Origin of the sequence: Dyadobacter pollutisoli (assembly GCF_026625565.1) — a bacterium.
Lineage (GTDB): Bacteria > Bacteroidota > Bacteroidia > Cytophagales > Spirosomataceae > Dyadobacter > Dyadobacter pollutisoli.
The window spans coordinates 752,229-809,899 of sequence record NZ_CP112998.1 but is presented as its reverse complement, the minus strand read 5'-3'; the positions used below and the strand labels follow the sequence as shown (position 1 = coordinate 809,899).

Annotated in this window: 38 protein-coding genes (2 of these 38 cut by a window edge); 15 read left to right on the top strand and 23 right to left on the bottom strand. The window is 47.6% G+C overall.

Going from position 1 to position 57,671, the window contains the following annotated elements:
• The 6 genes from ON006_RS03485 to ON006_RS03460 all read right to left on the bottom strand — a co-directional run.
• Nucleotides 1-132 carry the beginning of a PQQ-dependent sugar dehydrogenase gene (locus ON006_RS03485; protein WP_244823920.1) on the bottom strand. 2,703 nt of this gene lie to the left of the window's left edge, so 132 of the gene's 2,835 nt are visible here — the first part of the coding sequence; it begins with the start codon at nucleotides 130-132; its stop codon lies beyond the left edge, outside the window.
• 176 nt (nucleotides 133-308) lie between these two features.
• Nucleotides 309-2,120: a RagB/SusD family nutrient uptake outer membrane protein gene (locus ON006_RS03480; RefSeq protein ID WP_244823919.1), complete on the bottom strand. Its 1,812-nt coding sequence runs from the start codon at nucleotides 2,118-2,120 to the stop codon at nucleotides 309-311.
• A 12-nt stretch (nucleotides 2,121-2,132) separates the two neighbouring features.
• On the bottom strand, nucleotides 2,133-5,786 hold the full coding sequence (locus tag ON006_RS03475) for a TonB-dependent receptor (protein WP_244823918.1): 3,654 nt from the start codon (nucleotides 5,784-5,786) through the stop codon (nucleotides 2,133-2,135).
• Between the two features lie 205 nt (nucleotides 5,787-5,991).
• A complete protein-coding gene (locus tag ON006_RS03470) occupies nucleotides 5,992-7,119 on the bottom strand; it encodes a FecR family protein (protein ID WP_244823917.1) in 1,128 nt (375 codons plus the stop codon).
• A 109-nt stretch (nucleotides 7,120-7,228) separates the two neighbouring features.
• Nucleotides 7,229-7,789: an RNA polymerase sigma factor gene (locus ON006_RS03465; RefSeq protein ID WP_244823916.1), complete on the bottom strand. Its 561-nt coding sequence runs from the start codon at nucleotides 7,787-7,789 to the stop codon at nucleotides 7,229-7,231.
• 173 nt (nucleotides 7,790-7,962) lie between these two features.
• A complete protein-coding gene (locus ON006_RS03460) occupies nucleotides 7,963-8,433 on the bottom strand; it encodes a hypothetical protein (RefSeq protein WP_244823915.1) in 471 nt (156 codons plus the stop codon).
• Nucleotides 8,434-8,845: 412 nt separating this feature from the next.
• Between ON006_RS03460 and ON006_RS03455 the strand changes: the two genes are divergently transcribed.
• Both ON006_RS03455 and ON006_RS03450 read left to right on the top strand, forming a co-directional pair.
• Entirely contained in the window at nucleotides 8,846-11,071 is a 2,226-nt protein-coding gene (locus ON006_RS03455) for a BspA family leucine-rich repeat surface protein (protein ID WP_244823914.1), read from the top strand.
• A gap of 240 nt (nucleotides 11,072-11,311) precedes the next feature.
• On the top strand, nucleotides 11,312-11,710 hold the full coding sequence (locus tag ON006_RS03450; protein ID WP_244823913.1) for a VOC family protein: 399 nt from the start codon (nucleotides 11,312-11,314) through the stop codon (nucleotides 11,708-11,710).
• A gap of 6 nt (nucleotides 11,711-11,716) precedes the next feature.
• On the opposite strand, the gene ON006_RS03445 is transcribed toward ON006_RS03450, so the two are convergent.
• The 6 genes from ON006_RS03445 to ON006_RS03420 form a co-directional block, all read right to left on the bottom strand.
• On the bottom strand, nucleotides 11,717-12,286 hold the full coding sequence (locus ON006_RS03445) for a Crp/Fnr family transcriptional regulator (RefSeq protein ID WP_244823912.1): 570 nt from the start codon (nucleotides 12,284-12,286) through the stop codon (nucleotides 11,717-11,719).
• A gap of 19 nt (nucleotides 12,287-12,305) precedes the next feature.
• Nucleotides 12,306-13,118 (bottom strand): oxidoreductase, encoded by an 813-nt coding sequence (locus ON006_RS03440; RefSeq protein WP_244823911.1) that lies wholly within the window; start codon nucleotides 13,116-13,118, stop codon nucleotides 12,306-12,308.
• 80 nt (nucleotides 13,119-13,198) lie between these two features.
• A complete protein-coding gene (locus ON006_RS03435) occupies nucleotides 13,199-13,711 on the bottom strand; it encodes a cupin (protein ID WP_244823910.1) in 513 nt (170 codons plus the stop codon).
• Between the two features lie 449 nt (nucleotides 13,712-14,160).
• Nucleotides 14,161-18,801 (bottom strand): LamG-like jellyroll fold domain-containing protein, encoded by a 4,641-nt coding sequence (locus tag ON006_RS03430; RefSeq protein ID WP_244823909.1) that lies wholly within the window; start codon nucleotides 18,799-18,801, stop codon nucleotides 14,161-14,163.
• Between the two features lie 107 nt (nucleotides 18,802-18,908).
• The gene (locus tag ON006_RS03425) at nucleotides 18,909-20,903 is read right to left on the bottom strand and encodes a RagB/SusD family nutrient uptake outer membrane protein (protein WP_244823908.1); all 1,995 of its coding nucleotides are present in this window, start codon (nucleotides 20,901-20,903) and stop codon (nucleotides 18,909-18,911) included.
• 12 nt (nucleotides 20,904-20,915) lie between these two features.
• Complete coding sequence (locus ON006_RS03420; RefSeq protein WP_244823907.1) at nucleotides 20,916-24,137, bottom strand: SusC/RagA family TonB-linked outer membrane protein; 3,222 nt, start codon at nucleotides 24,135-24,137, stop codon at nucleotides 20,916-20,918.
• A 441-nt stretch (nucleotides 24,138-24,578) separates the two neighbouring features.
• On the opposite strand from ON006_RS03420, the gene ON006_RS03415 reads away from it, so the two are divergent.
• Nucleotides 24,579-28,823: a hybrid sensor histidine kinase/response regulator transcription factor gene (locus ON006_RS03415; RefSeq protein WP_244823906.1), complete on the top strand. Its 4,245-nt coding sequence runs from the start codon at nucleotides 24,579-24,581 to the stop codon at nucleotides 28,821-28,823.
• 117 nt (nucleotides 28,824-28,940) lie between these two features.
• Complete coding sequence (locus ON006_RS03410; protein WP_244823905.1) at nucleotides 28,941-29,948, top strand: glycoside hydrolase family 43 protein; 1,008 nt, start codon at nucleotides 28,941-28,943, stop codon at nucleotides 29,946-29,948.
• 148 nt (nucleotides 29,949-30,096) lie between these two features.
• Here the strand turns inward: ON006_RS03410 and ON006_RS03405 are convergent, their stop codons facing one another.
• Both ON006_RS03405 and ON006_RS03400 read right to left on the bottom strand, forming a co-directional pair.
• Nucleotides 30,097-30,306, bottom strand: coding sequence for a helix-turn-helix transcriptional regulator (locus ON006_RS03405; RefSeq protein ID WP_244823904.1), 210 nt, complete (start codon nucleotides 30,304-30,306; stop codon nucleotides 30,097-30,099).
• A 6-nt stretch (nucleotides 30,307-30,312) separates the two neighbouring features.
• Nucleotides 30,313-30,711: a hypothetical protein gene (locus ON006_RS03400; RefSeq protein ID WP_244823903.1), complete on the bottom strand. Its 399-nt coding sequence runs from the start codon at nucleotides 30,709-30,711 to the stop codon at nucleotides 30,313-30,315.
• 242 nt (nucleotides 30,712-30,953) lie between these two features.
• On the opposite strand from ON006_RS03400, the gene ON006_RS03395 reads away from it, so the two are divergent.
• Together ON006_RS03395 and ON006_RS03390 are read left to right on the top strand one after the other, a co-directional pair.
• On the top strand, nucleotides 30,954-31,466 hold the full coding sequence (locus ON006_RS03395; RefSeq protein ID WP_244823902.1) for a hypothetical protein: 513 nt from the start codon (nucleotides 30,954-30,956) through the stop codon (nucleotides 31,464-31,466).
• 43 nt (nucleotides 31,467-31,509) lie between these two features.
• A complete protein-coding gene (locus ON006_RS03390; protein WP_244823901.1) occupies nucleotides 31,510-32,157 on the top strand; it encodes a nucleotidyl transferase AbiEii/AbiGii toxin family protein in 648 nt (215 codons plus the stop codon).
• A gap of 73 nt (nucleotides 32,158-32,230) precedes the next feature.
• Here the strand turns inward: ON006_RS03390 and ON006_RS03385 are convergent, their stop codons facing one another.
• Complete coding sequence (locus ON006_RS03385; RefSeq protein WP_244823900.1) at nucleotides 32,231-33,253, bottom strand: LLM class flavin-dependent oxidoreductase; 1,023 nt, start codon at nucleotides 33,251-33,253, stop codon at nucleotides 32,231-32,233.
• A gap of 231 nt (nucleotides 33,254-33,484) precedes the next feature.
• Between ON006_RS03385 and ON006_RS03380 the strand changes: the two genes are divergently transcribed.
• The gene (locus tag ON006_RS03380; protein WP_244823899.1) at nucleotides 33,485-34,225 is read left to right on the top strand and encodes a 3-keto-disaccharide hydrolase; all 741 of its coding nucleotides are present in this window, start codon (nucleotides 33,485-33,487) and stop codon (nucleotides 34,223-34,225) included.
• An 87-nt stretch (nucleotides 34,226-34,312) separates the two neighbouring features.
• On the opposite strand, the gene ON006_RS03375 is transcribed toward ON006_RS03380, so the two are convergent.
• From ON006_RS03375 to ON006_RS03365, 3 genes are all read right to left on the bottom strand, one after another.
• Nucleotides 34,313-37,864, bottom strand: a complete 3,552-nt coding sequence (locus ON006_RS03375; RefSeq protein WP_244823898.1) for a carboxypeptidase-like regulatory domain-containing protein — start codon at nucleotides 37,862-37,864, stop codon at nucleotides 34,313-34,315.
• Nucleotides 37,865-38,028: 164 nt separating this feature from the next.
• Nucleotides 38,029-40,155, bottom strand: a complete 2,127-nt coding sequence (locus tag ON006_RS03370; protein WP_244823897.1) for a T9SS type A sorting domain-containing protein — start codon at nucleotides 40,153-40,155, stop codon at nucleotides 38,029-38,031.
• A gap of 155 nt (nucleotides 40,156-40,310) precedes the next feature.
• Nucleotides 40,311-40,988 (bottom strand): hypothetical protein, encoded by a 678-nt coding sequence (locus ON006_RS03365; protein ID WP_244823896.1) that lies wholly within the window; start codon nucleotides 40,986-40,988, stop codon nucleotides 40,311-40,313.
• A gap of 179 nt (nucleotides 40,989-41,167) precedes the next feature.
• Here ON006_RS03365 and ON006_RS03360 point away from each other — a divergent pair, with 179 nt between their 5' ends.
• On the top strand, nucleotides 41,168-42,055 hold the full coding sequence (locus tag ON006_RS03360) for a sterol desaturase family protein (protein ID WP_267609949.1): 888 nt from the start codon (nucleotides 41,168-41,170) through the stop codon (nucleotides 42,053-42,055).
• Nucleotides 42,056-42,288: 233 nt separating this feature from the next.
• Nucleotides 42,289-43,533 (top strand): DUF418 domain-containing protein, encoded by a 1,245-nt coding sequence (locus ON006_RS03355; RefSeq protein ID WP_244823894.1) that lies wholly within the window; start codon nucleotides 42,289-42,291, stop codon nucleotides 43,531-43,533.
• 75 nt (nucleotides 43,534-43,608) lie between these two features.
• On the opposite strand, the gene ON006_RS03350 is transcribed toward ON006_RS03355, so the two are convergent.
• The 4 genes from ON006_RS03350 to ON006_RS03335 form a co-directional block, all read right to left on the bottom strand.
• Complete coding sequence (locus ON006_RS03350; RefSeq protein WP_244823893.1) at nucleotides 43,609-44,772, bottom strand: sialidase family protein; 1,164 nt, start codon at nucleotides 44,770-44,772, stop codon at nucleotides 43,609-43,611.
• Between the two features lie 416 nt (nucleotides 44,773-45,188).
• A complete protein-coding gene (locus tag ON006_RS03345; protein ID WP_244823892.1) occupies nucleotides 45,189-46,175 on the bottom strand; it encodes a type II toxin-antitoxin system HipA family toxin in 987 nt (328 codons plus the stop codon).
• Complete coding sequence (locus ON006_RS03340) at nucleotides 46,175-46,501, bottom strand: HipA N-terminal domain-containing protein (protein ID WP_244823891.1); 327 nt, start codon at nucleotides 46,499-46,501, stop codon at nucleotides 46,175-46,177. The genes ON006_RS03345 and ON006_RS03340 overlap by 1 nt, the downstream gene beginning before the upstream one ends.
• On the bottom strand, nucleotides 46,498-46,713 hold the full coding sequence (locus ON006_RS03335; protein WP_244823890.1) for a helix-turn-helix domain-containing protein: 216 nt from the start codon (nucleotides 46,711-46,713) through the stop codon (nucleotides 46,498-46,500). The genes ON006_RS03340 and ON006_RS03335 overlap by 4 nt, the downstream gene beginning before the upstream one ends.
• A 727-nt stretch (nucleotides 46,714-47,440) precedes the next feature.
• On the opposite strand from ON006_RS03335, the gene ON006_RS03330 reads away from it, so the two are divergent.
• Both ON006_RS03330 and ON006_RS03325 read left to right on the top strand, forming a co-directional pair.
• Complete coding sequence (locus ON006_RS03330) at nucleotides 47,441-48,403, top strand: virulence RhuM family protein/type II toxin-antitoxin system death-on-curing family toxin (RefSeq protein ID WP_244823889.1); 963 nt, start codon at nucleotides 47,441-47,443, stop codon at nucleotides 48,401-48,403.
• Between the two features lie 240 nt (nucleotides 48,404-48,643).
• Nucleotides 48,644-49,843 (top strand): hypothetical protein, encoded by a 1,200-nt coding sequence (locus ON006_RS03325; protein WP_244823888.1) that lies wholly within the window; start codon nucleotides 48,644-48,646, stop codon nucleotides 49,841-49,843.
• Nucleotides 49,844-50,606: 763 nt separating this feature from the next.
• Here ON006_RS03325 and ON006_RS03320 read toward each other — a convergent pair.
• Nucleotides 50,607-51,383, bottom strand: a complete 777-nt coding sequence (locus ON006_RS03320; protein WP_244823887.1) for a hypothetical protein — start codon at nucleotides 51,381-51,383, stop codon at nucleotides 50,607-50,609.
• Nucleotides 51,384-51,690: 307 nt separating this feature from the next.
• Here ON006_RS03320 and ON006_RS32115 point away from each other — a divergent pair, with 307 nt between their 5' ends.
• The 4 genes from ON006_RS32115 to ON006_RS03305 all read left to right on the top strand — a co-directional run.
• The gene (locus ON006_RS32115) at nucleotides 51,691-52,362 is read left to right on the top strand and encodes a carboxypeptidase-like regulatory domain-containing protein (RefSeq protein WP_310590221.1); all 672 of its coding nucleotides are present in this window, start codon (nucleotides 51,691-51,693) and stop codon (nucleotides 52,360-52,362) included.
• A 1-nt stretch (nucleotide 52,363) separates the two neighbouring features.
• Entirely contained in the window at nucleotides 52,364-54,064 is a 1,701-nt protein-coding gene (locus ON006_RS03315; RefSeq protein WP_310590220.1) for a TonB-dependent receptor plug domain-containing protein, read from the top strand.
• 11 nt (nucleotides 54,065-54,075) lie between these two features.
• Entirely contained in the window at nucleotides 54,076-55,059 is a 984-nt protein-coding gene (locus tag ON006_RS03310; protein WP_244823886.1) for a DUF4249 domain-containing protein, read from the top strand.
• A 417-nt stretch (nucleotides 55,060-55,476) separates the two neighbouring features.
• On the top strand, nucleotides 55,477-57,671 hold the 5' portion of the coding sequence (locus ON006_RS03305; RefSeq protein WP_244823885.1) for a M4 family metallopeptidase. The gene runs 2,029 nt beyond the window's last position; the window shows 2,195 of its 4,224 coding nt (coding positions 1-2,195); the start codon lies at nucleotides 55,477-55,479; the stop codon falls past the right edge of the window.

The following is a 57,671-nucleotide window of genomic DNA, read 5'->3' as shown; positions in this document are numbered from 1 at the left end:
AAAACGGCTTTCATCCGGCTTGACAGGCTCATCTTGAATGGTAAAAGCAGCCAGAAGCATTGCCAAAAGCAAATTCATTGAGAATCTCAGAAGGCCGGTAATTCCCGGAAAGGAGGTAAAGGTCAGCATCATGGGCACATATAATAGATTATCAATTGAATATAAGAATATTTAAAGAAAAAATAGTACCTTATAAAAAGGAGCCGGATTCATCGTCCGGCTTCCTTCTTTCTCATCCATCAGTATTAAAATTCTTAAATTATCAAAATGACCAGGAGTACACCCATCAGGCCCCCCGGTCAATGATATCAATAGTTGGCATTCTGTCTCAGGGAAGAAGAGCCACTTTGCGTGCTCAGATCGATCTGACGCTGGGGAATCGGGAAATATTCATTTTTCCCGGCAATAAAGCTTCCTCCACGGACATCGGTGGTGACCGTTCCCTCGTATTGGAAGAAGGCAGTTAAGGCAGTTTGGGCAATTCCCCAGCGCACCAGGTCAAAGAAACGATGACCTTCCATGGCCAGTTCAATTTTACGCTCGAAGTAAATTGCCTTTAAGGCCCCATCCTTCCCCATTCCGGCAAAGGCACCTGCCGGATACACTGCTATCTTGTAATTGGCCGCCGGCGTGGTTGAAAAGCCCGCCAAAGGGTTTTTATCATTCACATATTTGTAAAGTGTGCTTGCAGGGTCTGCCGCCCGGGCCCTGACCAGGTTCACGTAGGTCTGCGCCTGAGCGAGATTATTCAGCTGCGCTTCGACTTCCGCTGCCATCAGCAGCACATCCGCATAACGGATCACATTCACATTGATGGCAGTCCCCGGTGCCCATGCACTCTGATCGGAATAGATATCCTGCGTAGCCTGCCAGTAGATATTCTTTTTAGGAGAATAAGGTCCGGCGTAAGATTGTCCCGGGCTGCGGATCCAGGATGCCCCCGGATGAAAACCCCAGTCATGATAGGGCAAGCCGCGGCGACCGACAGTCCAGTCAAGGCGCGGGTCCAGATTTCCCGCGTCAGGGGTAAAAGCCTGACTGGAAGCGATTCCCTGATCACTTTTCACAACGTGTGTATTATAGTCATCCACATAAGGCAAACCGGTTTGGGAATTGGTGCGGTAAGAATTCACCAGGTCCTGGGAGGGCTGGAAAAATCCGCAGCATCTGAATGGGCTATCCCCATACGGGAAATTAAGCATACCGCCCTGATTGGCATTGGCAATATTGTTGGTACCGTCGTTGGCGGCCATCTGGATCGCAAACACGGATTCGGAACTGTTATCTGTCGCAGCGTCAAAGTTGTCTTCGAATCTTCTGGTCAATGCATATTTCGCCCCTGAACTGGTAACTCCCTGCGCAATGACTGCATCAAAAACTGTTTTGGCCTCAGCGTATTTCTTTTGATATAGTAAGGTTTTTGCGAGATAGCTCCCTGCTGCCCATTTGTTAACCTTGCCCACCTCTGGCTGCGTGACGGGAAGGTTCGCATAGGCATATTCAAAATCCGCCTGAATGTTGGGCCAGATATCGACTGTATTAACTACTTTGGGCGCATCGGCCGTCTTGATGGTTTCATCAATCCAGGGCACATTATTGAATATTTTTTTCAGCTCAAAATAATAATGTCCGCGCAAAAAGCGGGCTTGACCGTTCAGACTAGCGCGATCGGCGTCAGAAATTTCCGGTACCAGGGCCAAAACCCTGATCACGGTATTGGCCCTGTTAATCCCTTCATAAACAGTTCTCCATTTGCTATTGAAATAACTGTTGCTCGGGTCGGCCGAAAACTTGGCGATCGCATCAATTGCAGGCTGATCACTTCCATCACTTCCTTTGTGTGCGTCGCCACCGGCTATGCTGCCAAAAGTCCAATTGTCCGGAGCGGCTTCCCATGCATTGGATCCGCTCAGGTTTTGTGCGCCGCCATTGACGAATTGCTGACCATCCAAGGCCGCATAAGCGCCCACCAATAATGCGTCTACTCCGGCACGGTTATAGGTCTGCTCTTCACTTAATGCACCTTGCGCGCCAATATCCAGTAAGCTATCGCTGCAAGAATCCAGTATAACAGCTGTCAAAAACAGCGACAAAGCCAATATATATTTTTTGAATTTCATTTCTTTCAAGATTTAGAATGTCAAATTAAGTCCCAACAAAAACTGGCGTTGATTAGGATAAACACCTTCGTCGATCCCAAACGATGTGGTAGTTGCGAATGACTGGTTGGAACTGCCTCCCGAAGTGTTATTGGTATTAGAAGTTGTCCCGATTTCAGGGTCCAGGCCTGAGTATTTAGTGATTGTAAACAAATTCGCCGCCTGAACGTAAAGCCTTAGTTTTTCTATTTTTATCTTTTTCAACATTCCCGACGGAAAGGTGTAGCCGATCTGGGCGTTTTTTGCGCGCAGGTATGAGCCTTTTTCTACGAAGTAAGAGTTGGGCACATTGGATGTACTGAATGAACCAACCGTTTCCTGAATCGGCGCTGAGGCGTTTGGGTTATCGGGAGTCCAGGAATCGTACAGGGCCGTATGGCTTTTGGCACCCTGGAAATTGGAATTAAAATCAGTCCACCATTTCACATTGTTCCAGATATCATTGCCTTGTGAACCATACAGGAATATGCTCGCATCGAAACCTTTGTAATTGGCGCCCAGATTGATCCCGTAACTGAACTTGGGATTAGGATTGCCCAGGTAAGTCCTGTCCTCGGGGGTGATCACCCCATCTCCGTTTGTATCCGCATAACGGAACCTGCCCACGGCCACATCCGCCTGATAATTAGCGGTTGAATTCCCCGTAGCCTGCCTGGCCTGGGCATTAGCCGTATTTATTTCCTCCTGGGAATCCCAGAACCCGTCGGTCTTGTATCCGAAGAACTGGCCGATTGAATGCCCCACGGAATTGCGGACAATAAAGCTCCCATTAAACCTGCGTCCTTCCTGGTCAAAATAATCGACGCCATCAGTCAGCGAAATGATCTTGTTGTTATAGGTCGTAAAGGTAACCGTGGCATTTAGTTTCAGATCATTGCTTACATCGACATTGGTAGAAGCCGAAAGGTCAATGCCCTGGTTTCTCATGCGGGCAATGTTGACAAACGGGACGGTTCCCAAACCTGCTGATGCGGCCAGCTCGGGGTTATAGAGCAGGTCGCGGATCTCCTTGCGGTAGTAATCAACTGTCAGGTCCAGTTTACCTCTGAAAAGCGATGCGTCTATACCGACATTGCTGTTGATGTTCCTCTCCCATTTGGCATCAGGATTACCAATTCTGGTCCTTTGAAGCCCCATGATGGTTCCCTGATTGGAGCCGGCAATGTCGTAAAACGAAGATGTACGGTCTTGCCCATACGTTGTGTAGGCGTTGGCCGCGTCCACATTCAGCTGGTTTCCCATCACACCGTATCCCCCACGGAATTTCAAATCGTTAATCCAGGATATATTTTCCATAAATTTCTCTTTGGAAACCCGCCATCCCGCGCTCACAGCCGGGAACCATCCATACCGGTATGTTTTAAACCGCGAGGAACCGTCGCGGCGGATTGTCGCCCCGATCAGGTATTTGTCCATCAGGGCATAGTCAACCCTTCCTATCAGAGAAGCGAGTCCATCCTTAAACCTTGCGCTGTAATTGGTGGGCGTTCCCGAACCTGTTGTAAGGGTGGTAAAATTCGGATCAAAATTAAAATAGCCAGTGGTAGTACCTCCTAACACGCTTCCACGGTTCTTATAATTTTCAATACCTACCAGCACTTTTACACTGTGAATGTCAGAAAAAGTATGCTCGTAATTAAGGGTATTACTCCAAGTCCAGTTAAATCCGCTGAATGCATTTTCCGTATAAGAGTTGACAGTCAGGTTTTCCTGATTTTCGTATTCAGGATACGCAAATGAGCGGTAGGCGGCCGAGTATAACTCTCCGCCGAAACTGGATCGTAATGTGAGGTCTTTGAGAAGATCCATTTCAGCATACACATTTCCAAAAAGCCTGTTGCTCTGTCCGCTGTTGTTGCGTGTCCTGTCTTGGATTGCCACTGGGTTCTTGGCATTTCCCAGTCCCTGTCCATATCCGCCTCCATAATTTCCCATAATATCATAGACCGGAATGATCGGCTGCTGGCGGAAGGACATCCCGATGGCACTACCCTCAGTGGATGAATTGACACGTGGGTTGTCGGATACAGAAAAAGCTAAATTTTCCCCGATACGGATACGTTCATTGACATTAAACTGGCTGTTTGACCGGATCGTGTAGCGTTTCAGATAGGTGTTCATCAGCGTACCCTGCTGGTTGAAGTAGTTGAACGAGATCAGGTAGTTGCCCTGATTGCCCCCACCGCTCACGGCCAGGTTATGACTTTGTATCGAGGCAGGCTTGAAGACTTCGTGAAACCAGTCGGTACCGCTTTTATTGGCACGAACAATCCTGTAAAAGCTGTTGTACGCATCGGTGTTGGTATAATTTGGATTGACATTGTATAGGGATGGGTCCACTGACGCGTCACCTTCCTTGGCCCCCTGCGGAGCAATGTAGTCTGGCAGAACAGGCACCTGCCCGCTTCCATATAGCGGATCGGCTATGGCCTCATTGGGATTGACATTACGAAGCGCATTGAATTTCAATTGCGCCGTTTCCTGCGGGTTGAGCAGGTTCCACACATTGCCGCCTTGCGGGCGCTGGGTCCCAACATAGGCATCGTACTGGATTTTTATTTTCCCGCTGCCGCGTTTGGTCGTAATAATAATAACCCCATTGGCAGCACGTGAACCATATATAGAAGCCGAACCTGCGTCTTTCAAGACCTGCATGGTGGCCACATCATTGGGGTTGATATCATTAATATTCTGCGTAGGCACTCCGTCCACTACATACAAAGGAGCGTTGTTCCCAAATGTGTTGATACCACGAATACGAATCTGTGGTGCCTCGCCCGGCTGTCCCGAACCTAACACCGTTACCCCTGATGCACGCCCCTGCAGCTGGCTTGTGATCTGAGAAGTGGGCTGCTGCTGTAATTCCGAAACATTTACAATGGCCACAGCACCGGTAAGGTCCTTTTTCTTGGCAGTCCCATAACCTACAACCACCACCTCGTTGAGCGCTTTGGTATCCGATTCCAGTGTAACATCCACAACTGTTTTACTTCCAACAGCTACCTCTTTGGAAGCCGAGCCAACAAAAGAAAAAACAAGTGTCGCCTCCATTTCGTCTGGAATTACCAGCGAATATTTCCCTTCGGTATCCGTGGTGGTGCCCCTTTGAGTGCCTTTCAGCACCACACTGACACCGGGTAGCAATTCTTTATTATCACCTGTTACCGTACCGGTAATGGTACGGTCAATGGAGGCAGATTTCCCTTTGTAGGTCCCATTCAAATTCACCTCCGGGCCGTTTGCTTCCGGTACAATGGGCTCATCCTGTTGAATCCGACTGATGATAATAAGCTCATCAGATACCCGGTATTTCAAATTCAATGGCGGCAAGGTTTCATCGAGTACTTTGAAAACAGGTTGCTGTTCAACCTTGACTGTCACTTTACGGTGAGCCTGGATAACCTTTGCACTGTATACAAATTTCGCGTTGGTCAACTTTTCAATTTTGTGCAGCAAGTCCCCAATCTCCACATTTTGAACATTTAAGCTAATCTTTTTGGCCAGTAAGGTTTGGGCGTTGCCCTCCCTGGCCCAGGATGTGCCCATTAAGCAGGCAGCGATTACGAATTGAAACAGCGAGATACGCATGAACCGTAACAGTAATTGATAATTGTACCCTTTTTTCATACATTTGATACGTTTTATTAAGCTTGGATTTGGTAAAACAATCCCCTTCATCCTATTTCGAAAAAGGATGTACGTTGAGCTAGAAGGCAACTAGGGGTTTAACTTTGAGGGTCGGAAATGTTGGTAGCATTGTCCGGCTCTTTTTTTGTATTCTCTGATACTACATGCTCCTACATAAGTTATACAAGTGGGTTAAAAGGGGTTATTAATTTTTACAACCTTTACTATACACGACGATCTGTCCATCAATGGTCTCGTAGCGTGCCTCTATCACTTCACAAATAATATCCAGCTTTTCAAAAAGAGACTGACGGGTCAGTAGCGCAGTAAGCGGGCATCCGGACAGCAGGTCCCTATCATAAATAATGTCGATCTGATAGGCATTTTTCAGCTCGTCGAGCACCAGAGAAGCCGGCGCATTAACAAAATCAAATGTTTTGGGACTACTCTCAGAAGCAACTATCTCCGGCGTGTCGCGGATTGTTTTGACCATGTCCGAGTTTTGGTGTTCAAAGACGATTTTCTGATTTGCCGTCAAGACCAGTCCCTTAGATTTCAAAGTATTCTGACCTTTGCCGTCAGCGAAATCCACTTGTCTGAACACTGAAACTTTTCCTTCCTTTACTTCAACAGTCGTATTTTGGGAAGCATCACGCGCCTTTACTGTAAAACTTGTCCCTAAAACTTTCGTTACCAAATCATTGGCATACACTAAGAAAGGACGGTTATGATCTTTTGCAATTTCAAAGGAAGCCTCCCCTGAAAGGTACACTTCACGCTTATCGGCTAAAAATCGCGAGGGGTAGCTTACGCGCGATTTGGGCTGCAGCACGATTTTACTCCCGTCGGCAAGCATCAGGGTCTTACTTGCATCAGAATCATTTTCTTCTTCGACCAGAGCTTTGCCTTCGGTCAGCACCTCATAATTACTTTTTGGCTTTTGAACATTCATAAACAACCACCCCAGACCAAGCACCAAAATAACCGATGCGGCTGCCCAAAACAGCGATGTTTTTTTGAAAACGTAATTACCCAAAGATTGATTGAGCGCAACTGTATTGATAACAGGATCGCCAGCTTTGGTCATCCTGACTTTGCTGAGCAACTCCTGAATTTCAATATCTATATCCGCATCATTGATGTCTGTACTGTAATGGCGATACACGCTGGTAAGCAATGCTTTCGCCTGTAATATGTCGTTTTCCTGTGCAGGATTGCTTTCAACATACGACTGCCAGAAAGCGGAGTCAGAGAGACGCGCATAGCGAACCCATTTCTGAAAGTTGGCATCCAACACAAAATCCTCCAGACTATATTCTTTGTATTGATTCATGTTATTATTGGCTTCTATATATACATAGGCAGCCGCCAACATGAAATAATCAAAAATTTTCACTTTTTTCTTAAAAACTTCAAATAGTACCTTTTCCGGCTATTTAAAGTTATAGTCTGCTGCGAAGTTCCTGAATGGTCCGGTAGAGCAGGTTGGCAACGGCTTGCCGGGAGATAGACATGAGCTGGGCAATAGACTCATTATCCAGATTTTCGAAAAAACGCAGATATATGATTTCCTGCTGGCGCTTGGTCAGCAATGTGAGCTGCTGGTTGAGTAGCAGCAGCGTTTGCTCATTGGTCTCAATGTCAATAATCTGCTGCTCAATCGAGATTTCACTCACATTTTCAGCTTCAAAGTTCAGATCATCTTCATCGGTCATCCAATTTTGTTTGAGGCTCTCGCGGTGAATTTTACGTCGAAGCGATTTCAAGAGATAAAATTTCACAAAAACGGTATCTCCTATGGTTTCCCGCTTTGTCCACAATTCTAAAAATAAATCCTGAATGCAATCCTTCACAAATTCCAGATCCTTCGAAAATTTGATCCCGTAGCTGAACAGGCTCCTGTAATGATACCGGGCAATCTGCCCGAAAGCCAGATCGTCGCCTGCACGAAAAGCTTTCCAAAGCTCAGTATCGTCCGGTTTTGGGTCAGAGAAAGAAGGCATTTAGGTTTGGGAGCACGAGGAAAATGACAATAGAGGATACAATCCTACGATTTTTTATAAAATATTGCAAAGCTGACTGCTGGCTCCTGCCCTACGTGGTTCAACTCCTCGAACGGATTGGAGGATATCTGAGACTGTCTGAAACCCAATTTTTTGTCAAAGCACTATTGGTCTCACAGCTCATCACGTTCAAGTCTGATCCGTCTTGGGGCCGTGGGAGCTTCGGGGGGAGTGTAATAGTAGTCAGCAATTTTGGTGCCGCTATAAAATAGAATGGCATTCTTAAAAATCTCCGGATGCCCGAAAATGGGTTCCAGGTTGACGTAAAATGATGCTTTTGTGGGCGTTCCCTGCCGAACCGAAAGAACATTCCGATAAACTATCGAAGAGGGTATAAAAACATTTTTTGGAAGGGCCGCTTTGGATGGCGTTGAGACGATTTGGACCGTTACAGTACTATCTGTTTCTGAAACGATCTTGACCGACATACTGTGATCAGCAATAGGATATGCGACAGGTCCGGAGGAGCCGTCATCATAGACTGTGGCGCGGTAGTTACCAACAATCGTATAAATTGGACTTGCCTCTTTGTCTTTACAAGCTACGCAGGTCAAAAGCATTAATGCAACAATAATGATCCTCATATACAAGCTATTAAATTGCAACAGACAACCAAGATATGTATTATTATTTATACTTTTAATTACAAAAGGTGTTAAAATCGGTTTTTGAACACCTTTTGCAACTCACCTAAGCAAAAGAATACTATTGGCCTCTCCTACGGATTTCAGAGCCGTTTTTTAGAAAATGGATTTGTTGATTTTTCGATGGTCTATTGGATCTAATACCCATCACCGTTTTATATTGGCAGGCTGCATAGCTCAAACAGATTTGGCACCGAGAACATCGTTGCAGCTTACAGGTATACCAATGCAGGGTATGGCCTTAGCACTTTACCGATCGGTGGGACATACATACACCCAATTGGGACAATTCTCCACCTCATTGCTGATGAATTGTGGTGTCGTGCTATTAGAAACTTCACCCCATCTCACTATGAAAACACTATTTTACCTCATCGCATTTATCCTTTTTAGCTCCAATGCTTTTGCTCAAAACGAATTTATTACCCGCTGGAACCTGGCCACTCCCGGATCAGGAGCTACGCAGCTCTATTTCTTGATCAACTCCACCGGTCCGGTAAATTATTCCTGGCAGGAGGTCTCACCGGGTTCGGCGTCAGGTTCAGGAACATTTCCGGGCGTTATCTCCATCATCTCCGGCTTGCCCGTAGGAGCTATCGTCGATGTCAGGATCGGCCCGACCAATGTAAGCAATGTGATTCTTAATATCGGCGGTGATGCCGAGCGACTGATCGATGTCCGGCAATGGGGAACGACGGCCTGGACCACTATGCTTACGGCTTTCCTGGGCTGCACCAATCTGCAAATCAGCGCCACCGATGTGCCCGACCTGAGTCTGGTCAACAATATGAACCGTATGTTTTCCAAATGCAAGGTTTTGAACGGTCCGGCCAATATCGGGTCATGGAACACTTCCAATGTGTTCTTTATGTCCTCCATCTTTCAAGAGGCCACCGCATTTAATCAGCCCGTCGGCACTTGGAATACGGGAAACGTAGTCGATATGAGCGGTATGTTTCTCCAGGCACCAGCATTTAACCAGCCCGTCGGTAACTGGAACACCGCCAATGTAACAAGCATGAATGCCATGTTTACGGATGCCAGCGCTTTCAACCAGCCTATCGGTGGTTGGAACACAGCCAAAGTGACCAATATGAGAGCCATGTTTTCCAACGCACCAGCCTTTAACCAGCCCATTGGCACATGGAATACCGCTATCGTCACGGATATGTCCTCTATGTTTCTCGGTGCTTCGACCTTCAACCAGAATATCAGCACCTGGAATACCTCCCAAGTAACCGATATGAGTTTTATGTTCCGGGATTGCCCGGTCTTCAATCAAAATATCAGCACATGGAATACCGGCAAGGTAACCAATATGATGGCTATGTTTCAAAATGCTACCGTTTTCAACCAGCCTATCGGAACATGGAACATGGCTAATGCGACCAACGTAAGTAATATGATGGCTAACGCATTGGCATTTAATCAGCCGCTGGGTACATGGAACACGGCTAATGTGACGGATATGAGCTCCATGATGGCTGGCGCTTCGGCTTTTAACCAGTCCGTCGACACCTGGAATACCGCCAAAGTGACCAGCATGAAAAGTATGTTTCAAAACGCTGCTGTATTCAACCAACCTCTCGCCAACTGGAATACTGCCAACGTTACTGATATGAATTCCATGTTTTTGAGCGCGCCAGTCTTTAACCAACCTGTTGGTGCGTGGAATACCGCGAAGGTGACCAATATGTTCAGTATGTTTCAGGGTGCTACTAAGTTTAATCAACCCATCGGCGGATGGAATGTGACGGCTGTGACGAATATGGGCAGCATGTTTTTCAGTGCCCAGGCTTTCAACAACTCCATTGGCAGCTGGACTTTCAATGCAGGTGTCAACCTAGGCAATATGCTCAATGACAGCGGCCTGGATTGCCCAAATTACAGCTCCTCGCTGATCGGATGGAGCAACAACCTGCTTACGCCCGGCAATCTCGATCTTGGTGCATTTCAACGACCTTATGGCACCAATGCAGTAGCGGCCCGTTCCAATCTGATTTCCAAAGGTTGGAGCATCTTTGGGGACCAGGCATCGGGAACAGATTGCACCGCGCTGCCCGTCAGGCTCATCAGTTTCACAGGCCAACGGCAAGGCAGCACCGTTTTACTGACCTGGAAAACGGCCGGCGAGGAAAACAATGCGGGTTTTGAAATCGAAAAAAGCACGGATGCCCAAACATTCGAAAAAATCGGTTTTGTCGATGGCAGCGGAGACGCCATAGGCGTCAGGAAATACGATTTTACAGACCTGAACCCATTGGCGGAAAATTACTACCGGTTGAAACAGATCGACCGCGCGGCGGACCGCTTTGATGGCAGATTCGAATACTCCCGGATATTGACGGTAAAAGGTGCTATTTCCACATTGAGTATTTATCCAAATCCTGCTCAAAATGAGTTATTTGTGAGAAATCAGGGGAAGAATGGCCAGGTATCGATCTCTAATATGGAAGGGAGATTGCTGCTCAAAAGGGAAATCGGTCCCGGAAAACCGATCGATCTTAAGAACCTTCCTTCAGGGCTCTTTTTAGTCAAGATCGGGACTGAAACCAAAAAGCTTGTGATCCGAAAATAGCGCCATTCAATGTAGGAGGACAGTGTAACAGCCGGACTTACCTGAAAGCGGCGGGCATCGTACACCATCACGACGGAGCGCTCATACATAAGTATGATGGAGCATAGTCTCATTTTCATACTAAAGTATGAGCGGAGTTTTGTTGATCGTAGTTAGTTTTGGCCCAGTCATACTTTTAGTCATATAGGTATCCAGTACACCGGAAAGGACATCAAAACAACCACTCAAAAGCAGATCGACATGGAAAATCAAATCACAACATTTCTGACATTCCAGGAAAACAATGCTGAGCAAGCTATGAATTTCTACATAGGCTTATTTGATAACTCCAAAATCATAGACCTGCACCGTTACAGCAGCAGCGGACCGGGGAAAGAAGGGACCATCATGGTAGCCAAATTCGAGCTGAACGGAAAGCAATTCATTTGCAGCGACAGTTTCGTAAAACATGCCTGGACTTTCTCCCCGGCCATTTCAATGTACGTGGAGTGCAAAACACAAGAAGAGCTCGAAAGGCTGTTTAATAATCTCTCTGAAAATGGAGAGGTATATATGCCATTGGATAACTACGGGTTCAGTCAGAAATTCGGCTGGGTTGGAGATAAATTCGGTGTCACGTGGCAATTAAATCTTCAATAAAGCATGTCAACGAATGTTTCGTCTGATCCTGCTTAGCGAGGACTGCGTGATTCCCAGGTAGGAAGCCAGGTAAGAAAGTGGGACACGGTTTGCAAGAGTGGGAAATTTTTCAAGAAATGAAAGGTAGCGCTCTTTCGCATCTTCTGTCATCATCGGGCTGATTTTATTGACCTTGTCGGCCAAACCTTTGGCCGTTATCTTGGCAATGATGTTGTCCCATTCGATGATGGTCATCGACAAGTCTCTCATTGCGCTTTTGGACAGCACAAAATAGGAGCAGTCGGTAACAGCCTGGACATATTCAGTAGATGGAATCTCCTGATTGTAGCTGATTATGTCTGCCAGGAAGTGATTTTCATCCATGAAATATTTCGTAATTTCATCGCCTTTGTTATTGTAATAACAAATTCTCATAATGCCCTCGGTTATAAAAATAATCTCGCGGGGGATTTTTCCAGCTTCGTGAAAATATTCATCCTTTTTGATTTGCGTCAAAACAACTTTGCTTTTGATTAAATCAATTTGGGTTGTGTTTAAATTGCCGAACTGCAATAAGTAGTTAATGAGTGCTTCCATCGTTGACCATTCCAGGGGGTTATTTCATTTGGCTCATTACCATTTTGTCAAACTGTTTGTCGGAGAGAATTTTCCTCAAAAACAGCATCAGCTTTGCGCCCGCCGCGCCTGCGTATCTGGTTTTCGGATTCTTTGCCTCTATTGCTTCTTGGATGAGCCTGGCAATCACAATCGGTTCGGCAGCATCCTTTGCTATTTTGGCATACATCTGGCTTACCCCTTTGGCCAACGAACCGTAGGCCGTGTTTCCCGAAACTTTCATCATGTATTTTGAACCAAGTCCAGTCATCTCGGATTTTGTGCCACCCGGCTCAATAACAATGACGTCAATCCCGAAAGACTTCACTTCTTTACGAAGTGCATCACTCAAACCTTCAATGGCGAATTTACTGGCATGATACCACCCGCCCAGCGGCAAAGTGACCTTACCTCCCACCGACGAGATATTGACAATTTTTCCAAAGTTGTTTTTTCGCATCGTGGGCAAAACCAATTGTATCAGGCGCGCGACACCGAAAACGTTAACCTCCAACTGGTATTTTGCGTCGGATATGGGCATATCTTCCAGCGCGCCATAATAGCCTGACCCCGCATTGTTAACCAGGATCTCAATGCCGCCTGCTTCCTTTGAAATATGCGCAACACATGCGACAAGACTTTCTTCACTGGTGACGTCCAAAGAAACCGGTTTTATCCCGTATTGATTCAAATCCTGCATTTTTTCAATCCTGCGCGCCGCGCCATAGACGTTATAACCATGCTGTGCCAAATAGATTGCCGTTGCCTTTCCAATTCCCGCCGAAGCACCTGTTACCAAGACTGTCTTTTTCATTTTTTACATTTTTTTATATTAGACAGCTCAAAGGTGCTCCAATCAAAAACAGAATTATTTGTCATTTGGCAAAAAGCATATCACGTCCAGTATTTTATCAAGACCCCCTCAATACCCTCGATTGGGTCGGTAACTGGTATGGGGACGCCTTTAATCCGGGGCAGCGCGGCCCTGCGTTCCGCTTCGGTTCCTGTCAGCAGGTCCCAGGACGCGCCATCAGGGTAGCCGCCGACAATTTCATAATCGCCTTGCCCCGGCAAAGAGCAATGACCTACACCAGCCGGTAACACAATCATATCTCCTGCCACGACCGTTAAAGTGACTCCCGAACTGCCCCCGATCTGCAAGCGGACTGCGCCCTGCCCTACGCCTAGTACTTCGTGTGTCGTGCTATGAAAATGGTGATATGAAAGGATGGTATCACGCCAATTATTCGTCCATCGATTCGCAATGAAGGTGGCTTCAAACCAATCCGACTTATCCTCGGCCGTGCAAACCTGTCGGTACACCAACACCGGCAGCTCACTGTTGGGAATGACCCCATCGTCACCAAACTGATATTTTTCAATTTCAAATTTCATTGATCTGATCATAAGTGATTCAAGTGGTTGGGATTGAATGCTTTTTGAATAAAGACCAAAATACCCAATATTTATGCCATCCAAAAGGCACAATCACATGATGCACTTGAAATTACGGCAACACATTGAAAAGCTGGTGGCATTAACGGACGATGAGCTTGCATTCATTGAGCAGCATTTCAATTGCCAGGTTTGCACTCGAAATCAAACAAGCTTAAAAAAAAATGAATCATCAATCCCAGAAAATGGCAGGATGAACGCTCCTACAATTAGGGTTCAGGTGAACGCACGGATTTCTAAAAGCTCAACGTGGACATCCCCTGCAATTCATAAGGATGTCCACGTTGAGCTTTCCATATAGAAAAATATGGGTCGCCTCCAAGCGTGAGTTGGGAATCCATAAGTTGACCTCCTCAGATTTGGGTTCCGAGGAGGTTTTCAATGCTTGTTTCAATTTGCTTTTACCTTTTAATTACTGTTGCTCCAAAACCGCTGCCCACAGGTTTTGCGATCATTATTCGATAGACTCCCACGGGTAGTCGGCTCGTGTCGATATGCACACTACCCTCGTTTGGGAGATACTGTTTGTCTTCCAGTACAAGTCGCCCATTAACACTAAATACCTGATAATGTACGCGCGCAACGCTGGCATCGGGCAGCTCAACTGTAATATGGTCAGCTGCTGGGTTCGGATAAGCATTCAGCGGGCGCAATGTCCGGTTATCAATGGCAATAATCCGGCTGAAATCCGTTGTGCCGTCTATATCCACTTGTCGTAGCCGGTAGTAGGCCATGCGTCCGCGGGCCTGGGTATCAATGAATTGATAGTCACTTTCCAGTGCAGTTGTACCTTTCCCTTTAAGCTGGGCGATAGCCTGAAAATTCGAAGGCATATTGAAAGCCCGTTCCACAATGAAGTGATCGTTGTTGAGCTCCTCGGCTGTCCGCCAGGTCAGGTAATTACCCTCGGTATCTGCTTTTCCTTCAAAGGATATCAGGCGGACCGGCAGGGAATTGGCGTCAGCCAGTGTGGCCATCTGCTGTTCTGACAATGCGAAGTTATAGATCCTGAAATCTTCCAGCGCCTGGTTGCCATAAGGGTCATTGGACCATTGCGAGCGGCCCAGGTAATTTTGGGTGGTCACGCCCAGATCCGAGGGTTTTACGGTGGCCTGTTGGTCGGTGAAAATCAATTTTCCGTTTACAAAAAACCTGAACGTTTTATCCTGCTGGGTAATGGCCAGATGCACCCACTCATTAGCTGGAATGGTGTACGGAATAAACAACGCATAGTCGCCTGACGCATGCCTGATCTGGTACCACACATTGGAGCCGACCTTTGGAGCAAAAGCCATATAAGTATCCGTGCCGGAACCGAAATCGAAAAGGCGGGCATTGTCACCTAAATTTTCCGGCAGCTTCACCCACGCAGCCAGTGAGAAATCGGACAGCGTACTCACAACGCCCGGATCAAGTTGTAGATAGGACCTATCGGTTTCAGAAAGCATGAGAGCACTTTGGTCGGATTCCACTGTCCTGTTTGAGACGGTTCTATTGGAAGGGACATTGATACCTGCCGACCACGTGGCTCCATTTTTCAACTGGGCGTGAAAGGCTCCCCAATCATCGTAGGCAATGCTTCCGCTATTCTCATCGAAGGATAGATGAAGATGTTGCCCCTTTACCGGAGTGCCTGAAAGAATGGCTGATTCGGGACTGGTACCCAGGTCGTTGTGGGCTACCAACTTGTAATGATAAGTTTGTCCATTTGTGGTAGCAGTATCTTCATATCTTGCAAAAGACAGATTTTCAGCCACACTTGTATAAGTGCCATTCTGAGCCTCAGCACGAAAGACATCATAGCTTGTACCAAAGGAAGAATCCCAGGTCAGTATAATTTTCGCATCACCGGAAGCAACGTGCAGGTTTTCTATTTCAGTCGGTGCAACCAGTAAACTTTCAAATGACTTCACATTTTCCCCCGTCAGCAAAAACCAGCGTTGAGATTTGGCAGCGTCAGTAAAACTAAAAGCTACGGCACTTGTAGAACCATCGGCATTCGCTCCCAACGTGGGCGGGGTCATGTTAGGCTGCGGGCTCACAATCCAGTAAGCTTTTGCGCTGAAAGATTTTTCTCCTTCACCGATCATTGTATTGTAACGGGCCCCCATCAGCTGGAATGACTGGGTTGTGGCCAAGTTTGAGGCAGTTAACCCCATGTCATTGTCGCCCTGGTAGGTGAACAGTTTTCCCGTAGCCGCATTTCGGATCTGATAGTAGCCGGTTGCCGGAATGAACTGCACATACCAGGCTGCATGGCTCTCTTTGAGCACATCCGTAGCCGATATTACTTTATTTGCAAGTTGCCCTGATTCATTTTCAACCAGGAAAGAGGTATTGAATCCCAACTTTTCATCTTCGATTTTGATATAATATTTCGAAGTATCACTATCAAATGTGTATGCCGGGGTAGCAAACCCGCCTGTTGGCGGTAAACCGTCTTCGCCCAGCGCCTGGACTATGAGCGCATTGGCCGTGTACAAAAACGCACTGTTATTATCCTCATGCGCTCCGTTGATTCCGTACGGCCACATATGAACGGCATCACCAGTCATGAATGCAGCAGGGTCGTTATCTAAAAATTGTACTACTTTGTTTGCGCGTTCGCCTAACCATTTTCCTCTTGTCCCCTCGGCCCTTAGCGGAGAGTTTGGACCATACCAAATCCAGTGCTGCCCAACCCCTATCGTATGCGCTATCTCATGAAGTGCCGTTCCGGTTCTCTGATAACTTGCACTAGCTCCAAACTGCATATATCCGCCATAACTTGCCTCTGCGGTAGGCGTGCCTGCATTATAGTTTACCGATAAATGGTGACCTGAAATACTGGTCAGATTATTATAGTAGTCAACGGCGGACTGCATGGCGCTTGCAATGCGGGGATAATGTTCTCCACTTTCTGTTACGCTGGATTGTAACTGATACGTAACATTTCCTTTGGGAATGGTGGTCACTTTTACTACCTCGCCGTAGCCCACCACATAATTAGGACCTATGGCATAGGCCCGCAAGTAGTACACCGTCGCAGGCTGTAAGTTCTCAATGCGGTAAATAAAGCCGTTATTCGAGAAATAGCTCGTCGTTTTATTGTCAAAAATAGTAGGCTGGGGACTCGTACTCCAGCAAAAACCGTGTTCGCGGATCCTGCTGGCCTCAACTCCGGATATGGTACTGCGGCCAAACGCCATGGTTGCCCCACGGGCCATGCGAGCGTCGGTCACTACCACCGGTGCGGGACCCGTTGCATTGGCAACCCGGAAAGCTAAAATTGCCGCATATACTTCATCGGGCGCTTTCTGCACATCTGCCAGGGCAGCATCAAGATGATCGACCAGGGCTTTATTTTCGTCGATAACTGCAAGTAGGTTGCCCGCTCCATTACCACTGCCGTCACCATATGCGGCCACAGCAGAGTCAACGGCAGTTTGTAATTTGCTGTAAGCCTCGATCGATATCCAGGCTGCACTTAATGTATTCTGCAATGCTACAATCCGATCCGGCCATTCATTCTCAGCATTGTTAACAAGGCTTTGGTTACCGGAATCAACGGCGTTTTGAAGCGGTGTCCGATGGGCATTCTGCATCTTTTCGTTTAACACAATCGTAGCAGAATCAACCAGGGCCTGAAGCTTTTCTTTGATGGCGTCCGTGGCGGCACCCTGGTAATACAATCTGAAATTATCACAGGCCGCCCAGTTACCCTGGGAGTTTTCCGTTTTAAACCCGATGGTTGCGGTATTGTCTACGACCAGAAAGTCAACGGCATATTCGCTTTTTTCTTTCACCTCTGTTTGTGCATCATTGGCAAACACGAAGCCGCCGGGTTGTCCGCTCAATGGATTCTGCGCGATATGCTGGGCACCGATCTTTAATGCGTATTTCCCGTTTGGCAGGTCAACGATTTTCTGGGACACGCTTACATTGGGGAGAGGCGGGCTGCCTACCCATTTTTCCACATAAATGCTGCCTGCTTTTTGTGGGTTAAAATCTGCATTGCTCTGGGTAGCCAGGCCACTATTTATCCATCCTGTAAAAGACGATTCAAAGCTTGGGTTCACAATATGCTGCGTCATTTCAAGAGGCGATGCGACTGATGCATTAGCAAGCCGGAAGGCCAGAATCGCCGCATAGATTTCTTCGGCACCATTATGAAGGTCTTCGAGCGCTGCATCAAGATGATTGACCAGTACCTTATTTCTGTCGATGACTTCCAGCAAGGTAGCTGCTCCCGTACCGCTTCCGTCGCCGTAAACAATATCAGCGGCATCAATTGCTTCCTGCAAACCAATGAAGGCATCGATGGACAAGCTGACAGTTCCGAGCACATTTTGCAGCTGAACAATCCGGTCGGCCAGTTCATCGCCGGCGGCGTTCTGAGATAGACTTTGCTGGGCGGAAGCAAGGGCGCTTTCCAGGGCAGTCCGGTCTGCATTCAGCATTTTCTTAGCTGAGACAATGGTGGCGGAATCAACCAAAACCTGCAATCTAACCCTCATGGAATCTGTGGCTACCCCTTTGTAATACAGCCTGAAATTATCGCAGGCAGCCCAGTTCGCTTTTGAATTTTCTGTTTTAAAGCCAATCCTCGCTGTGCCATCAACGACCAGAAAGTCAACCGCGTATTCTCCTTTTGCTCCAACTTCCTTCTTTGCATCATTGCCAAATACAAAACCACCGGGCTGGCCGCGCAGGGGATTTTGGGTGATATGCTGGGCACCTATCCACAGGGTATATTGCCCGTTGGCCAGCCCGGTTATTTTCTGGGATATGCTTACGTTAGGTAGCGGCGGGCTACCTACCCATTTCTCCACGTAGGTGTTACCCGCTTTTTGTGGATTAAAATCGGCATTGTTTTGGGTAGCCAGGCCGTCATTGGTCCAGCCGGTAAAAGCCGACTCAAAGCTTGGATTAACGATACGGTCCGTCACATCAACCGAATCAGCGTCTGCGGCAGCAGCAAGGATTTCTGCCGTGGTCTGATAGCCCGATAAGCTAAGAAGCAAGCTGAATAAAAATAGAAAAAAAAGTCTAGAGTTCGTCATTTGTGTATTGATTTTGTTACAAATGCAATTTCTTCCTGATGGTCCGTGCAGCTGGTTACTTTGTAAGCAATGCAGCCAAAATTGCATTGCTTACAAAGTCTAGTGGTTTAATATCCGATTGGCGCAGCGCCAGCGGTGGTAGTCCAGCCTGGATTTTGATAGATCGGTGACGTAGTGGCATCTCCGGCAGTGGCTGTGAGTGTGAAGTGCTGCGCCGCAATCGGGCTCAGGTAGTGTGCCATTGCCCATTTGGTCCCGTTATAAGAATTGGAGTTGCTTCTGATTTCGTGAGGTCTCAGGTACGTGCTCAACGCCGGATCGGAAACTACTGAATTGCTGACGGCACCTCCATATACGAGCTGGGAAGCGGTGTACCAAGCTTTCATCGGACCCCAGAGTTTGAACCCCTCCACGTGGTATGGCGTGTTGATCATCTGGTCCATGGCCCTCCACCTTTTCAGGTCCATAAAGCGCAAGCCTTCGGCCATCAATTCGTTACGACGTTCGCGGCGTATGTTGTACAATGTAGGAGACACAAGCCGGTTGGCCGAATAAGCGCCCCAATCAGCCGTTTCTTTGGACATTTGCGTAGCAGCAATCGTTTTGTCAATGTCGGCATTCACTTTCGCACGCGTCCGGATCTGCTGCCAGTAGCTGATCGCATCCGCGTCGAGTGTTCCCGTTTTCTCGTAGTTCGCCTCAATGTAATTCAGGTAAGCTTCCACCGCCCGGAATGTGATGGATCCTGTATATCCCGCACCGTTTCCGCAATGAATGGCATCGTAAGTCAGCCCTTTACGGATCGTGTAGCCGGTGGTATATTTTTTCTCGTAGCTCGACTCCCAGATCATTGGCGTAGGCTCGATCTCTGTTGCATGTGATCCCAGTGCGAGATTGAGCAATACGTTTTTCTGGCCCGGCTCTTTGAGAAACAGGTTAAGTCTGCCGTCACGGTCGGTGCGCACGTCATTGATATAATCATCGCCTTTATAACCACTTCCTGCCGCATAAATCGGTAGCCCGTTGGCCATCAGAAAGCTTTCAACCATACTTCTGGTGAGTCCCACCGCATAGTTGCCTGCCTGTGCGTTCACCGGGACGTTGTGGGTTACCAGCGTTCTGTTGTACTGCCGCCACATCAACACTTCGCTGTATGAAGACATGTTTTCAGCGCTGAACATATTGAAATACGGGTTTTCATTGTTGGCAGAGAGAATAATCCCGGTGTTGTTTACCAGCTGTACGCTCGATGCAACCTCCTTGGCAGCAGCCATTGCCTGGGTAAGGAAATAGTCGATCTCTCCCTCAATACTTCCGGTCGGGAATGCATAAGCTGAACCTTCCGGTTTGCTGCTTCCCGGCCATTCCGGGCCTTTCGGAACATAGGCTGTACCTTTGAAATATTTCAGCCAGGTGCCTTCATACAATGCTACACGTGATTTTACCAGTTGTGCTACCCTTTTTGAAACGCGATTGGTCCCTCCGGCAGGCGCAATGTTCTGCATCATCAGTGCTGCCGAATCAAGGTCGGAAATAATAAAACGGGCCACCTCATTCCTCGGGTTTCGTACGCTGGCGGCCGTCAATGCAGCCTGGTTGTCGGGAAGGGTTGTGCGAAGGATCGGAAAGTCTCCCAGCGCCTGCAACTTTTTGAAGTATTCAAATGCCCTCAGAAAGTAAATCTCCCCAATGTAATGCCTGATGTTAGCGTCAGTTCCGGTGATTTCGCCATTTTTCAAACGAGGTATAACCGTCTGCAAAAAGTAGTTCATCTGGAAAATATTCGCAAAATCCCAGTCTCCGCCTGCCGATCCTGTTCTCCATAAGCCGGGCATATATTTATTGTCCAAAGCCGGGATCGCCATATCGTCCGTGTTGCCGTCTGTACCAAAAGTGCCGAACGACCAGTTGCCATGGGAAGGCAGAATGGCGGGGTAAGCACCCACTGCGTAGGCTGCAAGTTGCGACTCTTCACGAAGGTAGTCTTCCGGTGTAATGCTGGACAGGGGTGATTGATCCAGGTAATCATTGCAGGATACGGCCATGAAACCAGTCAGTCCCAGCACAATGGCACTTAGTTTTTTATATCTGAAAAAATTCATTTGTGTCTGATGTTAAAGAGTAATACTTAAACCGGCCGAGTAAACTTTTGAGAGTGGGTATACACTTCCGCCAGAACCGCCGTCCACCGTTTCAGGGTCAAACATTTTCGCTATTTTCGATCTGGTAAGTATGTTTTCACCAGAGAAGTAGATCCTCAGTTTTTGAATACCTGCCTTTTGAGTAATGCTTTGCGGGACGGTATATCCAAGTTGAAGGTTTTTCAAGCGGAGGTATGAAGCATCCTGAAGATAGCGGGTTTGCACCTGCTGGTTTTTACCGCTGCCAAATACGGGGCGTGGATAATAGGAGTCAAGGTTCTGGCCCAACGGATGGTTTGCATCGGCACGGAAGTAATCGGCATGGTCTTTAAATCCGGTCGACCACCAGATGTTGTCGGTCGCCCCCCAGAAGAAGTAGCTGCCCTGCCAGTAATCACGTTTCAGAACACCCTGGATAAAGGCACGAAAATCGAAACCTTTCCAGTCCAGGTTCAGGTCCATACCGACGGTGTATCGCGGTGTGCTGTTACCGATTTTACGCAAGTCGCCCGGGTTATCCTGAGTATAAGCACCGCTGTTGATCAGGCCATCGCCGTTCAGATCTGCATACATGATGTCGCCTGCTCCCCACTGTGATCCGAAAGCACTCTGGCCTCCGTTTGCAAGTGTTGCCAAATGGGAATCCATCTCTTCCTGAGACTTCGCGATACCTATGGTCGTGTACCCCCAGATGTCGCCCATTTTTTGTCCTTCACGATACCTCGAAAGGTCTTTGGTCTCATTCGGGTACCGCGTGATGGTAGTTTGATAGTCCGATAACAGCAAACGAAGACTGTAGCCCAATCCGTTTTTCAGGCGGTCGTTCCAGGCCACCTCAAACTCGAAGCCCGCTGTTTGCAAGTCAGTATTGTTGGTTTGCGGTACCGCAGTTCCCAGGATGACGGGCAATGTGGGCGCAGGGCCTACCATGTTGAGTGTCTTGCGACGGAACCAATCGAATGAGCCAGTCAGGCGATTGCCAAGCATTCCCCAGTCAAGACCCAGATCGTAGCTTTTGACCGTTTCCCATGTCAGCGTCGAGCTGATCAAGCCCGGCGCGCTCGCTGTATTGGGTCTTGCGCCGTTGATCAGCCAGGATCCACTCGCCGTGCCTACCGGCATCGTCACGTAGGTAGGATAAAAGTCCGCTGAACCGTCAGCAGGCTTTTGGTTTCCCAACTGGCCGTAAGATCCACGGAATTTGAATGTATTGACAAACGAGATGTTATCCGAAAAGAAATGCTCTCTGGCCACATTCCAACCTAATGAAACGGACGGGAAAAGATCCCAGCGTTGCTGTGCACGGTAGCGGGACGAACCGTCATAACGAAGATTGGCTTCCAGCAGATACTTACCGTCATAATCATAATTCAGACGTCCAAAGAAACCGGCAGTAGCCCAGCGCTGGTAAACACCGGTAACCGAGGGAGCAACCGCCAGGCCATTTGCATCCGTACCGCTGGTGGTGGCAATTGTTGGCAATGAGGGCACGAGGATTCCGTTTCTTTGTGCGCCCAGGTTGTGGTATTTGGTAAGTTCGGTCTGAAACCCGCCCATGATTTTGAAAAAGTGCTTTTGAGCAATGGTACGGCTGTATTCAGAGTATAAGTTGGCGTTGAAATAGTTTTCTTTATTGGCATATTCGTAGACGGCGGAATTGTTGCTGTATACATACGGACTCCCGTTCACGTCGTGGTTGTAGGTTTTTTGCAAATCCCAGTGCCTGAAATCATTACGGGTACGGTAATTGATTTCCGCGAAAGACTTCCATCCTTTTACCGGTTCCAGCACCAGCTGAAGTTGATTGTAAAGGTTGTCGGTCTGGTTGCGGTCTTTGCCGCCATCCTTCATTGCCAAAGCAGGGGAAGGAGAGCTGAAAAGAAACCCATTGGGATCGTACAAAGGCAATGTAGGCCAGCCCTGGCGACCAAGGTCCTGATAAAAACCATTGGTCAGGTTGGCGGGCCGGTTATAATCTTCGCGGATAAAACGCGTGGAATAATTAACCGAAAGTGCCTCTGTGAGTTTTGAGTTGATCTTCGCAGTAAGACCATACCGGGTAAAATCATCTTGATTGAACTTCATCAGACCTTGCTGGCCCATGTAGTTACCGGATATGTAAACCTGTGTTTTCTCAGTACCGCCGCTCAGACTGAAATTGTGCTCCTGAGACAGGGTTTTGCTTCTGAACATTTCCTTGTACCAATCCACATTGGCGTTACCGTAGCCATAGCCGTCGGCCCAGTAAAGCGGGTTGTTCGGATTAGCAATAACCGAAGTGGTGATTTTACCGCTCTGGTAATCCTGGATGCGCTGGAGTTGGTCGGTATTAAAATGCGGTGCACTGCCTCCGTTTTGTCCTGCATCGTTGAAATACAATGCAAAAGTGTACGAATCCATCATTTTCGGCATCAAAACCGGCGTGGTTGCCCTAAAGCTGTTGTTGTAATTAATGGAGAGTTTGCCAGCCTTACCTCTTTTGGTAGTAACCAGGATCACACCGAAAGCAGCACGTGAACCATAAACAGCCGCGGCAGCAGCGTCTTTCAATACTGAAATACTTTCAATGTCCTGCGGGTTAATGGCATTCAAAGATCCTTCCATCCCGTCCACCATAATCAGCGGGCTCGAAGAAGAATTTCCAATCGTTCCATTGCCACGGATGTTGATGCTCGGGTTGCTTTCCAGTGATCCGTTGTTTTGTGAAATGTTGAGACCGGTTACCAGCCCCTGCAATGCTTGTGTAGCATTCCGTACAGGCCTGCTTTCGATCGCTTTCGCATCCACTGTTGCCACAGCGCCGGTGAGGTTTACTTTTTTCTGGGTACCAAAACCAACGACCACCACTTCATCAAGGTTGTTGATGTTGTTATTGAGCGTTACATCCAGTTCGTAAACGCCATTGGCCTTCGGTGAGTGATCGGCGAGCTCAACTTCTGTGGCGATATAGCCGATAAATGTAAATACCAGTACGGCATTGTTGGCGATGTCAAGTTTATAGTTTCCGTTTGCGTCAGTTATTGTACCGGCGGTGGTCCCCTTGGCAAGAACACTAACACCCGGGAGCGGGCCCGAAGCATCTTTCACAATTCCCTGGACCTTTACCATTTGGGCATATGACGTGGTCGATAAGACAGTGAGAAGGGCCACTATAACGCCCATCCTGTTAAAAAAATAGCGTAGTCTTTCTTTCATTTTAGAACTGTTTTTTGAGATGGAATCAATTGTTAATCTTTATTCAAGAGCGGGTCAGGGATCAAAACCGGATAGCCGGGGTCTCCTGTTTACTTTTTTGAACGCTGCCATTTTTGTACAGAAAATCAGACTTGTTTTCAATTTATTTTTAGTAAGATTGTCACCGGTGGAAATATCTTCTATCACCATGGCTGCCAAGAGGCCATTCATGGAAAAAGTCTATTTTAATGTTCAGATTTTCATCTTTCACTTTGTCCGAGTGCACGCCCCGAAGCCAAGACTTTCAAATAATCATTTGAATAATTCAAAACTACGTGGACAGGTCTTTTAAGGGGAGGTGTTTTTCGTCAGTTAGCGGGTAAAATCTGCTGGCTGTCAAAATTTGTTCGCAGATTTTGGCTTTTTCTGATCAGCATTATGAATCAATACCAACTGTAGGGAATGGGCAACGGCGACAAAATATCAGGGGTGAAACAGCGACTTGTGGGGGTTCTTCTTTTGCTCGTCCTTTTTACCGCCGACGCGCCTCTTTCGGCGCAGGACAAATCTCCGAAATTCCGTTTCGAGCATATCACCGTAGACGACGGCCTGGCTCACAGTGATGCCATGGATGTCGTACAAGGAAGTCGCGGCTTCATCTGGATTGCGACTAATAATGGCGTAGATCGCTTTGATGGCTATGATCTCAAACATTATCAGCTACCGCTAAGCGATCCGACGGGTGTATCGTCCAACCGGGTGCAGGTATTATTTGTTGATCTGAACGGCACATTGTGGGTAGGAACCGAGCATGCCGGGATATACTATTACAACCATAGCAATGATCAGTTTCAAAGGCCTGTTTTCAAAATGCGTCACGGCCTGGTCGGTCAGGAACGTGACCGGCTAAGCCGTGGCAGCGTCAGATCGATGGCCATGGATCAGCGCCGCCGCCTCTGGATTGCGACATCGAACCATGGCGTTTTTTGTCTTACGCCAGATGCAAATGCCGTCATTTCCAGTGTGAACAGTGTGGCACTGGGCAGTCCATACGGAGCCGCCTCTGTGCTGGTGACCGAGGCACGGCAGATTTGGATCGGAACGCTTCAACATGGACTATGGAGGGTTGATTCTGATGCAAAAGCAGAAAATGGGACTTATCGAGCCTCTAAGAATAATACTATTTTAGAGACAGAAATTCATGTCATGCGGCGCGGTGCAAATGGAATGATCTGGATCGCCTCCGATAACTTCGTGTACCGGCTGTCACCCGGCCCGGGCAAGGCTACTTATAAAGTTGAAAAGCTTCCTGAGTTTTTTTATGAAATGCAATGCCTTTATCCGGACTCTTTTGGTCGGCTTTGGATCGGGACAAATTTTGGACTACACCTGATTGAAAATCCTGAAACCTACCTGCAAAACCCGCATTCGCAAAGGGTACATCATTATGCTCCTCAGGATTCTGATCCGTCCAGTATTAATTCGGGGCGCATTCATCAGATTATGGAGGATACCTTTGGAAACCTATGGCTTGCGGCGTCTGCGGGCGGGGTCAACAGGATTCGTCTTCAATCCAAAGGATTCCACCACCTGAGCCGTGAAGTCTCAGGGAAACCCACTCTTACCAACAACTTTGTGAATGCCGTGACGCGTGACGATGCCCGTAACCGGGTATGGATCGGCACGCGGAATGGTTACTCGGTGTATGATGAAGGATCGGGTAGTTATCACAATTTTCTGAGCGTGTCACCGAGCGGAAATGCCACCGGCAACGATGTATCTGCTTTTTGCCTGGTTGGCGATTATATGTGGATTGGTACCCGTTATAAAGGATTGTATATGACAGAGGCGAGTCATCTGGAACGTCCGGTATTGCTGGCTGAGCTTACGGGACTTTCGCCGTGGAATTATTTAAGCATTGAAAGCATAGTTGCTGACGGGAAGGGCCGTGTCTGGGTCGGTACTTTTGGGGCAGGAATGAGCCTTTTTACCAATGAGGGCAAGTATATCAGAACTTACAATCGATCTAACAGCCCTTTGCCAACAGATGATATAAGCTTTCTTTTAGTGGATCCCTCACAGGATGTAATTTGGGTGAGTACCCGTGACCAGGGGGTATTGAAAATGCAGGAAAAAAATGGAGTGTTGCGTTTGCTCAGACAGTTTAAGCATGAACCGGGTAATGAAACTAGTCTGAAGGTGAATTTTGCGTGGCCTTTGCTAGGGGACAAAGAAGGTAATATCTGGATCGGCACCATTGGGGGCGGGCTTCATAAATTATATACAAGTAATGGTAAAGAAAAGATTGCGCGATTTCAGCACCTGGTGGCCGACAATGATATCGAAAGCATGCTGGCCGACAGCCAGGGGAACCTCTGGCTGGCCGGTGCGGGACTGAAAAGATTTTCGCCCAAAACCGGTGAAGTGGTGCATTATGATGTAAGTGATGGCCTTCAGAGCAATTCATTCAAGGTTGGGTCGGCTTTCAAGTCGGCTTCGGGTACCATGTATTTTGGAGGTACTAATGGGCTCACCTGGTTCAAGCCTGAGGAAATACGCCCCAACCCGCTGCCCCCTCTGGTAAGGATCACAGGATTTCGTGTACTGAATAAAAATCCTGACGAGACGTACGGACAGGCCGCAAGCTCGATGGTGACCAGGTCTTTTTCGGAAGCCGAAGGCGTGACGATCAATGCCGGTGAAAACGACTTTTCATTTGAATTTGTGGGCCTTAACTACGTCAACCCTCAAAAGCAATCGTATGCGGTCATGATGGAAGGGTACAGCAAAAGCTGGATCCAACTTCCTGATGGGCAGCGTTCTGCCAGCTTTGCAAACTTGCCTGCGGGCGATTATGTATTTCGGGTAAAGGCTAATAACGGAGAAGGGGTGTGGTCGGTAACGCCCGCTTCGGTGCATGTGAAAGTGCTGCCGCCCTGGTGGCAGACCTGGTGGGCATACCTGGCGTATTTGATCCTATTCGCGGCATTACTTTTTTTATACAGAAAGCTGACAACCAGTCGGTTGAAACTAGAAAACAAATTGGCACTCGAAAAGCTCAAAAGCGATAACGAGCGAGAAATGGCAGAAATGAAGGCCACCTTTTTTACAGGCGTATCACACGAGTTCCGTACGCCGCTCACGCTGATCCTCGGGCCGATGGAGGAATTCGTTCATACACTATCAGGGTCGGAAGCTATGCGGGAGAAAGTAATGATGATGCACAAGCAAACGCGTAAACTTTTGAACCTGGTCAACCAGCTCCTCAGTTTTCGGAAAGTCGAATCAGGCACTATGCAACTGTCGGCAGCCCGGCAGGACATCGTTGTTTTGATCAAAGAGATTTTCTCGATTTTCAAGATCAAGGCCGACGAGCTGGACCTTCGTTACCAGCTTGATATCCCTCCCGGTGAGGTACCTGTTTATTTTGATCCTGAAAAACTGGAAGTGATCATTACCAACCTTTTATCTAATGCATTTAAATACTGTAAACCTGGTGGAGATGTCACTTTGACAGCCCGAATTATCGGATCTCCGCAAAGCGATGCGAAATGGGAGAACAATACCATGGTCGATCATTATGTCGAAATTTCCGTGTCCGATACCGGTAAAGGAATTCGGGAAGATGAGCGGGAAAGGATTTTTGACCCTTATTTTCAAGCATCAAATGCTACTTCGGGTATTACCGGCTCGGGTATAGGACTTGCATTGGTAAAAGAGTTTGTGAACCGGCACTCTGGTCATATCCTGGTCAAAAGTGAGATTGGCGTGGGGTCAACGTTTGTTGTTCAGCTGCCTTTTGGTAAAGAACATCTTCAGGAGCATGAGCTGGCCGATGACATTTCCTTACCACTACTGGCCGAAACACAAACCGGGGCGGTAGCGCAGGTTTCCAGACCAAAAGTTCCAAAAAAAGGAGCGGCAAAAATTCTGATCGTAGAAGACAATACCGACCTCAGGCGCTATCTGAGTAGTTTGTTTCAGGATCTGTATGAGGTATTTTTGTCCCCCGACGGATCTGACGGCTGGGCGAAAGCAACCGAGATTTTACCGGATCTGATCATCAGTGATGTGAATATGCCGGAGATGAACGGGCTCGATTTGAGTAAAAAGATTAAACAGAACTTGAAGACAACCCATATTCCGGTGATTTTGCTCACGGCCCGGGCCGCAGCCGTGCAGGAATTGGAAGGGCTGGAAACCGGGGCCGACGATTACATCGTAAAGCCATTCAATGAAGATATACTGAAAGCGAAGATTAACACGCTGCTCCATAACCGCGGCAGGCTTCAGGAATATTATCAGCGCCAGATTCTGTTACAACCCACCGAGATCCTCATTCCGGATGAGGACAAGATTTTCCTCGAAACGGCCATGCAAATTGTGGAAGCAAACCTTACCGACAGTGATTTTAACGTGCAGTCGCTTGTGACCAGCATGCACATGAGCCAGTCGGTATTCTACCGCCGGATCAAAAGCATTACCGGGCAAACGGTGATCGAATTCATTAAAGATGTTCGTCTCAAAAGGGCCGCACAACTCCTAACAAACCAACACGCGCGCGTTTCGGAAGTAGCGTTTATGGTCGGGATCGAAGATCCGAAGAACTTTCGGGTTTCTTTTCAAAAACGGTACGGGATGTCACCGTCCCAATATGCCAGCGCACAAAGAGAACCCAGGGAAGAAGCCAGCGCATCTGACGGCTGAACGGACTTTTTAGAAATTCATAAAATTTGACCTGTTTCCTGACGAATAATACCCTTCCAAGGTTTTGATCTGTGCCTAGTTTCGCAATATCAAAACATCAATCAGAAATCGTTTGTCATGAAAAAATTTGTTTTTCTACTCCTAGCTACACTTTTACGGGGCACTGCCGCCCGGGCATTTACCGGACCGGACTTATCCGAAAACCAAAAGGATAGTACCGTTTTTATGCCGGGCGAAGTATGGAAGGATGAGCATGGCAATGTGATCAATGCGCATGGCGGCGGGTTGCTTCACAATAGCGGTACCTATTACTGGTATGGCGAGGTGCGCGGCGAAACGGAATCAAAAGGCGTTAATGTGTATTCTTCGAAAGACCTTTATCATTGGAAATTCGAAGGGCTGGGACTGAAAACAAGTTCGGACCCGAAAAGCGATATCGTAAGCGGCTGCATTATAGAGCGCCCGAAGGTGATATTTAACCAAAAGACTAAAAAATATGTAATGTGGTTTCACCTGGAAATGAAGGGGCAGGGATATGATGCCGCCAGGGCAGCTGTGGCCATCAGTAACAAGCCGACAGGCCCATTTACCTTTGTGAAAAGTTTCAGGCCCAATGGGCATATGTCCAGAGATATGGGACTTTTTGTGGACTCGGACCAGGCTGCATACCATATCTATTCAGCCAAGGACAACTATGACCTGAGAATTTCCCGGCTGACAGACGATTACCTCTCCCCTACTTCGCAAGACAGCCTGTTGTTCAGCAAGCACCGGGAGGCACCAGCCTTATTCAGGAAAGGAGATCAGTATTTTCTCATCACCAGCGGCTGCACGGGATGGGCTCCCAACCGCGCCAGCGTCCACGTTTCCAAGTCACTCTTCGGTCCGTGGGAAATGATTGGTGACCCAATGGCCGGCCCCAAATCCGAGCTTACATTTGGAGGGCAATCCACCTTCGTACTGGCGGTCCAAGGGAAAAAGGATGCTTTTATTTTTATGGCCGATGTATGGAAACCAAAAGATTTAAAAGACAGCCGCTACATCTGGCTGCCGATTGGATTTAGAGACAACAAACCAGTTATTGAATGGAAGGATCAGTGGGGTTTGTCAGTTTTTGAAGAATAGCAATGCTGGTGGCCGCCGCTTGGTATTGATCAACCATTTTTTAAATCAGCGCTCATGGATCCTGTGGGGAGTTTATGGAGCGAATAAGCAATAAAATTGGTTTTCTTTGTCATCTGGATTGCCTGCGCTCACAGTGCCGCCCAATCGCTCATTCCGACCAGTCGGATTCTTCTAACTGGAATATTTCGTCAACTGAGCTTTGGAGTACATGCGCAATTTTAAAGGCAAGCAGCGCGGAGGGAATAAATCTGCCGGTTTCAATTGAGTTGATGGTTTGCCGGGACACTTTTACCATATCTGCCAAATCCGCCTGGGTAATGTTATTGCGGGCGCGCTCCAATTTGATCAGGTTCTTCATCAATCATTAATTTTTATGCCTCAGATAATGAAACGCGACCAGAGCAAGAAGCAATATCATCACAAGCGAGTGATAGGCCGGAATCGACTCCATGAGCTGCCCGCCATTAGGTTCAGGCTTGCTCAGAAAGAAATAATTAATCAGATGAGTAACAAACAATCCTACCGGCACAGCCCAGGTCAGCGCCCGGAACTTCAATTGGTGAATGCGCTCGTCGTCGATTTTTTCCTTTGAAAAGAAAATGAAAACCAACCCCCAGCAGCAGAGACCGGCAAGCAAATTGAGGTCAACCAGGTGAAATTGGAGATACTTCGAAGAAAAGGAATATATCCCCCAGCCTATCAGCAAGATGCCTACAATCTTCATTGGATAAGAATAGGCGAATACGTTCAGTGTATCTTTCATATTTGTAAAGTTTAGAAGTCCTAATGTAAAACAAACTTTACAAAATAAAAACACGAATCAATATTCGGGCCGTTATTTTCTTTAATGTCTACGTCCTTTATTGCAAATAGGATGAGGATAGTGCCGGAGGATTAATATCAGGCAAACGATCGGCGTCTCTTCACAATTCTTCCATCTGAGGTTTCCAATCTTTGTTTCTTGTTTCCGGTTTGGAAACAAGAAACAAAGTATTACATTTGTGTATGACAACGCGTAATGGAATGAGACCGCAGGACATTGTTCTGCTACTCAAAATCATACTTTGGGAATCAAGAGAATGGCAGTATCGAGAAATTGCCAACGACTTGAATATGAGCATATCCGACGTTTCGCATTCGCTTACCAGGAGCGCAGTTGCCGGATTGTTCCAGCCCGATCGCAGGAAAGTGGCGCGGCAGAAGTTGTATGAATTCATCAAATACGGACTTCACGTCGTCTTCCCGATCCTACCCGGCCCTATCGCAACCGGAATGCGCACTGCGCACTCACACCCTTTGTACCAGGAACAATTTTCAGCAGAAGATATTTATGTCTGGCCCGACCTTAACGGGTTACATCGCGGCCAGAGCATCCTACCACTTTACAAAGGAGCGGCCATCGCAGCTCAAAATGACGAAAACCTTTACAAGCTGCTCGCAAGTATTGACATTCTGCGGGTAGGACGTCCGAGAGAAATCAATGCAGCATTAAGCGTTATCGAAAATTATCTACTGTGAGCCTCTTCAAAACCTGACCCGCATAAAGGTCGTTTGCCGCGCATTGGGCGAACTAGCCAGCGATTTTTTCTTCATCGGAGGGGCGACTGTTTCTCTTTATACCGACAGAGTTTCATCCGAGCTCCGCCCTACCGACGATATCGACATCTTGATCGAGCTCACGAAGTATGGCGAGTTTGCGAAAATGGAGGAAAAGCTGAGAAGTAAAGGATTTACTAATGATATTGATTCAAGGGTCATTTGCCGCTATAAAATTCAGGGCATAACCGTCGATGTAATGCCGACGTCTGCAAATATTCTTGGCTTTACAAACAAATGGTATGAAGAAGGGACTAAGAATGGGACGAGCGTCAAGGTGGATGAAAGTATTGAAATACGAATTTTTGCGCCGGTTTACTTTCTAGCCTCCAAGTTTGAAGCCTTCAAAAATCGGGGAAGAAATGATGGTAGACAAAGTTCTGATTTTGAGGACATTGTTTACATTCTCAACAACCGTTCCCTCATTTGGGAAGAAATAAAAACAGCAGATTATTCTGTGAAAGATTATCTCATTAATGAGCTAGACGTACTTTTCAAAAATAAATATCTGGACGAATGGATCGGATGCCATTTGGAATACGCTGAACAAAGGCGGATCGGATTCATAGTCGGCTCAATGAAGGAACTCGCAGGACTATCAAACGATAAATGAGGTCAGGGCCGCAAGAGTGACTTCCAGCCATGACCTCAAAAGTATTTAGGCAGATATGATTTGCCACCAAACCTCACCGCCACCCCAGCCCCGGAGCCACATGCTCCAAGATCGAAGACAACACATGCACATTGTAATCAACCCCTAACGTATTTGGAATCGTCAGTAGCAGCGTATCTGCTTCCTGGATGGCTTCATCCTGCGCCAGTTCTTTGATGAGCTGATCTGGTTCGGCGGCATAGCTTCTACCAAAAATCGCATTTTTGCCCTGCTCGATCATGCCGATCTTGTCGCGCCGGTTGGATTCCTGGCCAAAGTACATGCGGTCCTGATCGTTGACCAATGCGAAAATAGACCTGCTCACTGAAACCCTGGGCTGGCGCTTATGGCCCGCTTTCTTCCACGCCTCTTTGTACAGCCTGATCTGTTCGGCCTGCTGCACATGAAAAGGCTTGCCGCCTTCATCGTATTTCAGGGTGGAACTTTGCAGGTACATCCCGTTTTCCGCTGCCCAGATCGCCGTAGCATTGGAAGCGGCTCCCCACCAGATGCGTTCCCGCAATCCTTCCGAGTAGGGCTCCAAACGAAGCAAGCCCGGTGGGTTTGGAAACATCGGGTACGGATTGGGCTGCGCAAATCCCTTACCTTTTAACCTTTCAAGGAATTCCAGCGCTTTGCGGCGTCCCATTTCCGCGTCTGTTTCGCCGTCAGCCAACTCATATCCAAAATAGCGCCACCCATCGATCACCTGCTCTGGCGACCCTCTGCTGATGCCCAATTGCAATCGCCCTTCCGAAATCAGGTCCGCAGCACCGGCATCTTCCACCATATAAAGGGGGTTTTCATAACGCATATCGATCACGCCCGTCCCAATCTCTATTTTGCTGGTTTTGGCGCCAATAGCCGAAAGCAAAGGAAATGGCGATGCCAGCTGCGATGCAAAATGATGCACACGAAAATAAGCGCCGTCCAAACCGATTTCTTCGGCAGCCACAGCCAGATCAATGGATTGAAGCAATGTGTCGCTCGCTGTCCGCGCGTTATAAGCCGGATGATTGGACCAATGCCCGAACGATAAAAATCCTATTTTCTTCATAACTGGTCTTTCATAGTCAACTAGGATTACAAAGATTATGCGGCATTAAAAGTTCCGGGCTACCACTAACCTAAAGGTGATCGGGTGTAGCAGCCTGCAAAGGTAGTAGTCGCTGAAATTCAGCACAGTAAACTGTACGCAAGATACCCTTTTGTTTAACAGGCGTTTGCATTGCCAGCAACTGCCAGCGCATGCTTTCAATTCCTAAACCAAACCGTTAAACCATCAGGTATGAATCTTCAAAATCTTCTCATGCTGTGCGCCATTACTATGATTTCGGGCGCGGCCTCTGCGCAGCAAACCGTGCCCGCCAAACCCAAACCGGGCGGAATGTCTTTTACCGAACCCGATTCAATGGATTTCAATGACCATGCGGGATACGTGTCGCTATTTGACGGAAAAAGCTTAAAGGGCTGGGATGGAAATCCCAAGTTCTGGCGCGTCGAAGATGGCGCGATCGTCGGTGAGTCAACGGTGCAAAATCCAAGCGGCAACAGCTACATTGTAAACCGGGATATGCAGGCCAAAGATTTTACGCTCAAATTTGAGATCAAAGTTGAAGGCAAAGGCGGCAGCGGGATCCAGTACCGCAGCATTACGGGCGTGCCCTGGCTGGCCAAAATTGCTGATAATGTCACGGCTAACGTCGGGCCGGTGAATCTGGACTGGATGATGACCGGGCCGCAGGCGGATTTCTGGCCGAGCTCGCCGGTTTGGACGGGGCAATTTTACTCCGAAAACACGCCGATGCGAATTTTGGCCTGGCGCGGGCAAGTAGTGGAAGGTTACGGTGAAAAGAGCAAGCGCCTGATGGGAAGCGTTGGCGACCGTAAGCTGTTGGGGGAGGCCATCAAGATGAATGACTGGAACCAATACATCGTCATTGCCCGTGGCGGGGTATTTATTCACATTCTGAACGGCACTGTCATGGCTGTCATGATTGACGACGACCCGAAATCATCCAATAACTAGACGGGCATGATCGGGATTGAAATCGAAGCGACGACCAAAGTCTCTGTCCGCAATATGTGGATCAAAAAATTGAACTGAATTACTGCCCTATTGAACCCGGATTAACTGAACGCCCAGCACCGGACGGCCATCGGCCGTTATGCCTTGTATCACCACGCGCAAAGTTCGCACTACGTCCGAGAGCGGAAAACGCAGCTGCGTGTGCCCCTGAACGTTGGTTTGCATAAGTGGTTTCCAGTATAACACATCCCGGTCATCGACAGCGCCGGAAATCGCGCTGGCATTTGCCTCAACATCGTAGCGCGGCAGATAAAATTCGCGCTGCACCGACGGGTAACCAATGAATTGAACCGGCGTCATAACCTCTTTGGTTGTGGCGCCTCCCTGCCCGGACCGTGCACGTTTGGTAAAAAAAGCAATGACCCCGTTACCTCCCCGAACACCGTATATCCCGGCTGTACCAGCATTTTTTAGTACTTCGACACGTTCTATATCTCTTGGGTTGAAATTCATCAAAGCGATTCCGTCAGGGTCGTAAACAGGCACGCCATCCATTAAAAACAGCGGCGCGGTACCGCTGCCCCGAACAGAGACGTAGTATCCGGTAGGCATTGCCGGACCGGTTGGGGCTGGCGCCATTTTTTGCACAGTCACACCTGCTAATCGCCCCTGAATCATTTCATACAGATTTGGGTAATTTGGTGATTTCTCATCGAAAATAATTGTGGCATCGGCTTCATTGTGAAGACTCCGCATTTGAATATCATCAGGCCTTTCATTGTACTTCTGCGCTCGAACAGTTACCTCGTTTAGCAGTTTAGCTGCTTTATCACGGTACAAATCGGGGCTTGCCTCTTGCCTGATCCGGGCAGCCTCCATTTGAGCCTGCAATGCTGGCCAGTTTGGCGCAACACTTGTTTTATCAGACTCCCATAGTTTACCCGGCCCTTCCTGAACCAGAAAGGCTTCTTTGACAGCAATATTTCTTTTCCGGTCATCAGCGAGTTGAACCATTAACTGTACCGTATCGGCAATGGCCATTCCCCCTAGCCGAAAGCGCCCCTGATGGTCAGCATTAGCCGATTTCACGAACGATTGCCCCGGTTTTGTCGAGGCCACGACAATTTGCGCGCCGGGTATGGGTTGATTTTTCGCATTCAAAATGCGGCCGCTCAGAGATACCCCACCAAGCGAATCAGCTTCCCGTGTGCCGCTAACCCGTCGCCAGCCCTGCGTCAGCAGCAGCTCGTCCAGCGCCTGACGGGTTTGGGCAGTGTGATCCATTACGTATTGATTGGGATTTTCGATGTGCCCCCGAAGCTCTCCGGTAAGCAATAGGTGTGTCGGCAAGGTAGCCTCGGCAGTGTCACCGGCTACTTTACTGACATCGGTGACCGAGGCCGATAAAGCCGCTGACGCAGGTGATCCGTTATCGCCCACATTGACGCTCAGGATCACCTGTTCGCGGGGCTGATACTTTGTTTTATTGAATCCCAGCGCCACACGTACCGGTGCAACGAATTCCGGCACGAACACCATTCGCTCGGCTTGCGGCCTGCGGCTGGCATCGTAGAGCGTAATTTGCGCAAGGCCCGGCAGCCAGCTCAGCATGGGTAAACTTATCTTGGCCACCCCGTTTTGCAAAAAAACTTTTCGCTGATCGACAATGCGGCCACGTTGCTGAATCAAAATGTAGGCCGAGTCCATACCGGCCCGGTTGGTGCTCATGATGGTCAATGTCATACGGGTTGTATCGCTGATCGCATCGGCCGAAAGCAACAGCCCTTCGGTTTCGGGTTTGGGTAAAGGAATGTGTTGCGGCTGGCTGTTATGGGTTAGCTCCGCGTAGTAAGTCCGCGGCGCTTTGGGCTGCATCGGCACGCTGGTCATTCCCTGCCCATTGGTCTTGAAACGAATCACTTCCGCTCCCAAATCATCGACAATACGTCCCGAAATGGACAAGCCGAGACCATTGGGTCGGAGAATTTTTATGCCCATACGAGCCGGCAATCCCCAGATCCAGCGACCACCTTCCGGCAAAATCTGAATGTCTGGTTGCTGGGCAACAGAATCGTTACGCATTACCAAGTCTTTCGCGAGCAGATTATAAATAGCCACAGACCGCTCGAAAGCCGGACCTGGCTGGGCATCATCTTCATCAGTGTAGGCCCGCAGGCGATAGGTTCCCGCTGTGAGGGTGTCAGACAGGCGAAAATTGCCTTGTCCGCGCCCGTCGACGAGGCGTACCCACTGGTGCTGCACCAGTTTCCCTGCTGAGGTTAGCAAGTCCACATGCATGGCCGTTTCGCCTTCCGCCCGCTGGTGACTTGCCGCGTCGAGTAAGTACATACTCATCCAGAGCCGGTCCCCGGTCGCATAAAAGGGTTTATCGATGTGCACAAACAGCGTAGGTGCAAGCGACTTGAACCGTGCGTTGAAGGCCGCAGTGATACGCATCAAACTGGAATCAGCGGGCGCAAGTTTGCCCTGTGTGGCCAGCGGGCCGTTTGTAAATAGCTCCTTCTCATGATCTTCGGCTTGCCAATCGGCAGGCAACATCGTCGATAGCCGGTCATTGCCCATCGAGCCTTCGGCTTCCATACCTTCGGGCATCGTAATAACCCCATCGACGGTCATCTGCATCTGGCCGCTGGGCAGTTTCATTTCCGTATAAGCGTAACGGGCATCAGGATAAGGTGAGAAACCCGAGGATGCGTTTGTATAGAATATAATCAGTTTCATGGGCGAAACCAGTCGTCGTTCGGTCGCTAACCTGCCGGGCTGAATCAATTGAGAAATCTGAATTGGCACCAGGCGTTTGTACTCGTTAACCGCTGCGGCAAGTGTAACGATCCGGCGTTCGACAGAAATCGGTTTGCTGGCATCTTCCTGATAAACCATAAAGCCTGCCTGCTCGAAGGTGTTATCAATCAGGCTGGCCATTAAATGCCGGATAGATCCTTTGTAGGCCGTCAGCTGGTTACTGCGAAACCGGTTGGCCTGCCGTTCGCTGTCGGGTTTTAGCTTTTCAAAACGGGCAGTACCCGCAGAAAAAACCTTTCCGGACGGGTTAAGATCGAAATGCTGCAGATCATAAATCAGCCGGTAGCCCAGCGCCTGATTATCGATAACCAACGGCTCATTGGCCCTCGCATACAGATGACCTTTGTCTTCTTTAAAATTGAGTACTTCGCTGTTTACCAGCAGGCACTGTCCGCCAAATGGCTCGCCGAATAGTTGCTTTTTAAACAGACGCAAATGTCGCTCCCAGCTTCTCGGATTACCCCGTATGACCACAGCGTCCAGCATTTGTTCACTTGCTTTCAGCTGAAAATTAGCTTTCTGTGGGGAGGCATTTTCAAACCGGATTTTTTGGGTAGCAGGCTGATAGCCCACAAAAGAAGCGGCTATCTCGACCGTACCGAGTGGCACACCAGCCAATGTATAGTAGCCATTCTCGCCCGTGACAGCGCCCCGCGTTGATCCATTTACGTATACGTGAGCAAATGGCATGGGTTTGCCCGTGGCCGCATCCGTCACATAGCCGGTCAGCACGGCCGTGGTTTGTCCGCAAGCCAGCAATGGCGATCCTAAAATTAGCACGACAGTTATCCAGCCGGCAAAGAATGAACAACGCATAGTTTTAAATTACTCTCTAAAAAGAGCGGCCTTACGCAATCATACCTATGGTGGTAACTGCAATAATAGTTGCGGGTATGTCAACGCTTGGAACGATCTGAGCCGAAAGCAAATGAAAATCAAAAAGCAGTTGCACGACCAGACGCGCAACCGCTTTTTCTTATTTAACGCGTGAGCAGGATTTTCTTTATCTCTACCGAATCTGGTTTTTTCACTTGCAGCAGATAAATGCCCTCTGGCGCGCCGGGGAGGGCAATGCGCTCCTGGTTTGCACCCTTTCCTTTCACCACGCGTTCATGCCACACCCGGCCCTGCGTATCAGTGATGCGCAGGGTGCCCAGGACGCCGACCGGCAACTGGAATACGGCTTTGAATTCGCCGTGGGCGGGGTTAGGAAAAGCTTGCAGCGAAGGGGTATCGCTTTGCATTTCCAAAGCACCCGGCGCTGCCATTCTGGTATAAACATTTTGGTCAGGCCCGATGCAAATCTTATCCTGACGAATTGCCGCACCGGGCAGGCCCTCAATACGGATGGTGTTCATGTTTTCAAACAATGTGATGTAGAATGTTTCCTCCCGCGCAACAATGTTCCAGCTGTGTGTAGAAGCCAGGTTCAAGGTAGGGATCACCACGGTACCATTTACCGATACGCTAACCTGCGCATTGGACGCCGCATAGTAGCGCAGCGTCACCGGGAAAAAGCCTGCTTTCGTTATTCCCTTCACCTGGTAGTCTACAAAATAATTATAGTTATTTTGCGCTCCGCGGGTCTGACCGTTCGAGGCATTGGGATCATCCGACCCTGGCCCGTTACTGGCCGATTGCTCCGCTTCAATGCAGGCACTGAACGGCTCGTCGACAGGCGGACAGTTGGTTACGGTGAAGCCAACAAAGGCATTTTTGTAAGCGCATCCATCTTTCCCGGCGGCAACATTGTAGCCGTCCGATCCATTGACAGACGGCGCAGTAACATCAATATTCTGTGTATAACGTGCAAAACCATTGGCACCTGTCCAGTTGTAGAAGATACCCGCACAATCGGGCCCTGTGCAATTGGCCGACAGGGTAACCTGGGCGCCGCATTGGGGAGTCGATGTAGAGGCCTGGGCCGTAACCGCAAAATCGCAGCCAGGAGGAATGCCGGGCATCTGCTCGATGCATATTTTATCATGCCGAACCGGACTGTATCCAGGCAACCCTTTCACAAAGATGACATTGAGCCCTTTTTTGAGCGTAAAAAGGACGGTATATTCTTTCCAAACTATATTCCATGAATTCGAGGCCGGAAGCTCTATTTTGTGCGGCTGGATCTCGTCATTGATTTTGACTTCAACCGCTGTATTTGCTGGGGCATAATACCGGAATGTAACTGCGTGCGGGCCCTCGGTCTGCACATCGTGCACTACATAATATACGGTGTAGTCATCCCTGTCCTGTGCGCCTCTTGTCTTACCGCCCGATGCATTGGGGTCCTCGGTCACGGGCCCTGTTCCGCCAGCGTCTTCGGCTTCCAGGCATATCTGGAATGGTCCCTGGCCGCAATCAGTGATAGTCAATTTGAAATCGCTGGTTTGATCGGCACAACCTGGTTTCGAACTGGTCCTGGTATAGGTGAATGTACCATTTTCAGAAGGTGCATAAAAGCTGATAGAAGCTCCTGAGGCATCCACTCCCGGACCACTCCATTTGTATGTGAGGCCGGCGCAGTTCCCGCCACAATCGGCACTGACCGCAATTCCCTGCCCGCACGATGGATACAGATCACTTACGATCGATCCGACCACGTAGTTACAATCGACGGGTGTTTCCTCCTCCGGGTCGCTTGGACCGTTTTCGGTCCAGCAGGCTTTATCCTGCCTGACATCAGACCCTGCGAGCTCTTTGATACGGATCCAGTTGTTACCTTTCGGCAGATCAACCTCGAAGGTATGTTCCTTCCATACAATGTTCCAGGAATGCGAAGCCGGAAGTTCAAGCTGGGTCGGGGTTCCGCCGTTTACCGAAACACTTACCTGCGCATTTTGCTCTGCATAATAGCGGATAGTCACCAGGTACTTCCCGGTAGTGGGAACGTCGGTCTGGTACTGAACAAAGTAATCGCCCGAATCCCGGGTGCCGCGTGTCAAGCCGCCGGAGGCATTCGGATCAGGAGAAATGGGCGCATCGCTGTTGGCATTTTCAGCTTCCAGGCATACGGTAAATGGCGCTGAAATATAGCCGCCTGACTGGGCAGCAGCATAGGAGGCAGTCGTTGAGAGCAGCAAGCAAATAAGAAGCGTACAAGTTTTCATAACATGCTGAGAAAATGTAAGTGATGAAACGGGACAGACCAACGAATCACTGGAAAAGGCAATTCAAACTTGGATTGTCTATATTTCTCAGGACACCATTTGGAATGAAAACCGTTGCGGCATGCATGAAAATTTGTTGTATGCTGGTCACAACTTCATCTTTCAGGGATCGCACGGAGTTCGGCCATCACCTGGTCTTTCACCGGTTTTCCATAAATCAGGTTGTGGACCGCAGCGTTGATCTGATAAGTGATTTGTGAAGCGGTCGGTTCAAGGTAAATACTTCCATAATCTTCGAAGTTGCATTTTTTGTTTTCAAGCAGCTTGATCAACTCTCTTAACGCAGGATGGTCTGTGATGATGGCTTGTTTTTCGTACTCATCATGACCGGGAGAGGCGCGGTTGGTATTGACACAAATCATATAAAGATTTGCGTAAAATTGCTCCTGGGCAGGCACCTCAATCGTCACGCCGCTGATCAGCAAGCCATTCTGCACGTCCAGGCTTTTTGAGACAAACATCAGACCGGGCGGTAAATGCAGGCGAATTGGCGTCTGCGTTTCGTTATAGAGGTTCATGCAAATCTGCACTTGCGCACCATGACCGAAAAGCCGGCGCTTGCGCTTGGCCTCGTAGAAGCATTCGTCCTCGGTGATCAGCGGCCCCACTATGTGCAGCCCGGCGGGCCAGCTAAAAGGTGAACCAACCGGGAGCTCTTTTGAGCTTCCAAATCCTTTTTCAAATTGAAATGAAGGGTCTTTGTCAGAACCAGGTTTACATCCGTTGAGCAGCAGCACCAGGAGCAAAACGGTAGCAGTTAAGATTTTTTTCATGGCTTTTTAATTGACGGGGCAAGGTTAGGGATTCGTTTCCAAACTTGGAAGTGCCCAATGGCAACCAGCGACGAACACCGCGTTTGATCGACGAAATGCATATTTAACCTTGGGATCTCCATCCACTGGTAGCAGGAAATTATCCAACAAATTCTAACTTTACAGCAAGTTGGCTTTAAATGCCCTTTGCTACTTCCATGAAAGACATCATTTATTATGCTATCCCGGTTTTTGCGCTCTCACTGGTAGTGGAGATACTGTATTTCAGGTATCTGAAAAAACATGAGCACCATTATAACACGCGGGATACAGTCAGCAGTCTTTCGATGGGGATAGGCAATGTCATCACCGGACTGGTTTCCAAAGCCGTCGTTTTCGGGGCCCTGGTGCTGGTGTATCAGGTCAGGCTTTTTGACATGAACCCAGGTGCCTGGTGGTACTGGGTAGCTATTTTCTTTGCGGATGATTTTAGCTACTACTGGTTTCACAGGACAAGCCACATGGTCCGATATTTCTGGGCTTCCCATGTAGTGCATCATTCTTCACAGTATTACAATCTGGGCACGGCCCTCAGGCAGACCTGGACGGGCAATATCAGCGGCGCATTTGTCTTCTACCTGTGGATGCCGTTCATCGGATTTGACCCCGTCGATGTTTTCATCATGCAGACAGCCAGCCTGATCTATCAATTCTGGATCCATACGGAAGCGGTTGGCAAGCTGCCTGCCTTTTTAGAGTTTATATTCAATACGCCCTCCCATCATCGCGTTCATCATGGCTCGGATATCAAGTATCTGGATCGAAACCACGCAGGGATTCTGATCATCTGGGACCGGATGTTTGGTACTTTCAAGGAAGAAGAAGGCCGGCCGCACTATGGCATTACTCAAAACCTGGAAAGTCACAATCTCTTACAGATCGCCTTTCATGAATGGCGCGCCATCTTGCGTGATATTTCAAAAGCGCCTGACCTGAAATCAGCAATCGGCTACGTCTTCGGTCCACCGGGATGGAGCCATGATCATTCACGGCAAACTAGCAAGCAATTAAAGAAAAGCCAGCACTAGTTTGGGCTTCCAGATACATTGCCCACGCATAATAATGGAACATCTTCACCCTCAATCATATAAACATCAACGATCGCCGCCCACAAACTTTAAGAAATGCCTTAGCTAAAACAGTATTTACTGAACTAATTCTGGTTTGGTAGCAGAATTATTCATAAGTTTCAAAAGCAGCTGGTAAACACTTGGATTGGCTGCATTCGTCCCCCTCCCCCTTCACTTAACGGTTTTAGTTTATGGTTTCCGATAAAGAGCTGTCCGATAGCCAGAGAATCACGGGGAAATCCGCCCGCATTCAGGTAGTTGACGGACTTCGAGGTTTTGCCTTGTTTGGAATTCTGCTCATCCATGCTAAAAGCTGGTTCGATGGAGGCACGGTGCCCGACTGGGTGGAGCAAATCAACCATGCCAACGCTATTCATACTTTTACCAAATCAGTCGTTTATGGCTTGATCAGCGGAAAATTTTACACTTTATTTTCCTTCCTGTTCGGGCTGAGCTTCGCCCTGATGGTGACGCGTTCCAAATTACCCGAACGCGTCTTCCTGCGCAGGTTTATGTGGCGGCTCATTATTCTTGGGCTGATTGGCTTTATCCACAACCTGCACTGGCGGGGAGACATTCTTCTTATTTATGCCGTGGTGGGGTTTGCCCTGATCCCTTTTCGTAAAGCATCATTTTCACTGATCCTGATTTGTGCGCTGTTTCTGGTTGTAAATATGCCTATACGGATCAAAGATATATACACTCACCTTACCGAAACAGCATTCTCAAAGGCTGAGGGTGAGCTGACAAAAAAAGCATTCAATAAGCGCATTGAAGCTAATTATCAGGTATTTAAACATGGGAGCTATTGGGAGGTTGCGCGTGTCAACTTGGATGATCTTGCCGTCAAAATACGCTATCAGCGGTTTAGCGGAAACATCTTTGTCACCTTTGGCTTCTTTCTGTTTGGCCTGTATGCCGGACGCCGTCAATTATTTCAGTTAATTCCCCAATATCTGCCATTATTTCGAAAACTCTTCTTGTATAGCGGTTTAGCAATGGTGACACTGTACTCCCTTCGTATACTAATGAAAGTTATCACAAATCCATCATTTCTGATGGATTACAATTACCTCTACGATCTGCTGGTCGATAGCAGTAATGCTGCATTTACATTCTTTTACCTCTCCGCTTTTACGCTGCTTTTTTACAGGTACACGCAGCATTTCATTGTTTCCTATCTTGCATCGGTAGGCAAAATGGCGTTGACCAATTATGTTTTACAATCCGTGTTCGGCACGCTGGTTTTTTACGGGTACGGCCTGGGGCTAATGGGAGAAATCGGTGCCGCCTGGGCCGTATCGCTCTCCCTCCCATTTTTCATCTTCCAGCTTCTGATGAGCCATTGGTGGATGTCCCGCTTTCGCTACGGGCCTTTGGAATGGATCTGGCGGTCGGCCACCCTACTGGCATTTCAACCGATGTTGAAACAATAGGGTGTTGGGTCAGTGGCGATCCAAGTGCGCCACCACAACCTGTTTCAATCCCCCAGGGCAGATCAAAAGACTGCCCTACCGTTTCCAATTAATCTCTTTAAAAACAATGGATTTATAGCCGTCCAGCTCATACAATATCCCAATGTTGTTTTTGCCCGTCTTGACAAGGTCTGAGTAGGCGGTGTAATCCTTCTCTCCATTTTTGCTCTGATCGACCAGGTATTGTCTGGTCCAGGTTCTGCCATCGTCGAAACTGATGCGTAGCGTGAGGTTGTCGCGGTTTTTGGTGTCGGCCGCATTGCTGAATGCGAGCATGTTCTTGCCTTTATTTTTGCCAATGCTCAAAATGCTGCCCTCGCAAACCGGATCGGGCAAATTATGCTCGAAGTAAGTCGTATCCCAGCTGGCGCCGCCATCAGAGCTGATGGCCACGATCCTGGCCCGAACATCGCCTTTCTGGTTGCGCGAATTGAACATCAGCCGGCCCCCTGATATTTCCGCGGCAGTCGATTCATTGGAACCTTCGATGGATATCGTCTCGCTGAGCTTGAATGTTTTTCCATGGTCGTCACTGTAAAATCCATGCGCCTGATAATCCGTAAACTTGCTTTTGGGCTCGCCAGCGCTGTGGTTGGCGGCAATGTAAATGCGTCCTTTATATCTGCCTTCCAATAGTTGCATGCCGTGCCCGGGCGTATTGGCGTAACTTCGCCAGTCTTGCTCAAAATTGTAAGCTGCATTGGTCTGGGGCTGTTTCGGCCGATGGACCTGGGTGGTGATATTGACCGGCTGCTGCCAGGTAAGCCCGCCATCGGTGGAGGTTTTATACCAGACTTCACGCAGCCCTTTTCCTTTCCTTACTTCACCTTCGTGGTTGTTCCCGGTATTGAAAAACAGGAAAAGTCGGCCATTCGCAAAAGCCGGATCGGTCAGGTCCATTACCGGTGCTGGATTGCCGGCCTGCAAGTTTTCATAAGTGGCCACCACCTGGATCTTCGACCAGGTCTTGCCCTTGTCCTTGCTGCGTTTCATGACAATGTCAATATCGCCAAAATCACCACTGCCCCCTACCCTGCCTTCCGCGAAAGCAAGCAGCTCCCCATTCTGCGCGCTGATGATCGCGGGAATACGAAATGATTTATAACCCTCAGTTCCCGAAACAAAAACAGGAGTTTGTCCGCTCGCCAGCAGTCTCACGGCTAGCAAATTAATGACCAACAAATACTTTAATGTCTTCATATTTAAATGCTTTGGATTTTAGTTTCAAAAAATTCGCTGCTATGTTGGATGCCACTCGTTCCCCCGGCTCTCGCCGCTCCTTAAACCGCCTCATGGATTTGCAGCCAAGGGGTGAACCCCCTCACTTTTTGCTTTAAGTGGTAATGGGCGATTTCGCTGAGGTGAAAAAAGCATAAAACTTTAAAAGAGCAATCAAACCAGCCTCTCCTCCAAATCATCCTTCCAAACCACAAACCCTTTGCGATCATCAGAATAATTATGAACTATCCGGCTGAAATGACTGGGAGAGTCCAACAAACTTGCCGTTAATTGACACTGAGAGTCTACGATGTTGATAATTCGGTCATCGAGGATTTTTATCAACATTTTCTGGCAAATTAATACTGTATTTTGATTAAGCTTTTCCATAGAAATAACTAGGTTTTTAGAAGCTGCTTGAGCCGGCCCTGATAAGCCTGCAAGTAATTTTGTTTTGTCGTTTCATCCAGGAAAGACGCAAGGATTAACTGCTCCACTTGTTTGGACCCGCTGAGCATACGTGCGATTATTCCGTCAAATACTTTCGAATTAATTCCTGCTATCTCAGCTAGTAAGGTGAATTGCTTCATCACTGTGCCTAGGGCTAGTTTTTTGGGTAAAAGGCCGTCGTCCAATGCAAAATCTTTATCGCGGATATGTATACGGCTGTTGAGCAAATCATAGGCTGGGCTCAAACGATAGTCTCCCTGATCGGTTTCTAGCAATGAGAAGTTTTTGAAATGCGCGTCACCGTTAGAGAATAAATAGTTAAACATTAATGTGCGGAGCAATTTTGGTGATTCGACTGTGTAAGCAGGAACATACTTTTGCATCAGCTCAAAAATCTCTAAATAATTTCCCAGGTATTTATAGTGTTCTCCATGGGTTTGGGGCGTACGTCCTGCCAATGATGCAAAATCATCCTGCGCACGTTTCCTGCCATCGGCATACCTGTCAAATCGTTTCGTAATATAGGCCTGCGCACCGTCGGCAAAAAAGATCAATGCGTTCTCCGCTGTTTCTATACCATAAACCTGCCTGGCGATCTGCATAGTCAGATGCTCATTGGCCGGCATTTGATCCGGCCTGCGGCCAGAGGCTGGTATCGGCTTTAAAATATAATTACCTTGCTCGCCTTCTTCGATCAATCGTAATTTATTCTTATCAAGGATTACCGAAAACTTTTCCTGAACACCCGATATTGACATCCGCTTGCGGTTTTCTTCAAAAAGTTCATCGGTCTCTTGATTGGTTGCGGGCGAACTATAACTCAGAATATGGCTTACACGCTTGCCATCGAAGACCCGTTTCAGGCAATTCTTACTATAAGTGTCGTAGCCAGGCGCCAATGTGCCCGGGCAAAATTGAATATCTGGTAAGTTCATTACTTCTCGATTTTAATAATTGTCACAGCTCCAATCGTGTCGCTTTTCGCAATCGTGAGCAACAAGCCAAAGTAGTCGTTTCGATCTATACGGTTTAGGTGACATACCACTTGTTTATTGGAGCCTTCGGGCAGCATGTTATAGAAAAAAGGGAATAGGTATTCAGACTGATAAGCCTGAATCGTTTTTGGTAAAGTCAGACTGATAGGAGGTTTCGAACTGTCTTCTACCCATTCTTTATGATAGTGAAATTCAAATGCGCCGTTGTTATCTTGCAATAGAATACCGGCTTCCTCTCCTTTAAAAAGAACCTTCGCACTTCTCATGGATTAGTGTTTTTTTTTACGCTTAGGGTGATTTCAAGGCCTAGGGCATCACATAGTTTTTTCAATGTTGATAATGTAGGATTGCCTTTGCCAGACTCAAATTTTTTTAAAGCGCCCAGTGCTACACCAGATAAGTCTGATAATGCTTGTTGCGTAACCCTGAGTGATTCTCGCCTTGCTTTGATCGCCTCAATGATAGATATAAAGTGCATTATAATGTTCTTTTGAATGTAAAGGTAAGAATTTGGTCGTGAATTATCCTTGAAAAGTATTCTATAATATACTTTTTAAGTGGTGCCATGATGAGTCTTGAAGTATTGCTCAAAAAAGTATACTAAAATATACTTTCTGTAACGATTCGAGCTAAAAATCTAAAAATTAAACAATAAAGTACACTATCGTGTACTTTATTGTTACTGGAGCCTTTGCTGATCGATGACCATAGTCATGATCAGGGCCATCAATATCCCTACGGCCAAATAAGAGTACATGGCGCACTTATAGATCACATTTGAAGGTGTCAATTATTGCTATTTCAGGCTCAATTGACCAGAATATCACTTTTGCTCTCAGAGAGTTAACGAAGCGCTAAGGAGGTAAAGTTAATGTCCTTTTTGACAGGGAACTGGATGGTCTGACCTCCCGCATTCTCTAATATTACGCCAAATCATAAAGTTGTCGTATTGTTTTGCTTAAAAGGAGACCTTGCTATCACAGCGGGAACGTAAAGCTGAAGGATTTCTATTTTTGGCTTGCCGGACAATCATTAGGCCAATACTTCTTGGTCCAAACGTTCCTATCCAGTCCGCATAAGCAGCTAGGAAGAACATAACAAATAATAGTGTTGTCAATTATCTCGGACCCTTGTAAAGCCGATTTGTTAGCACGCCTTGTTGACATTGCTAAATTTATTGTACGGATTATTTTTAAATTCGTTTAATGGAGAATCAAATCGAAATATATCAGAGCAGTGACGGGCATACCCAAATAGACGTTATGTTTGGAAAAGATACTGTTTGGCTTAGTCGTAATCAACTGGCTGACCTTTTTGGTCGTGACGTCAAGACGATCGGTAAGCATGTAAACAATGTATTTTTTGAGGGTGAATTAGAGAAGTCGGCAGTTGTCGCAAATATTGCGACAACTGCCGTGGATGGTAAAGTATATCAAGTGGACCATTATAACCTTGACGTAATAATCTCAGTTGGTTATCGGGTTAAATCACAGCAAGGAACCCAATTCCGGCAGTGGGCAACACAGCGCTTAAAAGATTATCTGATCCAGGGTTATGCAATTAATGAGAATCGGCTGAATCAAAAGCAACAAGAAACACAGACTTTGAAGGATGGAATCCGGATACTAAGCCGGGCAATTGAAACACAGAAGGGTGATGCAAATCTGACCTTGCTTGATCAATTCGCCAAAGGCCTGGAATTGCTCGACGACTACGATCATGAAAAATTGGATCCGAAGGGAATTACAACCCGTCAGGCGAAGTATCCGGATTTATCGGATTACCGAAATATCATTGAGAGTATGAGAAGAGATTTCGACTCAGACATTTTTGGAAAGGAAAAGGATGACAGCTTTCATGGCTCTGTGGCACAAATCAGTAAAGGGTTTGGAGATATTGACTTCTATCCTTCAATTGAAGAAAAGGCTGCCACACTACTCTATCTGATCATTAAGAATCATTCATTTGTTGACGGAAATAAGCGAATTGCTGCTGCTTGTTTCCTGTTGTTCTTAGAAAGTAATGATCTTTTAAAATCGGGTGGTGGAGTAGCGCTGATAAGTAATGAAGCGCTTGCAAGTCTGACACTTTTCGCTGCCGCCAGCAAGCCTGAGGAAATGGAAACGGTTAAAAAGTTGATTATTAGCGTACTTAACAGGAACCAGTGAGCCTTCCTTTATTTTCCTGGACATTTAAGACAACCAATAGGATCTGGCATCGGAATAGTTGTCAGGTCCTTATTCTTGCAGTTTTAATGATGATCGAATATATTAACTGAACTTATGTTGTCGGCTGCTTTGCCGCCGATTTATGGTTGGGGTTTAGATATTCATCATGATAAACTGCTTGCTTGGAATATGGTAATGTAATGCTCGCCGGGCTAAGTAGTTTTTACCAATATTGCCAGAATGGTATTTTCACGTAAAGACTTATATGATTTGGTGTGGTCAGATTCTTTGACCGCCCTGTCGAAAAAATATAATATCTCAGATAATAGTCTTCGAATGGCCTGCAAACGCATGGATATTCCCTTGCCGGACCAGGGGCACTGGAATAAGATAAAGGCGGGAAAGAAAACGCGGGTGAAGCCATTTTCCGCCACAAGTGACGGTGAGCAGCAGCTGAGCATTTCCCTAAGAGTAGAGGGCGCACATGCAATTGAGGATGGGCTATCTCCTCAGCTAGCCCTGCAAAGATCAATTGAGTGGGACTCGTCCATTGATCTTGTAGTGAAAGATTCTTTAATAAATCCGGATCCGCTGGTCGTCAAGGCCAGGCATGCCTTTACCTCGAAAAAAGAATTTTTTGACAAGGATGGCGTTCGCTCGATTTATTCCACGAATCTTCACATAAGTGTCTCGGAAGGCCTAATTGGCCGTTCCCTGCTTATTATGGATACTTTTATTAAAGCAATGCGAAAGAGAGGTCACGACTTTCTTCTCGAAAAAGGTAGCTATAAAGTTGTGATAGTTGGCGAGACGATAGACATGGCTTTAAAAGAGTCGCGCAATGCGGTGGCAGGTATTGAACCGTGGCAAACCAGAACCTTTAAGCCGAATGGCACCTTAGTCTTCGAGTTTGGACAGGGATATACCACGACCAGCTGTAAGGATGGAAAATTGCAAAAAGTCGAGCAGCAGCTATCAAAGCTTATTTCCAAACTGGAATTGATGGGTGAGCACCTTAAAAATGAAAAAGAGAAATGGCAGATATGGCGAGCCAAAATGGCTGAGGAGGAAAGAGTAAGAAAAGAACTGGAGGAAAGAAAAAAACTGGAGATAAAATCTTTCCGGCGGCTTGCTAAGGATGCCAGCCGTTGGAAAGAAAGTCAGATGATGCGCGAGTATATTGATCAGAGGGAGCATGACGCCCTGGCAGAGAATAACATGAGCGAAGAGATGATCGCCTGGCTCGATTGGGCCAGAAAGAAAGTGGACTGGTCTGATCCGACAGTTGGATCAGACGACAAGTGGCTTGATGGCATTGCGCCAGAAACAATCATGACTCAAAATGATTCCAGTCGAAATACGGATGTCTGGTCTAATCAACATAGCAGTTACGGACAAACAGAAAAGGGATGGCCGCTCAAACCCTGGTATGTGAAGTAATTCGTCTAATTATTATCAGAGCAGGTTAGTCCCGAGATGATAATCCAAATTGTGCCGCAAACATTCGGCAGAATTGGTCCATAATTGCCGAATGTTTGATTTGTAAGATTTGCAAAATGGACCTAAAATTTTAATTGTGCGGGTAAAATGCCCGTGCGAAATTTACCATTTTGCTTTGTCAGGTTTAACTGATCATCTGTTTGACCGATAACTTCGGAAAAGTGTCTTAAAGTCGGAATTGTCCCAACATATCCTCTATAAATTCTAGTAAAGTTTATCAAAAATGTTCAAAATTTCTTATTTTTACTAAGCAAAAGAGTCGCTTTCGCAGGTATAAAACAGGCATTTTTGAGACAAAAAATACACCCAGTTACATAAATAAACGAATATTAAATGTGATTTAAATAATAAATTCAGTCAAAATCTATCAAAGAAAATTTTGTAACAAATTGATAGTCTGAGTGATACATTTAAAAGTTCGGCGTCATTCGTGTAGTAGGTATAAATAGGAGGCAGCAAATAGCTCATAATGAGCGGGTTGAAATCAATGTTCGAAACCCGTCTCCATCCATGCATCATCATAGATAAAGCTAAATGTTTTGTTATTATGCCCAATCAGCCTGTCAGCCGCTTGTGCTTGAGGGATTAAATCCAATGCATGCCACTCAAACCAAGCGTGCAGGTAGACTGTACTGATGCCAAAAGGTAGCAATTGGTGTTCTCTAGCCTAGCAAAACCAGGTCATCGCTAGGCCGCTCCAATACTAGTAGCTATACCTAATCAGCCCGGGTGCCATCGCGCAGAGCAATGGATTATTCACTTTGGTTTCCTGGGTGGCCAGGCGCCCCTTCTCATCGTAGGTCTTTTCAATCATGGCCAGTAATTCTGTTGAATTGAGCAGATACTCGCCAATCTGCCGGCGGTTGCCGGAGAATTTGTGTTCAAAAATCCGGATCACGTTGTCCTTCTGATCATACCAGGTTTCACGATTCACCACATCGTTCTTATAACCGTACTGCACACGGCGGATAAATTCGTTGTGATCATCCGTCCATTTCTGACCGGTTTTCTTGCCGTTTTGATACTGATACTCGACCGCTCCCGTGAAGACTTTTTGTTCGGGCTGATGTTGATTGAAGTATGTCTTTTCACGAATCAGCAAGCCACCCTGATATTCAAATTCGGATTCATTGTAAGCCACCCAACCGGGCAAAAGTCCATGTTTGCTATATTGGACTTTACCTGTCATCAGGCCATTTGCATCAAAAATATAATCTGTATACGATTGCAGCTCCATCACTGCCGAAGTAGTTCTGGCAAAAATCTCAACTTTGCTTAGTTTGCCATCTGCCCCATAAGTGTAGCGTTCTTCGGAATTGGGGTTCTTGCATTTCGCATCGCCGCAAAAAGACTTTTTAAGCAATGGGGCTTCATCATTGTAAGCAACGTAATCTGGTTCGACACCAAAAACGGCAGGATCACTGGACTGGCAGGCCAGCCAAAACGGTGCAAGTAACAAGAGGCGTATTATTTTTTTCATAACGGCAAGATTTAGTTTTGAATAGGTGACACTTAAAAGCACCCAAGGGTTGGAAGTGTCTCATTTGATTATCAGCTGCCAATATGACCCGAAAATTTTCCGTGATACACCCGCCCACAGGAAATTTATTCCTGGATCTTGGCGCGACCATACAACCCTTTGGCATATTGCAGCCTCTTTGACTGGATACATCCGCAGCGGGTTACATGCATTGTTTTCTCAGTGGCTCACCGGCATCTACGAATCATATAACTAGTTCGCAACAGACGTCACCATATCGACGTAACCAAGAGATACAATTTCATATATGCAACCAACTGTTAACCTCACCTTATTCTTTTCCCTATTATTTTTTCATAGCTACGGCCAGTCGCCTCAGGTGACCGTGTCAGGCTATGTCCGCGAGCAGGGCAGCAAAGAATTATTGCCTGGTGTAAATGTATACCTACAAGGTAGCTCCATTTCAACGACCACCAATACGTATGGATTTTACTCTCTGACTTTCACCGCAAAAGACAGTGTTTTGCTCTCCTACTCATTTATAGGATACAGTAAAAAGGATGCAATGGTTACTGCCGCTTCGAACCAAAAAATTGATGTGGAGCTGGCTAGCAGTAATCTGCTGGATGAAGTTGTTATTTCCCAAACGCGGCAAAATGAAAAGGTAAGTGAGTCTGTCCAGATGAGCCAGATCGAGGTGCCCATTGCTCAGATCAAGCGAACCCCTGCATTCTTTGGTGAAAAAGACGCCATTCGTGTGCTTCAGTTGATGCCCGGGGTGCAGAAAGGCAGTGAAGGACAAACGGGTCTGTACGTCAGAGGAGGCGGTCCGGATCAAAACCTGATCATCCTCGATGATGCGGTCGTTTACAACGCGAGTCACCTTTTCGGATTTTTCTCGGTATTCAACAGCGATGCCTTAAAAAGCGTGTCCTTGATTTCCTGCCCGGTTTGGCGGGCGGCTTTCATCGGTTGTTGAAATGAACATGAAAGAAGGCAGCAAAGAAAAGCTGCATGGCGAGGGAGGTATTGGCCTTATTTCGTCCAGACTCACGCTGGAAGGTCCGCTGGCTGGTAAAAAAGCATCGTTTCTGATCTCTGCCAGACGTACCTACATCGATATCCTGGCCGCCCCCTTTCTGGCTTCCCTGCAAAAACAGGAAGGCTACGACGGCCGGCCCGGGTATTTCTTTTATGACCTGAATGCGAAGCTCAATTATGATTTCGGAGCGAAAAACAAGCTTTATGTCAGCGGCTACTTTGGACGTGACAAGTTCAAAGTGGAGGACAGAAGTGAAGTAAATGATAACCGCAACGGTCTGAATTGGGGCAATGCGACGGCAACCCTACGCTGGAACCATCTCATCAATCCGAAGCTGTTTGTGAATACTTCATTGATTTACAGTCGTTTCAATTTCAATATTTTCGCCAGTGAAAAAGACCTTAAAGAAGGAGAAGTCATCGACGAGTATAGCCTCAAATACAACAGTCTGATCAAGGACTTTACATTTAAAACCGATTTTGACTATTATCCAAACGCAAAGCATAGTGTCAGGTTTGGGTTACGGCTCACGGCACACCAATTTGTTCCTTCCGCGCTGGCCCTTGCCGGTGATTTTTCCCAGGATGAAATTTCTGGCCAGACCGAGCGGATCAACAGCGTCGAAGGCGGGATTTACGCCGAAGATACCTGGCAGCCATTTGCTGCATTGAAAGTGAATGTAGGATTCAGGTTAAGCACTTTTCAAACCCAGTCAAAAACTTATTTCAGACCCGAGCCGCGTATCGCCGCCGCTCTCAAACTGGCTCCTAACCTTTCCGCTAAGGCTTCATACGCGCGGATGAACCAATACGTGCATTTGCTGAGCAACACAGGCCTGGGACTGCCCACCGACCTGTGGGTGCCCACGACCGACCGTGTGGCCCCACAGCAGTCCACCCAGATAGCGGCCGGGCTGGCCAAAGACCTGCAAGAGCCTGGCCTGGCCATCACCCTGGAAGGTTACTACAAAAAGATGGACAACATCATCAGCTACAAAGAAGGCTCTTCCTTTATCGGTCTCGATGGTGAAAATGCCAACGAGCTCAACTGGGAAAGTAACATTACCTCCGGCAAAGGGTGGTCTTATGGCGCAGAGCTGCTGGTACAGAAAAAAACGGGCAGGCTGACGGGCTGGGTGGGCTACACGCTTTCCTGGACCAAATGGAAATTTCCGGAATTGAATTTTGGAAAGACCTTCTATCCCCGCTACGACCGTCGTCACGATATTTCAGTGGTCGGAATGTATGAGCTCAGCAAACGCATTACGCTTTCGGCCAGCTGGGTGTATGGCACCGGCAATGCGCTGACCATCCCGAACGCAAAGTTTGCCACTTTCCGAAATCCGTATTTGAATTTTTACAGCTATCACCAGTTCATGAACGACGATACGGATTACGGACAAAAGAACAGTTTTCGCGCCGAAGCCTATCACCGTCTGGATATTGCCGTCCAGTTTCACAAGAAGAAAAAAAGGTACGAAAGGACCTGGGAAGTGGGTCTGTACAATGCGTATAGTCGCAGGAACCCATTTTTTTACAACATGTATCGCATTGTCTCTGACGGCAGGCCCATCAATGTACTCAAACGCTATTCCCTTTTCCCGGTACTGCCTTCCGTTAGCTATAACTTTAAGTTTTGAGAAACCAAATTATGAAATCAACGACTAGTAGCACCATTCAGTTTTTGCTCAAACAAGCTCCAAATTATTTGTTAATGTTTGTGGTGCTTTTAACATCCTGTGATAGTTTGGTAGGTATTGTAGATCAAGACAAGCTTCCGGAAATACAGTCCAAGCTGGTCGTAGAAAGCTACATTTCACCGCAATCACCGACCATTGAAGTAAAAGTAACCGAGTCTCTGCCCTTATATGGTGAGGACAAAATTGATCCTGTTTATATTAAAAATGCAGTGGTTACCATTTCCGGTGAGGCTGGCAGGCTGACGATCCCATATAACGACTCGACATTAAGCTATCTGATCGACAGCAGCGCATTTGGGATCGAAAGCGGTAAAACATATGAATTAACCGTCAGCGACGAGCGAAGATCCGTCAAAGCCCGGACGCGGGTCCCCGACAAGATCGTCCTGCTCAAAAGCTACCGGATTGATACCGTGCCCGGCGAGTTCGATCCGCTGCTGGCAGCTCGGGTTCGGTTCTCATGGGATGACATCAAGGGAGAAACCAACTTTTACTCTATGCGGGGTTATGCTACCACTGAGGAAACTACCTTTATATACGATCCAGTGACGCTAAAATCCAGCCTGGGCAGGCAGCAACGACAGACGCCTTTCTACGACTATCTGAAAGAAATCGTCATTTTTAGCGACATTAACCAGGATGGCATCACCCTAACCTCCCCGGAAAGCACTTTCTCATTGCCTATGGACTACAAAGGGACATATATCGGTTCTGATGGAAAGGAATATCCGATCGATACCGATCCGAAGATCGCCGAAATACACGTGGAAATACTGCACCTGAACGAAAGCTACTACAAGTTTTACCAGACGCTCAGGGATAGCGACCACAAAAACAACCCATTCGCAGAACCCTTGCTGATCTATAACAACATTGAAGGCGGCCTGGGCTGCTTTGGCGCTTACACGGTTGGCATAAACAAGATCACTTTTTAGATTAAAACGAGCTGCTGACACTACTTCTTTTTCGTACCGTCAAGCCGATCAATAATGTTTTGCAGAAACGCCAAATTCTGATCCGCGGCGGGCCATCTCAGCCCAAATGGTCTCTTGCCATACCCTTTTTAGTTGGGATGAAAACATGAGCGCTTCCCCAAAGACCGACACGCTTGCTGTGCCATATCCAATACCTCGCCTTTAGGAAATCTTTTGATCGGCATATGCGCAGTGTCCTGGTCGAAGTTCCGGTACTTCCCAGTCGCATTTCCATGCAAACCTGTGCATCCGGCTTTTGGTTAAACTAAATTCTTTAGGCCCCTGTAGGTTACATATATAATAATTTAGTGTAAAATTTTAATTATTTCAATAATTCGTTAAATTCGACACAAGTCACCCCAACTTTCTGCGAATTTTATGAAACATGGTTTACTAATTGTCCCAGTGTTCTTGTTATGCGCCCATCTCTGTTTATCACAATCACGCACACAAGGAGAAATTGACGCGTTTGCAGCAAAAACCGGCGCACTACCCACGATTGATCCCGGGACCAACGCGCTAAGTTCCATCCGTTTTCCCGTCGGAAGAGCCTTTCAGGTCACTGGCGGTGACGTTCAGCAAAAGTCGATGGTATTTGTCAACCAAAATTCGAACCTGTTCGGTATCAGGCCCGATCAGGACGAGTACCGGCTCCGTGCTCTTAAAACGGACAATTACGGCCTGGAAAACGTTACGTTACAGCAAACGTATAAGGGCGTACCGGTGTTCGATGGGATGATGAAATTCCATTACAATAAAAACAAAGACCTGACAGCGTTGAATGGCAACTACATTTCCGACATCAAAGTGAATGTAGTTCCTACGCTGGCCCAACACGAGGCCGACGCACTCGCCCTACAATATGTACAAGGCAGTAAAATGGGGAGTTATTCGGCTCCGCTACAAGTCACCAAGAGTACCATCTACATTTTCCAGAAGGGATTAGCCCAAGGTGTAAATGGCACCAAACTACTGGTATACGAAGTAGAAGTAGGCAATAATGCAGATGTCAGAGAGTTCCTATATATCGATGCGCACAATGGATCGCTGGTTGATCAGTTCACCGGCACACACCAGGCGATTCACCGAACACTCTACGAGACCTCACAAACGCTGGCGAACCGGATTTGGGATGAAGGAGATCCACTTCCCGGAACTTTGGATGTTTGGCAGCATTCGGAAGTCGTCACGTCAGGGTTTATCTACAATATGATGAAGAATGCGTTCGGCTTCAATTCTTATAATGATGCGGATGCTACGATGATCACCATTAACAACAATCCTGCGGTCAATTGCCCGAACGCCACCTGGAATGGTGTCTCGGCCAATTATTGTACAGGAATGGCGACCGACGACGTAGTAGCGCACGAATGGGCACACGCCTATACCCAATACACCAGCGGGCTCATTTATCAGTGGCAGTCCGGCGCGCTCAATGAAGCGTATTCTGATATCTGGGGCGAAACCGTCGATCAGCTTGACGGCTATATGGACGAGGGTGAGACCGATGCGCCTCGTACAGGGTGCGGCGATTCTAATAACCGCTGGCAAATGGGCGAAAAGCTTACGGCTTTCCCCGGAGCAAACCGCGATATGTGGAACCCTACCTGTTTTGGCGATCCCGGTAAAGTTACAGATCCCCAATTCCGGTGTTCCACATCAGATAACGGGGGGGTCCATCACAATAGCGGTGTGATCAACCACGCTTATGCTTTGCTGGTGGACGGCGGCAGCTACAACGGCCAAAACATTACTGGTCTGGGCCTGACCAAAGCGGCTCATATCTTCTGGTTGGCCCAATCGCAATATATGGTAGCCACCACAGATTTCGCCGCTCAGGCCGACATTCTTGAAGCCGCTGCTACCTCGCTGATCGGGATCGATCTGGCCGCGCTTTCCACTGCCGATGGCGGCCCGACCAGCTCCGGCCAGACAATTTCCGCCGCCGATGTGATTGAATTGGGTAAAGTCATTGACGCCGTCGAGCTGCGCGCTGAGAATAATTGCGCGTTTACCAGTATCCTGGGCCCCGCGCCAGCATTATGCGAAGGAGCGAATGCAGGACTTGCATTGTTTTATGAAGACTTCGAAGGCGGCCTTGGCGCGTTTACTACCTCATTCGAGACTAGCTCGGGAAGCTGGGTCGCCCGTTCATGGGTATCGGCCCCCGCTCCTGCCAGTCATGGTGGTAATGTGGCATTCGGGGTTAATTATCAGGGCGGTGATTGCGGAGCTTCCAACCAGACGGGCATCATCAGGATTGAAAGCCCGGTGATTGACATTCCTGCTGGTACGGCTGGTAACCTGAACATGGCCTTCGACCATTTCATAGCGATCGAGGATACGTGGGACGGCGGAAATATCAAATACTCCATCGACGGTGGAGCCTGGACGTTGCTGCCGGCTGATGCCTTTACCGTTAACAGCTATAATAACGTCCTCAATGCGTCTGGTGCAGGTAGCAGTAACCCCATGCAGTCTCAGCAGGCATTCACCGGTACCAACAATGGGTCGCTATCGGGTTCGTGGGGACAAAGTCAGGTAGACCTTACTTCAATCGGCCTGAGTGCGGG

Bases quoted from the DNA above. Each gene is read 5' to 3' on its own strand.
- ON006_RS03480 (WP_244823919.1), bottom strand. From the start codon at position 2,120: ATGAAATTCAAAAAATATATATTGGCTTTGTCGCTGTTTTTGACAGCT.
- ON006_RS03475 (WP_244823918.1), bottom strand. From the start codon at position 5,786: ATGAAAAAAGGGTACAATTATCAATTACTGTTACGGTTCATGCGTATC.
- ON006_RS03470 (WP_244823917.1), bottom strand. From the start codon at position 7,119: ATGAATCAATACAAAGAATATAGTCTGGAGGATTTTGTGTTGGATGCC.
- ON006_RS03465 (WP_244823916.1), bottom strand. From the start codon at position 7,789: ATGCCTTCTTTCTCTGACCCAAAACCGGACGATACTGAGCTTTGGAAA.
- ON006_RS03460 (WP_244823915.1), bottom strand. From the start codon at position 8,433: ATGAGGATCATTATTGTTGCATTAATGCTTTTGACCTGCGTAGCTTGT.
- ON006_RS03455 (WP_244823914.1), top strand. From the start codon at position 8,846: ATGAAAACACTATTTTACCTCATCGCATTTATCCTTTTTAGCTCCAAT.
- ON006_RS03450 (WP_244823913.1), top strand. From the start codon at position 11,312: ATGGAAAATCAAATCACAACATTTCTGACATTCCAGGAAAACAATGCT.
- ON006_RS03445 (WP_244823912.1), bottom strand. From the start codon at position 12,286: ATGGAAGCACTCATTAACTACTTATTGCAGTTCGGCAATTTAAACACA.
- ON006_RS03440 (WP_244823911.1), bottom strand. From the start codon at position 13,118: ATGAAAAAGACAGTCTTGGTAACAGGTGCTTCGGCGGGAATTGGAAAG.
- ON006_RS03435 (WP_244823910.1), bottom strand. From the start codon at position 13,711: ATGATCAGATCAATGAAATTTGAAATTGAAAAATATCAGTTTGGTGAC.
- ON006_RS03430 (WP_244823909.1), bottom strand. From the start codon at position 18,801: ATGACGAACTCTAGACTTTTTTTTCTATTTTTATTCAGCTTGCTTCTT.
- ON006_RS03425 (WP_244823908.1), bottom strand. From the start codon at position 20,903: ATGAATTTTTTCAGATATAAAAAACTAAGTGCCATTGTGCTGGGACTG.
- ON006_RS03420 (WP_244823907.1), bottom strand. From the start codon at position 24,137: ATGAAAGAAAGACTACGCTATTTTTTTAACAGGATGGGCGTTATAGTG.
- ON006_RS03415 (WP_244823906.1), top strand. From the start codon at position 24,579: ATGGGCAACGGCGACAAAATATCAGGGGTGAAACAGCGACTTGTGGGG.
- ON006_RS03410 (WP_244823905.1), top strand. From the start codon at position 28,941: ATGAAAAAATTTGTTTTTCTACTCCTAGCTACACTTTTACGGGGCACT.
- ON006_RS03405 (WP_244823904.1), bottom strand. From the start codon at position 30,306: ATGAAGAACCTGATCAAATTGGAGCGCGCCCGCAATAACATTACCCAG.
- ON006_RS03400 (WP_244823903.1), bottom strand. From the start codon at position 30,711: ATGAAAGATACACTGAACGTATTCGCCTATTCTTATCCAATGAAGATT.
- ON006_RS03395 (WP_244823902.1), top strand. From the start codon at position 30,954: ATGACAACGCGTAATGGAATGAGACCGCAGGACATTGTTCTGCTACTC.
- ON006_RS03385 (WP_244823900.1), bottom strand. From the start codon at position 33,253: ATGAAGAAAATAGGATTTTTATCGTTCGGGCATTGGTCCAATCATCCG.
- ON006_RS03380 (WP_244823899.1), top strand. From the start codon at position 33,485: ATGAATCTTCAAAATCTTCTCATGCTGTGCGCCATTACTATGATTTCG.
- ON006_RS03375 (WP_244823898.1), bottom strand. From the start codon at position 37,864: ATGCGTTGTTCATTCTTTGCCGGCTGGATAACTGTCGTGCTAATTTTA.
- ON006_RS03370 (WP_244823897.1), bottom strand. From the start codon at position 40,155: ATGAAAACTTGTACGCTTCTTATTTGCTTGCTGCTCTCAACGACTGCC.
- ON006_RS03365 (WP_244823896.1), bottom strand. From the start codon at position 40,988: ATGAAAAAAATCTTAACTGCTACCGTTTTGCTCCTGGTGCTGCTGCTC.
- ON006_RS03360 (WP_267609949.1), top strand. From the start codon at position 41,168: ATGCCCTTTGCTACTTCCATGAAAGACATCATTTATTATGCTATCCCG.
- ON006_RS03355 (WP_244823894.1), top strand. From the start codon at position 42,289: ATGGTTTCCGATAAAGAGCTGTCCGATAGCCAGAGAATCACGGGGAAA.
- ON006_RS03350 (WP_244823893.1), bottom strand. From the start codon at position 44,772: ATGAAGACATTAAAGTATTTGTTGGTCATTAATTTGCTAGCCGTGAGA.
- ON006_RS03345 (WP_244823892.1), bottom strand. From the start codon at position 46,175: ATGAACTTACCAGATATTCAATTTTGCCCGGGCACATTGGCGCCTGGC.
- ON006_RS03340 (WP_244823891.1), bottom strand. From the start codon at position 46,501: ATGAGAAGTGCGAAGGTTCTTTTTAAAGGAGAGGAAGCCGGTATTCTA.
- ON006_RS03335 (WP_244823890.1), bottom strand. From the start codon at position 46,713: ATGCACTTTATATCTATCATTGAGGCGATCAAAGCAAGGCGAGAATCA.
- ON006_RS03330 (WP_244823889.1), top strand. From the start codon at position 47,441: ATGGAGAATCAAATCGAAATATATCAGAGCAGTGACGGGCATACCCAA.
- ON006_RS03325 (WP_244823888.1), top strand. From the start codon at position 48,644: ATGGTATTTTCACGTAAAGACTTATATGATTTGGTGTGGTCAGATTCT.
- ON006_RS03320 (WP_244823887.1), bottom strand. From the start codon at position 51,383: ATGAAAAAAATAATACGCCTCTTGTTACTTGCACCGTTTTGGCTGGCC.
- ON006_RS32115 (WP_310590221.1), top strand. From the start codon at position 51,691: ATGCAACCAACTGTTAACCTCACCTTATTCTTTTCCCTATTATTTTTT.
- ON006_RS03315 (WP_310590220.1), top strand. From the start codon at position 52,364: ATGAACATGAAAGAAGGCAGCAAAGAAAAGCTGCATGGCGAGGGAGGT.
- ON006_RS03310 (WP_244823886.1), top strand. From the start codon at position 54,076: ATGAAATCAACGACTAGTAGCACCATTCAGTTTTTGCTCAAACAAGCT.